This window comes from Frankia sp. Hr75.2 (assembly GCF_949319125.1).
Taxonomy (GTDB): Bacteria; Actinomycetota; Actinomycetes; order Frankiales; family Frankiaceae; genus Parafrankia; species Parafrankia soli.
The window spans coordinates 1-45,022 of sequence record NZ_CASGGV010000306.1 but is presented as its reverse complement, the minus strand read 5'-3'; the positions used below and the strand labels follow the sequence as shown (position 1 = coordinate 45,022).

The following is a 45,022-nucleotide window of genomic DNA, read 5'->3' as shown; positions in this document are numbered from 1 at the left end:
TCCGGGTTCGTCCGCCGGCTTGGCTACACCGTTGGCTACATGCGCTCCGATCACGGCGGCTCACGATACGACCCCCGCCAGCGCAGGAGGGTCAGGACGTACTGGCTAGCCCCAGAGAGCATGATGGGGCGTCATGAGCGATATCGGCGACAAGTTGTGGAACACCTCCGTTAGCCCTGCGAACTATTCAGACAGCACCGACCGATACAACAGCGCGATACTTGAGCAATACAAAATCTGCGTCGAGATGGCCGACCGCGTCAGCACCAGGCGCAATCTGACAAACACCTTCTTCCTGTCACTCAACAGTGCGGTGGTTGCGGTGATATCCCTGAAAAGCGACCAATCCCTGGCCACGACGTCCGTTTGGCTACTGGCAGCAGGGCTGGCCATCTTGGTTGCCCAATGCGCCGCATGGTTCGTAATGGTACGCTCCTATCGTCAGCTCAATGCCGCAAAGTACGCGGTGATCGGGGCGTTCGAGGAGCGACTACCGGCCTTCGCATATTCTCGGGCAGAATGGGGACTGCTCGGCAATGGAAGCGACTGGCGCCGATATCTGCCACTAACGCACGTCGAGCGGTGGGTTCCAGCAATCTTCTCCGCCGCCTATGTAGTGGGTTTTCTCTCCATCGTCACGTAATGAGGTGACGGCATCTACCTTCTTACCTTGCGCGCAGCTCGCAATCAGTGAGTTGTGTAACGACCGGCCACATGGCCTTGTCGAGCGCACCGAGGAGCTGATCTTCGATCAGCGAAGGGCGCTCAAGTGGGACGAATTCCGATGTCCAGTCAGACCTAAAATAGATCAGCCCTCGGATTCGGGGGGACAGGATGCGGCTCTGCGCATATCCAGGAAGGCTATATACTTGCCGGCCACCTTCACTCTTCGGACTGTACCCGCGGCGGCGCAATTCTTCCGCTACGAGTAGCCGTACCTCTGCATACTTTTTTCTCCGGAGCGGCACTAGAAGCACCAGCCGTTCCGGAGCTACCGTTCGCACCGCCTCGCCGATCTCCCAGAGGGTTCCCGGTCCACTGCCACAGAGGATGACGACTAGACTCGCCCCCTGCATCAGTGACCGCACTGGCTCCTTCCAGTCGTTCAATGGGAGGTACATGCGCACGGCCCCACGCGGGGCAAGCTTTTCCCCTGGTCTTCCCACAGCCACCATTGGGCCAGCCCAGGACAGGGCCGCGCTGAGCCTTTCCTCCTCACTTCGCCCAGGCGAAATCCAGGCATTTATCCAGCCTGGTGCCAGCGGAAAACGCTCTGGGCGTTCCAACAGACGGTCATCCTTGAAAGGCCGAAGGTAAAGAGTATAGGTTCCCGATTCAAGGTCCCCTGGCGAAGAAATAACGGGACTTAGCATCTTCATCCTCGCGCCCATGAACGAGTTTCCCAGGAGAGTCATAATTACGGCTTGCGACAGGCTGACAGCGACAGCGGCTAGAATCCACCACGAACTTCCATCAGCCGTGAAGAATCGGCGCAGACCCCACAGCGCCATATATAGAGATAGCGAGCCAAGTCCGCATAGAACTGCACCTTGCGCAATCAGCATAAATGGACGATAATGCTGCCCGGCGCGGGTTTCGCCAGGCCGATGAATCGCCATAGAAAACCCGTTCTGGACACGATAATCCCATAGTCGCGACAGTGAGACCTGTGCATGAAAGCGCCTTCTCTTTCCTCGCAAGTACGTATATAGGCCACCAAACACCAGCAAAGGAACAAGGAAGAGATTCCGTCGCTGCGATGGTTCGAAACATATGAGGTAGACCGCATATACGTGTGCCACGGTGCCCACCGCACACAAGTACGTTCCAACTCCCAGGTGCAGCAGTTGTTCTTTCCGCAGCAACCGCGACCGCCGCCTCCAGTAAGATCGGGAGAATTCCTGTTGGGAGGCCTCGACCTCTACGGCATCAGGCTCCCCGGGGCGCACGCGCGAGCCCTCGAAAACAAATATTATCCACGCCACTACAGCGCCACACACTGGGCCCCATACACCTGGCATCAGAAACGAAAAAAGGAAGACCCAGGGGGCCATCATCATTGACGGCCTACGCGGATCACTAGGCTTGTCCGCCATACCACTTCCTTCGACCAAGAGGGCACTTTCTTTCGCTGACTACGTGGACGCGACAATAACCAAAGATCGATCTTACCCGTTGTCCTCTTGAACTTGACGGCGGTCCCGTGATCTGATCAGCAGTTGCTAGGTTGAGGGAGGGAAGCAAAATGACGACGATCGCGGTGACAGGGCACATGAACCTCGAGGAGAACAGCGTGCCTCTCGTACGTGCCGCACTGGATGATCTCGTCCAGCGCTACTCTGGCGATGGCAAGCTGATCGGGGTCTCCTGCGTCGCGGAGGGCGCCGATGCCATCTTCGCCGATGCTGTTCTCACCGCTGGTGGGCAGCTTGTCGTCATCATTCCCTCTCGGGACTACCGCTTGACGGTCGTACGGCCACATCACGCCTCCGTCTTCGACCGCCTCGTCGAGGTCGCCAGCGAGGTTGTCATCCTGCCGTTCGAAGTCGCTAACCAACGAGCGTACGAAGCGGCCAACGCCGCGCTACTCGCACGCGCAGACCGTCTCGTAGCGGTGTGGAACGGGGAGCCCCCGAGCAGCAAGGGCGGCGGCACTGCCGACGCCGTTCTCCAGGCTCGCGCGGCCGGGATCCCGGTGGACGTGGTGTGGCCGGCTGGGGCAATGCGCCAAAGCTGAGGCCTCCCCGGAGCAGCGACAGCTCGGGGAGTGGGCCATGCGACCGTCTGCCATCGCTCTCGCCCGAGCTGCCGGCGGGCGCTCTAGACGAGTCCTGGGAGCTGTCCGTTTGGCCCTATCACCACTTCCGAAGCCATTTCCACAAGCCCTCACGAGCCGAGGAACGCCACGCGCCGTGTCGAGCAGCTCCGCGACCGGGCGGACCTCCCGTGGCTACGACTGCACGATCTTCGCCACGCCTGCGCGACGTTCCTCCTGGCGGCCGGCGTCGAACCGCGGACCGTGATGGAGATCCTCGGGCACACGACGTCCCGGATGACGATGGAGCGCTACGGCCACGCGCTCCCCGAACGCCTGCAAGCCGCGGCCGACGCCATGGACGGCTTCCTCGGTAGTGCGGCCGCGAGCAACCCGGGCAGGAAGGACCGCTGAGCGGTTTGGCTACACGGTTGACTACATAACGATCAAGAGCGGCTGACCTGCGGGCAATAACCGCAGGTCAGGAGGGTGGAGACGAGGGGACTTGAACCCCTAACCCCTGCCTTGCAAAGGCAGTGCTCTGCCAGTTGAGCTACGCCCCCGTGAGGTCGGCCGCCCAGGCGTCGCCGCCCCGAGTGACCGATGCCCCTCAAGAGTACGGCATGACTACCAGCTCGGGGATGGTCCGGCCGGCCCTTGGCCGCTGATGCCTGACCGTCCAGCGGCCACCGCCGGCGCCACGCCGCCACGGGGCGCTCGCTGTTGTCCACCGGCGGGTCGCCGGCTGCCGTCACCCTGCCCCGCGGACGCGTGGGCGGCGTCGTTCTGCAGTAGTCACACCACGTTCATGGTCACGGGCCGTTCACATGGGTCTTCGTTGTGGGCAGTCGAGGTTTCCCGCCGCGACGCTGCCCACCCACGGTGTGTGTCGCACCAGAGTGCCTCGAATCGGCCGTAGCTCGTGACAAACATGCGGCAATGCGTCATGCTCTCCACAACAAGCGTTGTGAACACATATGGCGGGTCTCGTCGACTTGCCCAGTTGGAGCGTTGTTCCTCTGGTTGGGGCTGCGTCCGGTTAGGGCTGTTCTGCCGGCAACGATGCCCGCCTGAGGGCATCGTTGGCGCGACCCGACAGCGGCGAGAAGCGCGCGCTGTGGATAGCTGTGGAAGGTTTCCCGCCGCTGCCGATGGATTTCCCGGGCAACGTGCACCGCCTGCGGAATCCGTTGACGCATTCCCCGTCGCAGTACTACCGCGACCCACCGTGACCGATCGCCAGTCGCAAGGACGAGCAGGCTGCTGCGGGACACCTGGCCGGCTTCGGAATCCGCCGCCTTGTCCAAGGCCGTCGGGGACGCGGCATCAAGGCCTCCGGTCGCCGCACGATGCCCCCATACGGGCAATGTCAGGGTTTTCTCGGACCAAGGCTGTGGACAACCCGCGAGTGGGGCCTACTCGGTCCTACCCGGTCCGGCTGAGGTCGATCGCCCCTCCGGTCCGTCGCCCATCCGTAGCCCATGGCCAGCTGCTGGCCGGCGGGCGGCGGCGTCCGGCGAACGGCGAACGGCGAACGGCAGCGAGCGCCGTCCGGCTGACGCCGGCGGGTGGCGCGCATGACTCTCCACCTGGGAGGGCCTCGGGAGCAGTACCGCCGGGCCTCGAGCCGAGCTCGCCGTTGGAGTGCGACAGCTTTTGATGCGAAGCAAACGTCGTACACTCACGCCCCGCGCGATCACGGCGGTAAATAGCTGACGCAACTCGTCGCGGGTCATGGATGTCGGTTGACACCAAGCAAAATCCGTTGACGTCGACGACACACGCCCCCGAGGGGAACAGGGCGTACCGATCACCGGAACCCTCGCCGGAGTCCGACGTATTTTGTCGCTAAGCAAACGTCGTACACTCACTCCCCGCACGGGCAGCGTCCGAATCCTCCAGCGCACTGCACCTGAGGTCATAGATTCCGGTTGACGGCAAGCAAAATCATTGAGTTTCGCCGACAGAACCCTTGCGGGGCTTGCGCTAGCCGATCCTTCGGACACCCTACCTGGAGACCGTCAACGTTTGACGAAAAGCAAAATAATTAGACAGAACCCAGGCGTGGAATTAGTTCGCGAGCACCTCGAACACCAGCCATGGGTATCGACATCATTTGACAACTCGCAAAATGAACTGCCATGACCATCCACGGGGTTCGTCGATAGATCGACCGGCAACCACCGACGGTTTCTGGAAACGTTTGACGATCAGCAAAATAAAATGACCTTCTCCCGCCAGGGAAATCGATACAGAAGGATGCGGCACGCACCCACGGTCATCGGTTAATTTTGACGATGAGCAAAGATCGGTAACCATCACCTTGGCGGGCATCAGTCACCTGATCATCGCCACGATCCGGGCGGTCATCGTCAACGTTTTACGCCAAGCAAGCTTCGCGAACTGTCACCGTGACGGGACCTCCGGAGCCTGCCGCGCGAGCGAGTGTCGGCCACGACGTTGGTTCCGTGGGCGTCCCGACGGCGGTGCCGGGCACGACGAGCCCGACGGCGGCGGGAGGACGGCGCTCGGGGCGGACTCGAGGCAGGCCTGGGGCAGGATCGAGGTGAGCCCAGGGCAGGATCGGGGCAGGTTCGAGGCCGGCTCGAGGCCGGCTCGAGGCGGGCTCAGCCTCGGCGCAGCGTCGGGTCGATGAAGACGAGCCTGTCCCGGACCTTTGTCGCCAGCTCCCGGAAGTCGGAGAAGCAGCGCCGCACGGCGCTCTGCGTTCCCCCGACGGCGCCGTCCCCGGCCCGGAGCTCGAACATCGGCTTGCGGGCGTCCTGGGCGAGGGGCATCAGCGCCGCGTAGTTCTTCATGGTCGCGATCTCGAAGGAGCGGTCGCCGTCCGCCGGGGCGGCGGCGGAGCCGAGGACAGAAGTGGTGAACACGCCCGGGATGCGGTCGAGCCACCGCCCGTGACCCTTCGACGGCCGGTCCGCGCGGGCCGGCGGCTCGACCAGGATGTAGCCGATCGGCATCATCAGGCCGCGCGGTGCCGGGATCCGCTCGGGGATCCTCGGCAGGATCGTGCCCTGCCAGGTCACCCGCCAGTCACGCAGGGTCGGTCCGATGTTGCGCAGGCCGCGCAGGGAGAAGAGGTCGGCCGCCAGGGGCATGAGGATCGTGTCGGCCGAGAGCAGCGCCGCGCGGTTGATGGCGCCGAGGTTCGGCCCCACATCGATGATCACGATGTCCGCGCCGGTCTCCCTGGCTCCGTGGTCGATGGCGCGGTGCAGCGCGGTGGTGGTGCGCAGCGCGGCGACGTCCCGGCCCAGGAAGCTGTTGGGCCACGCCGCCGAGAGCCGGTCCTCGAAGCTGGCGAGGTTGACGTCCCCGGGCAGTAGCCACAGGCCGTCCTCGACGGTCACCGGCTCGCTCAGCCGGACGTCCCCGACACCTTCCATGATCGGTTCGATGGCCGTGGCCAGGGTGCCGTTGCCGGGCCTGATCCGGCTGCGGCGCGGGTCGAGCACGGCGGGCCGGGGCGCGGACGACCCGAGGCCCTCGTCCTCTTTCCAGAGGCTGGCGAGCTCGTCCTCGTCCAGGAACTGCGCGGTCAGGTTCGCCTGGGGATCGAGGTCCACGGCGAGCACCCGGTGTCCCATCCGCTGGAACATGTGTGCCAGGTGGTAGGCGAGCGTCGTCTTACCCACCCCGCCCTTGTTGTTGAACAGCGCCATCGAGATCACGCGCGGATACCCGCGCGGACACCCGCCCGGCCGCGCACCCGCCCGCGCCGCAAGGCACCGCCGCGGTGGCGTGGCCCGGTCGGACCGACACGGTCACGGCGATCCGGGCAGCCGGCTGCAACGCTCACGAACCGTTCCGTCTGCTCCACACCCGGACATTCTGGATCACGCTGATATCGCCGCGCCGGGCAGGCCGGTGCGATCCGGGTGGGACCAGAGGATGGGATCAGGTCCAGGGGCCCAGCGGCGGCCAGGCCGGAGCGCCGGCGTCCCGGCCGGTCAGCCAGCGCAACGCCGGCAGCGTCGGGACATCCACCCGGACGACTTGCGGGCCCCGCCCCACGGCGCGCGACGGCCGGTCCCCGGGGGTCAGCAGGACGGTGACCTCGGCGGGCAGCCGTTCGGGCAGCAGCCGCGTGCTCCACGCCCACTCCGCCTCGACGTAGGCGGGGCTGAGGTCGTCCCACTCCGGGCCGCCGCGATCGGTCAGCGCGAGGTCGACGAGGTGGATCTCGGCCTCACGCCACCGCAGGAACACCAGGTCCGCCACACTCGTCGCGCCGCGCGCCGCGGTCAGCCCCAGGCCCCCGCGCCAGACATCGACGTGGGTGCCGTCCCAGGCTCGTTCGAGCCGGGCCACCGCGCCGGCGAGGTCGGCGAGCAGCAGGTCGGCCGGCTGGTAGGCGCCCGCCTCGATTCCGCCGTCGCGCTGCGTCAGGCCGCCCGGGTACTGCGCCACGACCCGTCCTTCGGCGGCCGCCCCGAACATCCCGGTGTGGCTGTCGGCGTTCCTCGCCAGGTGGGTGACGAGGTGGCCGACGGTCCAGCCGGGCAGCAGGGACGGGCGGCGGGCGGTCGTGTCGTCGACGCGGGCGACGGCTTCGAGCAGCCTGGCGTGCGACCGCGCGCAACCCAGCAGGATGTCGAGCGGCACGGCGGACGGTGTGTACTCCGGTCCCGGCAGCGGGCTCGGCGCCGCCAACCGCCGCGACGACGGCGACGGCGGCGGCGGCGACGACGAGACCGGTGGGACCGGCGAGAGCGACGGTGAGCCCGAACGAGGCCCGGCGTGGGCATCCATATATCCAGAGTGCTCCTCCGCGCACCGCCGGCGCCACTTCGCCGCGCGCCGGCGGGTAACCGGTCTGCCGCGCGGCGCCACAACATTGCCGCCGCATAGCGGCACGGATCGGCGCGTCCGCCGGCAAACATGCTCAGCACGACGCGAATCAACGACGGAGAGCGCTGATGGATACCGATTCCGCAGGGTCATCCAGCCTTTACAAGGGGATCCCTTGTCGCACGTCAAGCGGGCTGTCACGCTGACCCGGCGCCGACAATGCCGTCGAGCCTGTCCACACCGATGAGCTCACGGAGAAGTCGTGAACAGTGGCGAGGCCAACGCGGTGGTGATCCCGGCCGCCGACGACCACGATGCGCCCGCGTCCCCGCCCGCCGTATCCGCCGCACCCTCGACACCCGCCATCGAGCTCGTCGGTGTCGCGAAGGAATACAGCTCGCGCGCCGGCCTGGTGGGCGCGGTCTCGCGGGTGGATCTCAGCATCGAGCAGGGCGAGTTCTTCTCGCTGCTCGGCCCATCCGGCTGCGGCAAGACCACCACCCTGAGGATGATCGCCGGATTCGAGGAACCGACCCGCGGGCGCATCCTGCTCCACGGCCGCGAGGTCACCGCCGTCCCGCCCAATCGGCGCGATGTGAACCTCGTCTTCCAGAGCTACGCGCTCTTCCCACACCTGGATGTCGCCTCGAATGTAGCCTTCGGGCTGCGGCGCCGCGGGGTCCGCGGCCAGGAGCTGCGCAGGCGGGTCGGCGAGATGCTCGAGCTCGTCGAGCTGTCCGGGCTCGCCGACCGGCGGCCCCGGGCGCTCTCCGGCGGCCAGCAGCAACGGGTCGCGCTCGCCAGGGCGCTGGTGAACCGGCCGCGGGCCCTGCTGCTGGACGAACCGCTCGGAGCCCTCGACCTGAAACTGCGCCAGACGATGCAGATCGAGCTCAAGCGAATACAGCGCGAGGTCGGCATCACGTTCGTGTACGTGACACACGACCAGAGCGAGGCGCTCACGATGTCGGACCGGATAGCGGTGATGAACAGGGGCCGCGTCGAGCAGCTCGCTGCCCCCCCGGGAGATCTACGAAAGGCCTGGCACCCGGTTCGTAGCCGGATTCATCGGCACGTCGAACCTGCTGCGCCGATCGGTGCGGTCCGTCGATCCGGCTGGCGTGGACGGAACTCCGGTGGCGGTTCTCGACTCCGCCGCCGAAGAACGCCTGGTGGTTCCGCTCCGGCCGGAGCTCGGCCGGCCAGCAACCGGATCCGAGTTGGAGATGACCGTCCGGCCGGAGAAAATCACCCTGGGTTTGACACGCCCCGACGGAACGTGCTGTGCGCTGCACGGGCGGGTCACCGAGGTCGTCTATCTGGGCACGTACACGACATACACGGTGTTGACGCACGATGGATCCAAGATCACGGTTTTCTGGCAGAACAGCGCCGACGCGACGAACATCGCAGACCGGGGCGACGAGGTGTGGCTGTCGTGGCTGCCGACGCATTCCTTCGCCCTCGCACCGAGCGCCCACACAAAGAGCACCCCGCCGAGCGCCCTTGCACCGAGCGGCTCCCTGCGGGAAGGCCAGAACCACACGGAGGGACTCGAATCGTGACCAGCAATGACCGGCAGGGAATTCCCGCGGCACCGGGGGCGTCGCACGGGGCGGTTCCCGACCCGGCGCTGCTGCGCGGCCTGACCAGACGTCGTTTCGACCGACGGGACCTCCTGCGCCTCACCGGGGCGGCCGGTAGCGCCGCGCTCCTGGCCGCCTGTGGGGTCAAGGGCGAGGCCGGTGATTCGGCGCAGGCCGCCGACGTCGCCGGCTACTGGACGGGCAAGGCGAAGGCGGGAACGCTCGACTTCGCGAACTGGCCGCTCTACATGGATGTCGGTAGCTCCGACGCGGAGCATCCCTCGCTCGACCTGTTCACCCAGGAGACGGGCATCAAGGTCACCTACCGCGAAGTGGTCCAGGAGAACGAGTCCTTCTTTGCCCAGATCCGGCCCGGTCTCGCCGAGAACCAGCCCGTCGGGTACGACCTGATGGTCCTGACCAACGGCATCACCCTCAGCCGGGTCATCCAGCTCGGCTACCTCGCCCCGCTCGACCACAAGAGGCTGCCCACCTTCGCCGCCAACGCCGACCCGAGCGTCAAGGATCCCGCGTACGACCCGGGAAACCAGTTCACCGTGGCCTGGCAGTCCGGTATCACCGGCATCGCCTACGACCCGGAGAAGACCGGCCGGGAGATCACCGGTTTCGCCGACCTCATGGACCCCGCCTTCGCCGGCAAGGTCGGGATGTTCGGTGAGAACCAGGAGCTGCCGAACCTGGCGCTCCTCGGCATCGGCGTCGCCCCGGCCGACTCCGCTCCGGAGGACTGGCGGCGCGCGGCCGACAAACTGATCGAGCAGCGCGACGCCGGAATCGTCCGCAAGTACTACGACCAGAGCTACATCGACTCGCTCGCGGGCGGCGACCTGTGGATCTCGATGGCGTGGTCGGGGGACGTCTACCAGCAACTCGCGGCCGGGACGAAGCTGAAGTTCGTGGTGCCGGAGGAAGGCGGCCTGATCTGGACCGACAGCATGTGCATCCCGAGGACCGCCGCGCACCCGGTGGACGCCCTCACCTACATGGACTTCGTGTACCGGCCCGACGTCGCCGGGATGCTGGCCGAGTACATCAACTACATAACGCCGGTGCCGGCCGCCCGTGACCACGTCTCCCCCGAGCTGGCCGAATCCACGCTGCTGTTCCCGACCCGCGCGGAGTTCGACCGTGTGCACCGCTTCCGGGTGCTGACGACGGAGGAGGAGACCGAGTGGAACAAGATCTTCCAGCCGGTCTACCAGTCCTAGCGGGCAGCCCCCGCGGCGCGCACGGCCGGGCCGGCGCTGACGACCCAGGCAGCACTAACCACCCAGGCGGTGCTGACGACCCAGGCGGCACCCGCGGCACTGGCACGGAGGTGTCGCGGCGCTCGCGGTGGCGGGTGTCGACGCCGTATCTGCTGGTGCTGCCCGGTGGCCTGTGGCTGGTCGCCTTCTTCGTGATCCCGATGCTGGTCATGCTGTCCATCTCGGTGCAGACCGGCAATGTCGTCGACGGGTTCCGCCAGACGTTCAACATCTCGGTCTACTGGGACGCCATCAGCACCTACGACGTGCAGTTCGTGCGCTCGTTCGTCTACGGCGGGCTCGCCACCCTGGCCACGATCCTGCTCGCCTACCCGATGGCGTACTGGATCGCGTTCCACGCCGGCGAGCGGAAGTCGACCTACCTGTTCCTGGTGCTCCTGCCGTTCTTCGTCTCCTTCGTCATCCGGACGGTCTCCTGGCGCTTCCTGCTTGCCGACGACGGCATCGTGCTCGGCAACCTGAAGGACGCCGGGCTCCTCCCGGAGAACTTCCACGTCCTGGCTACGTCGTTCGCGGTGGTGGCCGGCCTGACCTACAACTTCTTCCCGTTCATGCTGCTCCCCGTCTACGTCGCCCTGGAGCGGGTCGATCCGCGCCTGCTGGAGGCCGCGGCCGACCTCTACGCGTCCCGAACGCGGGCGCTCGGGAGAGTCGTCCTGCCGCTTTCGCTGCCCGGGGTGTTCGCCGGCTGCCTGCTGACGTTCGTCCCGGCGACGTCGGACTTCGTGAACTCGTTCATCCTCGGCGGCACCGACACCACGATGATCGGGAACATCATCCAGACCACCTACCTCACGAACGCGGACTATCCGCTGGCGTCGGCGCTGTCCTTCATTCTGATGGCGGTGCTGCTGATCGGGATCTTCCTGTACGCGCGCGTTCTCGGCACCCGTGACGTGCTGGAGATGAGCACCCGGTGAGCGTGGGCACGCACCCCACCGCGAGACGGACCGGCCGCGGCGAGAAGGCCCTGCGGGTCTACACGTGGCTCATTCTGGCCTGGTTGACCCTGCCCATCGCGACGATGATCGCCTTCAGCTTCAATGACCGGGTCGGAAAACGGAACAACACCTGGAACGGCTTCACCGTGAAACGGACAGGCAAGCACGACCTGCCAGCCGGCGGCTAGGCGGGGCTGGCAGGTGGGCGCGGCCGGCGACCGGGCACGCCCACTCGCCGGCCGGGCCGGTTGGCTTCGGTCAGCGGTTCCCCGCCGCGGACGTCGCCTCGCGCCACAGGTCGATCTCGTCCTTGTTCCTGCGGCGACGGGCGGCGGTGAGGAGTGCGCCGGCGCTCGCCACGAGGGCGACGACAGTGAACTTGCGCATACCGACTCCCCTTCGTCGACTGCCTTCGCCAGCCACCGTATCTCGGCGGGATGGCCCCCGCCCCGACGATCGTGATCCGGTCACGACCGGATCACACCCCCGGCGCCGGGACGCGGCGCGGTGCCGACCGGCCGGAGCACGGGATCAGCGCCGGCAGCCACGCATCAGCGGCCGGTGGCCGTGTATCCGTGGCTGGTGGCCGCGGGTCAGCGCTGGTAGGTCGCCCGCAGCACGGCCCGCGCCAGGGTGTGGAAGGTCAGGTTGAACCCGACGACCGCGGGCGCCACGGTCGCGTCGATCTCCAGCTTCGGGACGTCCACGGCGTGGACGACGAAGACGTACCGGTGCGGCCGGTCTCCCTCGGGGGGCGCCGCGCCGCCGTAGTTCGCCGTGCCCCAGTCGTTACGGACGTGGTACGCCCCGGCCGGCAACCCGGAGAGGTCACCACTTCCGGCGCCCCGCGCCAGCTCCGTCACGCTGGCCGGCACGTCGACGAGCACCCAGTGCCAGAACCCGCTCCCGGTCGGGGCGTCCGGGTCGAAGCAGGTGACGGCGAAGCTCTCGGTCTGCGCGGGGAAACCCGTCCAGGACAGGTGCGGCGACAGGTCCGCGCCGCCGGCGCCGCTGAACACCTGGTCCAGGCCAAGCGGGCTGCCGTCGGTCAGGTCGTCACTGCTCAGCGAGAACGACGGCAGCGGGGGCAGCAGGTCGAGCGGATCCGGTGCGGTGTTGCGGTCCAGCAGGGACATCGGTCGATCCTCTCCTACACGTTGGATGACACTGGCGAGACAGAGCCGACATCCGTCGGCTCTGCGCTTCCCCGCGATGAAACATCAGCGCGCCGGTACGTGTGGAGACGGGTCATGAAGCTGGTCACCGCGATCGTGCGGCCCCACCGCGTCGACGACGTGCGGGCGGCCCTGACAACCTATGGTGTGCACGGGATGACCGTCAGCCAGGTAACCGGATTCGGGCTGGAAATGTGGCGCACCCAGACCTACCGCGGCAACGCCTTCCATGACGAGTCAACCAGCAACATCCGACTGGAGCTGGTGGTGGCGGACTCCGACGCGCCCGACGTGGTGAACGTGATCCGGCGAGCGGCGGCGTCGACGTCCAGCGGGGCCGGAAAGATCTGGGTGCTCCCGGTGGAGGGCCTGGCCCGGATCCGGACCGGCGAGCGGGGCGCCGACGCGCTGTGAGGTCCCCGGCCAGGAGTCGGACATCCCTCCCCAAGACCGGGCGCAATGTGTGCATTGGGACAATACGGGAGCTTTTCGGCTTATGTTGTGTCGCCGGGGCGACATCGGACCCATCGAGCGGATACGGTGGACAGGTTCCGGCGGGTGTCTCCCACTGAATCCCCCCGTATCAGTGGGCCGCCCGCCGGAACCCAGAACATCCTCGAGGCCACGGCCAGACCGCTTCGCGGTGGCCGCACCCGCCGCGGGTCACGCGGCGGATCTCCGCCTCACACTTCCAAACTCCCGGTCAGCGTTCCCGGTCGTTCCCGGATGCTCCCGCTCAGCGAGCGGTACCGAGGAACTCAGCGGTGCCGAGGAGCGGAGTGCCGCCCGCCACCGCCGCGGCGCCCGGCCGGGCCACGCTCCTCCTGGATCGGGGCCTCGCCCTCCCCCGGCCGAGCATCCTGGAATCCCTCGGTGTCGTAGCCGTGCCCGCCGTGCCCGGCCGCACCCGCCGTGCCCGCACGGGGCTGGTCGTAACGTCCGTCGTCGTAGCGGCTCTCCGGCTGCCACCCGTCCGCGTTGCGGTACACGTCCACGGGCTGGTACCCGCCCTGATACCCGCCAGCGGGCTGGTAGCCGCCCGCGCTCTCGTAGCCGCCCGCGAACCCCGCGCCCGGGGCCCGGTCGTGCTCCCGGACCGGGCCGTCCACCCAGGCCGGACCATGGCCGGCGGTGGGCCCGGTACCCGCGGCGTTGGTGGCGTCGGGGGACCCGGCGGCGTCTCCTGTCTTCGCCTTCGTCCGGCGGGCGCGCAGGTACTCGATCAGGATCGGGACCACCGAGATCAACACGATGAGGATCAGCATCGCCTCGAGGTTCTGGCGAATAAAATCGATCTTCCCGAGCAGCGAGCCGAGGACGGTGACCCCGCAGCCCCACAGCAGGCCGCCGATCACGTTGTAGACCACGAACGTCCGGTAGTTCATCCGACTCACCCCGGCGATCACCGGGGTGAAGGTACGCACGATCGGCACGAAACGCGCCAGCACGATCGAGCGGCCACCATGCTTCTCGAAGAACTCGTGCGCCTGCTCCACATACTCCTGCCTGAACAGCCGCGAGTCCGGACGCCGGAACAGCGCCGGACCCGCCTTCCGCCCGAACAGGTAGCCCACCTGGTCACCCGCGATCGCGGCCACACCGATCAGGGCACACGCGAGCCACAGCGGCGTGGACACCTCGTCCTGGGAGATCAGTAGACCGAGGGTGAACAACAGCGAGTCACCCGGCAGGAAGAACCCGACCAGCAACCCCGACTCGGCGAAGACGATCAGAAGGACGACCACCAGGCCGGCCTTCGCCAGACTGTCGGCACTGATGAAGTCCGGCCCCAGGGCCAGAGTGTTCGACGCGAACGTGGTCACTGTCGAGGGCCTCCAGGGAACTCAGGCGACGGGGCCGGCGCCCGCCCGTCCAGGATCTCACGCCACGCAGTCGGCACCGATCCCGCCTCGGGGGAGGTCAGCTCACCCGGTGGCCCGCGCCCCGTACCGACTCGAAACTTGCTATAAGGGGCCTGCGCTCACAAGAAACACAGCGGACGCACAGACGACCTCTTCTCCGCCGAAACTGCCCATAACCTCATTACGTGGCAAGATCCCGGCTGTCTCTGCGCGGACTTGCCCTCACGGCCGTCATTCTGACGGGGCTGCTCACCACCTGCGCGGCGGAGCCGACCCCGACGCCGGCTCCGCCGCCGGCCACCACTCCCCGGGCACCCGGCCTCGGCTACCAGCTCGCCGGGTACGGCCTGGAGGACGTCATGACCGGCGGCAGGCGGGGGTCCACCGAACTCACCGATCTGCCACCCGGCGCCCCTGGTGAGCTCGTCTCATCCGCCGAGGTTCCCGCCCCGGACGGCATGCGCGCCTGGCGGATGATCTATCACTCGCGCGGGCCCCTCAACGAGGACCGCCTGGTCACGGGCCTCGTCGTCGCCCCGGCCGGTACCTCCGCCATTCCCGCCGGCGGCCGCCGACTGATCTCCTTCGGCCACGGCACCACCGGGATCAACGACTCGTGCGCGCCGTCACGGGCCGAGCCGCCGCTGTCGGCGGTGGGCGGGGTGCTGCCCCTCGTCCGGGCCGGCAACGTGCTGGCCGTCACCGACTACATCGGCCTGGGTGGGCCCGGCGAGCATCCGATCTACGTCGCCGACACCGAAGGACGGGCGCTCCTCGACGCCGCCCGTGCCGCGCACTCGCTCTCCGACGCCCGAGCAGGGCGTGACGTCGTGCTCTGGGGCTACTCCCAGGGCGGTCAGGCAGCGCTCGCCGCCGGTGGGCTGGCCGCGTCGTACGCGCCCGACCTGCGGGTGCACGGGGCGGCGGCGACGGCACCGTTGGCGGACCTGCCCACCTCGCTGCGCCTGCTCGACCGCACCGTGTCGGACGGCGTCGCCTACGTGCTGCTCGCCGCGCTCGGCCTCGCCGCCGCGGATCCCACCATCGATCTGAACGCCATCCTGACCCAGACCGGGCGGCGGCTGACCGCCGTGGCGCGCAACCAGTGCGCCGTCGGCCTGCTGAAGGCCAGCCAGGGGGAGTCCACGTCGAGCGTGTTCACCGCGGATCCGTTCACCACGGAGCCGTTCGCGGCCGGGTTCGCGCGCCAGTGGCAGCAGACACGGCTCCCCGGGCCGCCCGAACTCGTGCTCCAGGGCGACCTGGACACGGTGATCCACCGGTCCACCACCGACGGCGTCGTCAGCGGGCTGTGCGCCAGCGGCGGTCCGGTCGAATACCACCGGTACGGGCTGGCCGACCACGGCACGATCCTCGGGGTCTCGATGGCCGATCTGACCAGCTGGATCAACGCCCGGTTCGTCGGGACGAAGCCACCAGGAGACATCTGCGCCCGCCCCTGAGCATCACCCCGCCGGCGGGTGGCGGTGCTCCGCGGCGACCCGGTGCTCGGTGCCCCGCTGTTCGGCGGAATGTCGCTCGGCCGGACGGTGCTCGGCCGGACGGTGCTCGGCGGCGATCCCGAAGCCGCGGCGGATCGGGGCGTCGGTCGGGCCGACCGGGTCCAGGCGCACCGGCGACAGGCCCACCCGCTCGGGGTGGTCGGCGACATCGTCATCGGTCGTCTCGGTGCCGCTGGTCCCGGTCTCGCCGGTGCCGGCCGCGTGCCCGGGTACCTGCTCCCGGTCGACGTCGCCGCGGTCCGCCGGCCCACGGGGCGCGGTCTCGCCGGAGGTGGCCTCGTCGAGGGCCTCAAGGCGGGACAGGTCCGCGGCCGACACCAGCGCGGCGACCGACTTTCCGTGCCGGGTGAGGCTGACGCGCTCCCCGCTGAAGGCGACCCGGCTGACGAGATCCGACAGCTCCGCGCGCGCCTGGGTGACCGGGATCTGGCGCGTCATGGGTTCTCGATGTACGTTCTGTACAGAACGAACAGTGAGGAGAGACTGTCCATGAAAGCAGTGTGTCATCGGAAGGGCCTTCTCTGCCCATCCACACCCGTGAAGATCGACCCGGTTCTGGGCGTTCCCGGTTCCGGCGGGCTGATCGGCGCCGACATCGGCCCGGTCGGCGGCTCGCTCAACAGCTCGCCCGGCGGGCCGGTCAGTGGCTCGTTCGGCAGGCCGGCAGCGGGCGCGGCCGGCCCCCCGTCCGCGGCGCCGCTGGGCTCGACCCTGGACGAGCAGATCTATCAACGGCTGCTGGACGACCGGATCGTCTTCGTCGGCGCCGCCGTCGACGACGCCCTCGCGAACCGGGTGTGCGCGCAGCTCCTGCTGCTCACCCGGGCCAGCAGGCGCCAGGACATCTCGCTGTACATCAACTCGCCGGGCGGCTCGGTCGACGCGGGAATGGCGATCTACGACACGATGCAGTTCATCGAGAACGACGTCGCGACCTACGCGCTCGGGCTGGCGGCCTCGATAGGCCAGTTCCTGCTCACCGCGGGCACCGCCGGCAAGCGGTTCGCGCTGCCGAACGCGCGGATCATGATGCACCAGCCACACGGGGGCGTCGGTGGCACGGCGTCCGACATCGCCATCCAGGCCGAGCAGGCGCTGCACACCCGCCGCCGGATGCAGGAGCTGATCGCCGAGCACAGCGGTCACTCCGTGGCGGAGATCGCCGCCGACTCGGACCGCGACCGCTGGTTCACCGCGGCGGCGGCGAAGGAGTACGGGCTCGTCGATGCCGTCGTGGAGCACGTCCGGCGCGTGCCCGCCGGCTTCACCCGCTGACCGGGCGCTACGCGGGGCCGAAGGCCTGCCCGGCGCCCCTCGCCGCGGCGAGGGAGAACTCGACAAGCCGGCGGTGGTAGGCCGTGACCGCACCGGGCGGCTGCTCGCCCGGCTCGTCGCCCGGGCTACCCGGGCCGCCCGAGCCGGCGCGCGGCCGCCCGAACGCCTGGCGCCCGAAGGCCTGACGGGTCAGCAGGGCGCCGAGGAACGCGGCGGCGGCCAGATCGGTGTCGAGGTCGGAGCGGATCTCTCCGCGCCGCCGCGCGTCGTGGAACGCGTCCTGCACGGCGGCCGCGCAGCGGTCGACCGACTCCCGCCGGAACGCCTCGTACAGCCCGGGGTACCGGGGCAGCTCGGCCAGGCATCGGGCGAGGATCGACATCCGCGGCTCGGTGAAGACGGCGTCCACCAGAGGTGCCAGTCGTAGGAGATCCTCGCGCAGGGATCCGGTGCGCGGCGGCACGAGGCCGGCGGCCAGCGTGCCCAGTGCGGCGAGGACGAGATCGTCCCTGGTCGCCCACCGGGCGTAGATGCCCCGCTTCGCCACGCCCGCGCGGGCGGCGACGCTGTTGACGCTGAACCCGCCGACGCCGCGACCAGCCAGTTCGTCGACGGCGGCCCGCAGCACACGGTCGTCGATCGTCGCGTCGCGAGGACGGCCCCGACGTGGCCGCACACACTCCGCGGCCGGGTCATCGGGGGGCATCTGTCAAGAGTAAGGGCCGCCCGTTGGGCACCGTGCTCACGGAGAGCGGAGCTACCTGGCGGTGTGGGTCACAGCATGCCGGCGAATATTCGAGCCGTGACACCGGTTGTGACCGGCGGGTGTGCCTGCACCCTCAGTTACCCCACGAAATCTCGGGGTACCTCGCGAACGGACCGCACGACCAGACCGCACGTCCAGACCAGCCGACGAACAGAGGAACCGATGGCCGCACCGCTCTACACCGCCACGTCCACCGCCTGGGGCGGCCGCGATGGCCGCGTGGTGTCCAACGACAACCGCATCGACCTGCAGCTGTCCATGCCGAAGGGACTGGGCGGGGACGACGGGCCCGGCACGAACCCCGAGCAGCTCTTCGCCACGGGCTACGCCGCCTGCTTCCACGGCGCGCTGAAGGCCGTCGCCCGGGAACGCAAGATCGACGTGACCGACTCGGCGGTCACCGTGTCGGTCAGCATCAGCCGCACCGACGAGGGCCTCGACCTGTCCACCCGCATCGAGGCGCAGATCCCGGGCGTCGACCCGGCGACCGGCCGTGAGCTGCTCGACCTCGCGCACGCCAAGTGCCCGTACTCGCGGGCCACCCGGGGCAACATCGCCGCGGAGGTGACGCTGGTCGACGGCGACAGCTGAGCGGGCGACACCCGCCGCAGGGAGCCCGCCGAAAAGAGCCCGGGGACGGGTCAGCCAACGGACGGACAAGAGGTGGGACAGGCGGTTCGAGCCCTTAGCACCGATTACGAGCCGTCATGGGCTTTGTTGTGGAGCAAGGGCAAGTGTCCCGATTCCGTGAAGATCGCTGCCCAATGTCCTAGTGTGCCAAGCAACGGCGCTGTCCTCGGGCTCGCGGGACCCGCAGGAGGCCGCGAGCGATGGAGGGCGCACCGTTGCGGATAGCGTTGCTGTCGTACCGAAGTCTGCCTACTTGTGGTGGCCAGGGGGTGTACGTACGGCAGCTCTCGCGTGAACTGGTGACTTTGGGTCATCAGGTTCAGGTGGTGAGCGGGCCGCCGTACCCGGACCTCGACCCGGGAGTCGGACTCACCAGGCTTCCGAGCCTCGATCTCTACCGCGACGGGGACCCCTTCCGTTGGCCGGGGTTCCGCGAGTTCCGCTCGCTGGCCGACGTCGTCGAGTTCGGCATGATGCGCACCGGGCAGTTCTCGGAGCCGCTGGCGTTCTCGATCCGGGCCTTCGAGGCGCTCCGGCCGCGGCGTGGCCAGGGCCGGCCCGACTTCGACATCGTGCACGACAACCAGGGGCTGGGCTACGGCCTGCTGCCGCTGCGCCGGGCGTTGCGGCCCTACGGCATCCCGGTCGTGTCGACGATCCACCACCCGATCACCGTCGACCGGCGCCTGCACCTCGCCGCCACGACCGGTCGCCGTGCCGCGCTGGGCGTGCGCCGCTGGTACTCGTTCCTGCCCATGCAGGCACGGGTGGCCCGTGGTCTCGACGGCGTGGTGGTTCCCTCCGAGAGCTCCCGGCACGAGATCGTCGCCGACATGAACGTCCCCATCGAGAACCTGCACACCGTCCCGCTCGGCGTGGAGGCCGACGTGTTCACCCCGCGGCCGGCACCGCCGTCCGACGCCGGGAACAGCACCGTCGCCCCGGTACAGGGGCGGATCATCGTGGTGACCAGCGCGGACGTCCCACTCAAGGGGCTGATGGTGCTGCTGGAGGCGCTGGCGAAGCTGCGGGCCGAGCGCTCGGCGCACCTGGTGTGCATCGGGAAGGTCCGCGAGGGCGGGGCCGCGCAGCGCCAGGTTGGCGAGCTCGGGCTCACCGAGGCGGTGACGTTCCGGTCGAACGTCCCGCAGGCGGAGATGGTGGACCTGCTGCGGTCCGCCGAGGTCGCCGTCGTCCCGTCCCTCTACGAGGGCTTCAGCCTGCCCCTGGTCGAGGAGATGGCGTGCGGGCTGCCGCTGGTCGCGACCACCGCGGGCGCCCTGCCCGAGGTGGCCGGGCCGAACGGCGAGGCCGCGCTGCTGGTGCCGCCCGGCGACGCCGGCGCGCTCGCGGGCGCGATCGCCACGCTGCTCGACGACCCCGAACTGCGCGCGCGGATGGGCGCCGCCGGCCGCCGCCGCGTGGAGGAACGGTTCTCCTGGCAGGCCGCCGCCGCCGGCACCGCGGCCTGGTACGAACGGCAGATCGCGGCCGTGCGGGCGGCCGTCCCGGGCAGTGGGCCACCGCCCGTCGCCGCCTCGACCGGCGCGGCGGCACCGGTCGAGCCGGCATGCTGACCGTCGACTTCACCCGGTTCCCCGTCCCGCGCGACACCCGGGTTCTCGACCTGGGCTGCGGCGCGGGGCGGCACTCCTTCGAGGCGTTCCGCCGGGGCGCACACGTGATCGCCCTCGACTACTCGGCCGACGAGGTCACCGGCGTCGGCGCGATGCTCGCCGCCATGTCCGCCGAGGGCCAGGTTCCCGCCGGCGCCCGTGCGGCGCCCGTGCGCGGCGACGCGCTGGCGCTGCCGTTCGCGGACGACACCTTCGACCGGGTCATCGCGGCCGAGGTCCTGGAGCACCTGCCCGAGGACACCGGCGCGATGGCCGAGCTGGCCCGCGTGCTGCGCCCCGGCGGGTTCGCGGCGGTCACCGTGCCCGCCCGCCTCCCGGAACGGGTCTGCTGGGCGCTGTCGGACGACTACCACAACGTCGAGGGCGGCCACATCCGCATCTACCGGCGCGACCAGCTGATCGAGAAGCTGCGCGCCAACGGCCTCGAGCTGGTCGGCCAGCACCGCGCGCACTCCCTGCACGCCCCCTACTGGTGGCTGCGCTGCCTGGTCGGCGTGCACGACGACGACCACCCCGCCACGAAGCTGTACCACCGCCTCCTGGTCTGGGACATGATGCGCCGCCCGGCGCTCACCCGGACGGCCGAACGCCTGCTGGACCCGGTGCTCGGCAAGAGCATCGTGCTCTACCTGCGCAAGCCGCGCCCCAGGCCGGAGCCGCCGGCGCGCTCACCGACGCAGGCAGGGGCGACGACGGACGCGCAGGCGGTTGCGGCAGCGGACGCGGCGGCGCAGGCGGGTACGGACGCGCTGGCCGCACGGGCCGGCGGCAGGACACCGGAGGTCGAGCGTGCGGCCAGGTGAGTCGGCGACGGGTGCTCCCCTCCTCTCCCCCGAGGCGCTGCGCGCCACCGCGGACGCGATAGCCGCGGCCCAGGAGCCCGACGGGGCGATCCCGTGGTTCGCGGGCGGCCACACCGACCCGTGGGACCACCTGGAATGCGCGATGGCGCTGCTGGTCACCGGCCGGGTCGACGCCGCCGACGCCGCGTGGGACTGGCTGCACCGCCGCCAGCGCCCGGACGGCTCCTGGGCCACCAGCCACGTCGGCGGAGCAGTCAAGGAGGACTTCGCCGACAGCAACCAGTGCGCCTACGTGGCGACGGCCCTGTGGCACCGCTGGCTCGTCACCGGCGACCGCGCTTTCGTGACCCGCATGTGGCCGGTCGCCCGGGCTGCCCTGGACTTCGTCGTGGACATGCAGGCCCCCGGCGGCCAGATCTGGTGGGCCCGCACCCCGACCGGCGAGGACTACCCCGAGGCACTCGTCACCGGATGCTCGTCCACCCTGCACAGCCTGCGGTGCGGCCTCGGCCTCGCCGCGCTGGTCGGCGAGGCGCGGCCGGAATGGGAGGTCGCCGCCGGCGCGCTGTGGCACGCGCTGCGCCGCCATCCCGAGTACTTCATGCCGCGGGACCGCTGGTCGATGGACTGGTACTACCCGGTGATCGGCGGCGCGCTGCGCGGCGCGGAGGGGCGGGCCCGGCTGCGCTCCCGGTGGGACGAGTTCGTCGTGCCCGGTCTCGGCATCCGCTGCGTGGACGACGAACCATGGGTCACCGGCGCCGAGACCTGCGAACTCGCCATCGCGCTGCACCTGGTGGGCGAGACCGAGGCGGCGGCCGGCCTCGTCCGGGAGATGCAGCACCTGCGGGCCCCCGGCGGGGCCTACTGGACCGGCTGGCAGTTCGCCGACGGATGCCACTGGCCGGAGGAGCAGTCGACCTGGACGGCGGCCGCCGTCGTACTGGCCGTCGACACCCTGGCCGGTGGCCCCACCGAACGCACCTTCCGCGGGGACGATCTGCCCGAGGGCCTGCACGTCGTGCACCGCGACGACCTGCCCGAGCCACGCGACCCGTCGACGCCCCGCACCGGACGAGGCACGGCCGGTGAACGGGCGCCGCGCGGCGAGCGGCGGGCCGGCGACCTCGCCACCCCCGGTCGGGGCGGCGAGGCGCTCACCGGTCCGTGGCGCGCGTGCGGGTGTGACTCAGAAGAGCCGGCGGAGGACCCGCAGCGATCCCGTGCGTGACATCTCGCTGAAGCCGTCCCGAACGGCGCGAAGCAGGACGTGGTACGGCGCCTGACCGCCGTCAGCGGGGTCGGGGAACACGTCATGGATCACCAGCCGGCCACCGGGACGCACGTGGCGGGCCCAGGCCTCGTAGTCGGCCTGCGCCTGCTTCTCGGTGTGCCCACCATCAAGGAACAGCAGGTCGATGGGGGTGGACCACCACCGCCCGACGATCTCGGACCGCCCTACCACCACGGTGACGACGTCCTCGACCCCGGCGGCCTCCAGGGTCGTGCGCAGCGTGGGCAGCGTGTCCAGCCGGCCGGTGCGGGGGTCGACGAGCGTGGTGTCGTGGTACTCCCAGCCTGACTGGTTCTCCTCCGATCCCCGATGATGATCGACCGTGACGACCGCGGCGCCGACGAGCCGGGCGGCGGCAGCAAGGTAGAGAGTGGATTTCCCGCAGTAGGTGCCGATCTCGCAGATCAGTCCGCCACCAGGCAGTTCGGCCGCGGCCGCGTGCAGCGCCAGTCCTTCCTCGGGTGGCATGAAGCCCTTGGCGGCCTCGGCCGCCTGCCGCAACGCCACGTCCACGTTGTCTCCTCGTCCCAGTGTCAGAGGATCCGAGAGGCGGATCCGGGGTACGCGACCGGCGGGATGGACCCGCCCGGCGCCCCGCCCCGCCGCCGATGCCGCTCGCCCGTCTTACCAGATCAGGCAAACCGGACGCATCGGATGTATGGACTCACGACCGTGCCTCGGCGCACCCACATGGCTACGGGATGGGGTCGGACCACTGGCCCGATCAGGCTTTACCTCCCGAGGTTCCGCCGGCACGGCCCGGCATGGGTCGGTTGTCCGACACGTCACTCGATCACATCCTGCCCGGATGCCACCCGGAACGCACGCAATGAACAGGGATATCCACAGCATCATCCACAGGTTTATCCACAGCCCTGTGCACAGAGCACAGCACCCTGGCAAGCACGACACCCCTGAAGCACACGGCCGGCCACGGGAACATGGCAATTCCGGAGCGCCCGGCGGAGCTCCGGGGAGGGACAGCGAGACGCCCGAACCCGGGGACGCCAGGGCACCGGGGCACACCAGGACACGGAAGCCTCGGGCCACCGGGCCACAGGAGCCCTCGGGACCCCGCCTCACAGCGTCCTGGGCGCCTCCCGGGCCTCACGGACCCCCGGACACTCCCCGGCCCCCGGATCCGGGATCCCGGATCCCGGATCCCGCCGGCATGGTCGTCGCCGATGTGAGCGTCATCGCGGAGCGTCCTGGACGAGTTGGACCCCTATATGGAAAGCCCCGCGCACGAATCCGTGGGCGGGGCTGAGAGAATCAAATCTTGATCAGATGAAGATGCAGGCCGAACGCCTGGTGCCTATGGGTGGACCTAGGTGGACTTGAACCACCGGCCTCTTCCTTATCAGGGAAGCGCTCTAACCGACTGAGCTATAGGTCCTGGCTTCTGATGAGAGTACAGGATGGCGACGGCTCCGTGACGGCCGCCGCCCCCTGAATTCCGGCGGATCGGCTACTGGTCGCTCAAGGTGACCTCGAGCCCGCCGATCATGTCCGCACAGAGGTTGTAGAGCAGTGCGCCCAGGGTCGCCAGCGCCGTCATCAGGACGACGTTGATCGCCCCGACCAGCAGGGTGATCTGCATCGCCCGCCCGAAGGACAGCCAGCCTGAGACGTTGGCGTTCGTGCCGTCGGTCAGGGTGTCAGCGGCCTTGGTGACGCTGTCGAAGACCCCGATCGAGTTCAGCACGAACCACAGCACCGCCACGGCGACAATCATGATCAGGAAGACGCACAACGAGAACGCGAACGAGAGCCTGGTCACCGAGAGCGGTTCCACCCTGGAGACCCGCAGGCGGGCGCGCCGGCCACCGGCGGGGCCCCGGCGTGGGCCCTGGCCAGCGGTGTCCCGCCCCGGCTCACGGCCGCCCGGCTGCTGCTGACCCCGCGGGGGACCACCCTGTGGTCCAGGAGCACCGCCGGGCCGGCCGTGGTCGGCGTCGTCGACCCGGTCGAACGGCTCGGTGGACAGACCGTTCGGGCCCACACCTCCGGACGTCGGCAGCGGCCCTGGCGGCGTCCCAGGGCGGTCGTAGGGGGCTGTGCGGCCCGCCGGCGGCGCCTGCCGGGTCGACGGAGTGGCTGCCCGCACCGGTTCAGGGGTGGGGCGGCGCTCGGCGGGCATGCGGTCTGTGACCGCGCCGCGATCCGGGGAGGTCTTCACGTCCGCGCCGACGCGGTCCGCCGGGGGCTTCGAGCCCCGCTTGGGCAGGTTCGGTCGCACCAGCGAGATCGTGTCGCTGTCCCGGGGTGGGTCGACCGGTGTGCCGGGGCGTGCCGCCGGGCTTCTGACGGTGGTCTGCGCATCGGGCTTTCTCGTCGTCTCGGCTCTGGATGTATCCGGGCGAGCGGCGTCCGGTCGGGCGGCGTCCGCTCGCGTGCCCGTTCGGGATGCCCCCTTGCCAGCCGCCGGGGCAGCGTCCTTGGAGGTGCCCGCGCCGGCCCCGCGGGTCGCCTCGGTCGGCTTCCTGCCGTCGCCCGCCGGCCTGGCCGCGTCCGCGTCGCGGGCGGGCTGCCGGCCGGCTGGCGGCCGTGATGTCTCGTCGGGGTCGGAGTCACCGCCGCGCGGCGCGGGGGCCGCGCGGTCCGTCCCGCCGCCGGTGCCGGCCGAGGACGAGCCCGGAACGGTCGCCGAGGCGCTCAGCAGCTTGGGCTCTGCCGTCCCGCCGACGTCGAGGCGTGTCGTCTGACTGGTCTGGCCACCCGCACCGTCCCGGTCGGACGGGTCGTTCTCGTCCCGCCCGGGACGCTGGAAGAACGGGCTCGCCGCCCCGCCCGCGCCCGCACCGCTTGCGCCCGTGCCACGCGCGGGCGACGCCGATCCGGAGGTGCCGGGCGACGCCGATCCGGGGGCACCCTTTCCGGGCGATGCCGATCCGGAGGAGGGCCGGGACGGACCGCGTGAACCCGATCCAGCCCCGCCCCCCGCGGCCGGACGCCCCTCCCCCGAGCGGCCCTCAGCGGGACGGCCATCGGTCCCGGGACGCCCGTCGGCGGGACGGCCGGTGCCGGGGAGGAACGCGCGCTTGGACTCTCCGTCGGCCTTTCCCGGTGTCGAGCGGGGACCACCCACACCGCCCCCCGCCGCCGAGCTCACGCCGGTTCCGGAGCCGGTTGTCCCGGGAGCTCCCTTGCCGATCCCAGTTCCGGCACCGGCACCGGAACCCACGCCTGGTGCCGCGCCCACGGGCCCGGCCTTCGCCGTGCCGGACCGGCTGGAACCAGCCACGGAGGCACCGCCGGCGGTGGTACCGCCAGCCGCGGCGCGCCCGGCGGCGGTACCACCGACAGGCGCGCCACCGGCCACGGCCGCGGTGCGCTGCTCCGGACGGGCCGGGGATGCGCGGTGGACGGCCGACCGGGCGGGCCGGTCATTCTGACTGTCGCTCACGGATTCTCCCCGTCCACTCCTGGTCGCACGTGTGGCTTCACGCCCGTGGTCCTGGCGTGCCACCGACGACGCGCGCCGTGGCCGCCCGGGACGTCACGTCACCGGCTTCAGCCCGCCGTGCCGTCCGACCCGGCGGTCTCGCCGTCGCCGTCACTGTCGTTGGCATCAGCATTGCGCGCCACACCGACCACCTGCACACCGGCCTCCAGGTCGATGAGCCGTACGCCCATCGTCTGCCGTTGTGCCCGGCGAACATCCTTCGCTACGGTACGCAACACACCGCCATTGGATGTGATGGCGTAGAGCTGGTCGTTCGGCTCCACGACGAGCGCCCCGACCAGACCGCCCCGGGTCGACACGATCTTCGCCGTGAGGACCCCCTTGCCGCCTCGGCCCTGGATGGGGTACTCGGCGAGCGGCGTCCGCTTCGCGTAGCCGCCACTGGTCGCGACCAGCAGATCCGCGGGGCTCTCCGGCATGACGACGTCCATCGAGAGCAGTTCGTCGGCATCGTCGAACCGCATGCCGATCACGCCGGACGTCGCCCGTCCCATCGGCCGCAGCTGCTCGTCGTCGGCGTGGAATCGGATGGACTGGGCGTTGCGGCTGACCAGCAGCAGGTCGTCACCGGGAGCGACGAGACGGGCGGAAATCAGCTCGTCGTCGTCGCGCAGGTTGATGGCGACCAGGCCGCCGGCGCGGTTGGAGTCGAAGTCGGTCAGCGCCGTCTTCTTGCACAGGCCGCGCTTGGTGGCGAGCACCAGGTAGGGGGCGGCCTGGTAGTCCTGGATCGCCATCACCTCGGCGATCCGCTCGTCCTGGCTGAAGGCGAGGATGTTCGCGACGTGCTGCCCCTTGGCGCTGCGCGCCTGCTCGGGCAGCTCGTGCGCCTTCGCCCGGTAGACCCGGCCCTTGTTGGTGAAGAACAGCAGCCAGTGGTGCGTCGTCGTGACGAAGAAGTGCTCGACGATGTCGTCCTCGCGCAGCGCCGCGCCCTGCACGCCCTTGCCGCCGCGCTTCTGCGAGCGGTAGAGGTCGGTCTTGGTCCGCTTGGCATACCCGCCGCGGGTCACCGTGACGACGACGTCCTCGCGGGCGATGAGGTCCTCGACGGACATGTCGCCCTCGAACGGGACGAGCCGCGTCCGCCGCTCGTCGCCGAACTTCTCGACGACCTCGGCCAGCTCCTGACCGATGATCTCGCGCTGCCGCGCCGGCGAGGCGAGGATCGCCTCCAGCTCGTCGATCTTGGCGCGCAGCTCGGCGGCCTCGTCGATGATGCGCTGACGCTCGAGGAACGCCAGGCGGCGCAGCTGCATGTCGAGGATCGCGGTGGCCTGGATCTCGGAGAGCGAGAAGCGCTCCATGAGCTGGCCGCGTGCGACCTCCGCCGACTCCGCGTTGCGGATGAGGGCGATGACCTCGTCCAGGTGGTCGAGCGCGATCAGCAGACCGTCGAGGACGTGCAGCCGCTCGCGGGCCTTGCGCAGCTGGTAGCGGGTCCGCCGGACGATCACGTCGACCTGGTGCTCGACGTAGTAGGAGATCATCTGGTCGAGGCGCAGGGTGCGCGGCACGCCGTCGACGATCGCCAGCATGTTGACGCCGAAGGTGTCCTGCAGCTGGGTGTGCTTGTACAGGTTGTTCAGCACGACCTTGGCGACGGCGTCGCGCTTGAGGTCGATGACGAGCCGCTGCCCGATGCGCGCGGACGTCTCGTCACGGACGTCCGAGATGCCGGTGACCTTGTTGTCCCGGACGAGCTCGGCGATCTTCTCGGCGAGGTTGTCCGGGTTGACCTGGTACGGCAGCTCGGTGACGACGAGCTGGGTCCGGCCCTTGTTCTCCTCGACGTTGACGACGGCGCGCATCCGGATGCTGCCGCGACCGGTGCGGTAGGCATCCTCGATGCCGTTGCGCCCGACGATCAGGCCGTGGGTCGGGAAGTCCGGGCCCTTGATGATGCCGAGGAGCGCCTCGAGCAGCTCCTCGGCGGTGGCATCCGGGTGATCCAGCGCCCACTGGACGCCCTTGGCGACCTCAACCAGGTTGTGCGGCGGGATGTTGGTCGCCATGCCGACGGCGATGCCGCCCGCGCCGTTCACCAACAGGTTGGGGAAGCGACTGGGCAGGACGAGCGGCTCCTGTGAGCGGCCGTCGTAGTTCGGCGCGAAGTCGACCGTCTCCTGGTCGATGTCGCGCAGCATCTCCATGGCCAGCGGCGCCATCCGGGCCTCGGTGTACCGCATGGCGGCGGGCGGGTCGTTGCCCGGTGAGCCGAAGTTGCCGTTACCGTCGACCAGTGGGTAACGCAGCGACCACGGCTGGGCGAGGCGGACGAGCGTGTCGTAGATCGCCGAGTCGCCGTGCGGGTGGTAGTTACCCATGACGTCACCGACGACGCGGGAGCACTTGAAGTACCCCCGGTCAGGCCGGTAACCGCCGTCGTACATCGCGTACAGGACCCTGCGGTGGACGGGCTTCAACCCGTCACGCACCTCCGGCAGGGCACGGCCGACGATGACGGACATGGCGTAGTCGAGGTACGACCGCTGCATCTCGACTTCGATGCCGATGGGTTCGATGCGGTCGCCGGGGGGCGGGGGTAGGACGTCGACCACGGGGTCCTTCCAGGCAGTGGGGGCGATGAGTCGGCTGGGGCGGGCCGGGCGCCGGGTCGCGGGGATGGCCCGGTCCGGGCCACGCCTTCCGCGGGCCGCTCACTCGCAGGTCCGCCGGGATCGGAGTCGATGTGCCAGGCTGCCGGGACGGGTCGATCGGCCCGGTCAGCCCGGACCCGCCCCAGCGCAGGCTGGCTCAGATGTCCAGGAAGCGCACGTCCTTCGCGTTGCGCTGGATGAAGCTGCGCCGCGCGTCGACGTCCTCGCCCATCAGGACCGAGAACAGTTCGTCGGCGACAGCGGCGTCGTCGAGCGTCACCTGGAGCAGGATCCGCTTGTCCGGGTCCATGGTGGTGTCCCAGAGCTCGGTGGCGTTCATCTCGCCGAGACCCTTGAATCGCTGGATCGCGTCCTTGGGCAGTTTGCGGCCGGCCTCGACGCCCTGTTCGAGCAGGCCGTCGCGCTCCCGGTCGGAGTAGGCGTACTCCCAGTCCTCACGACCCCACTTGATCTTGTAGAGCGGGGGCTGCGCGAGGAAGACGTGCCCGGCCTCGACAAGCGGGCGCATGAACCGGAACAGCAGGGTGAGCAGCAGTGTGCGGATGTGCTGGCCGTCGACATCGGCGTCCGCCATCAGCACGATCTTGTGATAGCGCAGCTTGGCGATGTCGAAGTCGTCGTGGATACCGCAGCCCAACGCCTGGATGAGCGCCTGGACCTCGGTGTTCTTCAGAACCCGGTCGATGCGGGCCTTCTCCACGTTCAGGATCTTCCCGCGCAGCGGCAGGATCGCCTGGAACTTCGAGTCACGACCGCCCTTGGCCGAGCCGCCCGCCGAGTCACCCTCGACGATGTACAGCTCGCACCGCTCGGGGTCGGTGAACTGGCAGTCGGCGAGCTTGCCGGGCAGGCCCGTCCCGCCGAGCAGGCCCTTGCGCCGGGTGAGGTCACGGGCCTGGCGGGCGGCGATGCGGGCGCGCTGCGCGTCGAGCGCCTTGCTGACGATCGAGCGGGCCTCGGTGCGGTTGACCTCGAACCAGTCCTTGAGCGCCGAGTAGCACATCTCCTGGACGAACTTCTTGGCCTCGGTGTTGCCGAGCTTCGTCTTGGTCTGGCCCTCGAACTGCGGCTGCGCGAGCTTCACCGAGATGATCGCGGTGAGGCCCTCCCGGATGTCGTCGCCGGAGAGCCGCTCGTCGGAGTTCTTCGAACCGGCCTTGACCGGCTTGAGGAGGTTCTGGTCCTTCGCGTAGGCGTTGACCGCGCTGGTGAGGGCAGCACGGAAGCCCTCTTCGTGGGTTCCGCCCTCGTGGGTGTTGATCGTGTTCGCGAAGGTGTAGACCGACTCGTTGTAGCCGGAGTTCCACTGCATCGCGAGCTCGGCCTCGATGCCCGTGCCCTTGGACTCCAGCGAGATGACGCTGCGGTGGACCGCGTCCTTGGTCGCGTTGAGGTGACCGACGAAGTCGACCAGGCCGTTGTCGTACTTGAACGTGACCTCGGTCGGCTCGACTGCCTCGACCGGCTTGGCGGCCTCGGTCGGCTCCTCCGTGGTCGTGGCCGGGGCCGTGGCCTTGCCGCGCTCGTCCCGCAGGGTGATGGACAGGCCCTTGTTCAGGAACGCCATCTCCTGGAGGCGGCGGAAGAGCGTCTCGTACTTGTACGTGGTGGTTTCGAAAATCGTGGGGTCGGCCCAGAACGTGATGGTCGTACCGGTCTTCTTCGACGTGCCGGTCTGCGCCAGCGGCCGCGCGGGACGGGAGTTCTCGTAGGGCTGGAACCAGCTGTGGCCCTCGGTCTGGATCTCGACGTCGAGCCGGGTCGAGAGCGCGTTCACGACGCTCACGCCGACACCGTGCAGACCACCGGAGACCGCGTACGACTCGCCGTCGAACTTGCCGCCGGCGTGCAGCGTGGTGAGCACCAGCTCGACGGTCGGGATCTTCTTGACGGGGTGTTCGCCGACCGGGATCCCGCGGCCGTTGTCCGTGACGCGTACGCCGCCGTCGGCCAGCAGGGTCACGCTGATCGTGTCACAGTAGCCAGCGAGCGCCTCGTCCACCGCGTTGTCCACGACCTCGTAGACCAGGTGGTGCAGGCCCCGTTCCCCGGTGGAGCCGATGTACATGCCGGGGCGCTTGCGTACCGCTTCGAGACCCTCGAGAACCTTGATCGAACTAGCGTCGTAGGCCACGCGGCAGGTCCCCTCGTTCTGGACGGAAGTACCACTCAGTCTACCTGGCAACCCGCCGTAACGGACGCAAGGTGCCGTCTCAGCCGTGCGCAGGGCCCCGAACTTCGACCCGGTGACCTCCCCTACCGGCTCCGCGCCGCCCGCAGTCTTGCGCGCCTCTGCGACCGGCGGGCGACTGAAGCCGCGTCCCGGCGGCCCCGCGGACCCGTTTCCGGGCCCGCCAGCACCCTTCCGACTTGGCCGGGGTGGCCCTCGGCGTGATCTCCGGGATGCGCCGGGAGCTGGTCCGTCATCCGTATGTGTCCCGCGGGCCACGGCCGCCCGACGCGTACATGCCGCCGTGGTTCCATGACGGTGCGGCCGGGCCCCGCACCGTGATGCGCCGGACGACGTGCGGCCCGAGTTCCTTGCGGAGAATGCCGAGAATCTGCCGGGAGAGCATGCGCAGCTGCGTTGCCCAGGCCGTCGACTCGGCGACCAGCTCCAGTTCCCCGTCCCGCAGCGAGACCGGGGAACAGTGCGCCGCGATGTTCGGCCCCACCAGGACATCCCACCGCGCCAGTACCGACGCGTCAGTCGCCCGCGTCTGCCAGCCGCGCTCGGCGACGAGGCGCGCGACGGCCGAACCGAAGTTCATCGGCGTCCGCCACTCCCGGCCCGGCGCGGCGATGCCCGGCAGCCGTTGGCGCGCGGGCGGATCGCCGGAGTCATCCCGCCTACGACGCCCGGCCGCACCGCCACGGCCGCCACTGCCGTCACCCGCCCCGCCACCTGGGCGGGTCGTCCCCCGCGCTCGCGCGTCCTGTTTCGCCCGCGCGAGCATCTGCCGGGCGAGATCGGCCCCGCGCACCGCGGGCGAGCCTGCGTCAGGAACGGCCTGCGATGCCTGCACGCGCGGCGTTCCCGCCGCGGACGCCGCAGACGGCTTCGCCCGCGAGGGCGCCGACGAATCGCGCCCTGCCGGCCCGGACACCGGAGGCCGCGCGGTCGGCGGGAACATTCCCGCGCGGTCGGCTGGTCCGTCGGCCAGTCCGTCAGCCGGCACGGCACACCTCCCCGGAGACCACCTCGAAGCGCACACCGGCAAGCTCCGCCGGCACATCCGCGTCGACCGCCGCGGTCACGAGTACCTGCTCGGCGTCAGCGACCAGGGCGGCCAGCCGCACGCGACGGCGGGTGTCCAGCTCCGCGAACACGTCGTCGAGCAGCAGCACCGGTTCCCGGTCGTCCGCGCGGAGCAGTTCGAACGAGGCCAGCCGCAGCGCGAGCGCCAGCGACCAGGACTCGCCGTGGCTGGCATAGCCACGCGCCGGCCGCCCGTTCACTGACAACAGCAGATCGTCACGATGTGGACCGACCAGCGTCACACCGCGCTCGATCTCCTGGGTGCGCACCGCCGCGAGACCGGCGAGGATCGCCTCTTCGAGCGCCGCCCGAGTCGCCGCGCCGCCGACGGCACCTCCCCCATGGCCAACCTCTGCGCGGCCGGCTTCCGTGCGACCGTCACCCGCGCGGCCAGTCTCGGTGTCGCCGACCTCGGTGTCGCCCGCACCGCCGTTCCCGCTCGCGGGGTCACCCGAGCCACTCGGGTGATTCGGGCTGGCGCCGGTTCCGTTCCGGCCGGCGTCCCCGTCCGGCTCGCCCAGGCCAGCTCGGCCTGGCGACAAGGCCCGATCGGGTGACGAATCGAGCGTCACGGTCGAGCGGTACTCGATGCCGGTGGGCGCGTCCTGGCCCGCGACCGCGGCGTAGGCGCTCTCGACCCGCGGCCGCAGCTCCTCGACCAGCGCCAGGCGGGCCGCGAGCAGCTCCGCGCCGTGGTCGGCGAGATGCCTGTCCCAGACGTCGAGCGTGCGCAGGTCGCCCCGGCCACCGGCGCGGCGGGCGGCTCCCGCCGACCGCAGGAGCGCCGAGCGCTGCTTGAGCACCCGGTCGTAGTCGGACTGCACCGCCGCCATCCGCGGCGACCGCGCGACCAGCAGGTCGTCGAGGAACCGCCGCCGCTCGGCCGGGTCGCCCTTCACCAGCGCGAGGTCCTCCGGGGCGAAAAGGACCGTGGCGAGCAGTCCCGCCACGTCGCGGGCCCGGGCCACTGGGGCGCGGTTCAGGCGGACCCTGTTCGCCTTCCCGGGCACGATCTGCATCTCGACCAGCGCGGCCCGGTCACCGCGCACGATCCGGGCCCGAACAACGGCCTGCCCGCACCCCTCGCGGACGAGCGGAGCATCGTTCGCGACACGATGGCTACCCAACGTGGCGACGAATCCGATCGCTTCGATCAGGTTCGTCTTGCCCTGACCGTTCGAACCCACGAACGTCGTGACACCTGGCTCGAGGACGAGGTCCAGCCGGGCGTACGAGCGGAAGTCGGTCAGGGACAGGTGGGTGAGATGCACGTCACCCGTTGAGTCGGATCGGCATCAGCAGGTAGCGGTAGTCGGGGATCTCGGTCTGGTCGTCGCCGCCCTTGCCGGTGAGGATCGCGGGCTTGCTCGCGGCAAGCGCGGCGTCCTCGGCGCTGGCGAACCCGATCCGGACGATGTCGGACTCGAGCGCGCCGAGGGCGTCGAGCAGGTAGGCGGGGTTGAAGGCGACCGTGAGTTCAGGCCCGTCATAGGTGACGGGCAGAGTCTCGGACGCCTGGGCCTCGCCGCCGGTACCTGCCTCGAGGACGAGGTGGTCGGGGGTGAACGTCAGCTGCACCGGGGCGGTGCGGGCCGCGACGAGCGCGACGCGCTTGACCGCCTCGGTGAGGGGAGCTATCTCGAGCTGGGCGATCAGCGGTGAGCTGTCGGGCAGCAACTTGCGGTAGGGCGGGAAGGTGCCCTCGAGCAGACGCGTGGTGGTCTGGCGGGTGTTGCCGGCGAAACCGGCGAGCGTCTCCCCGGAGGGACCGGTGCCGAGCGCGACGGCGACCTCGACGCCCGAGCCGGACAGGCTCTTCGCCGTGTCGAGCAGGGTGCGGGCCGGGACGAGCGCGACGCCGGACGCATCGGGGCTCGCAGGGCGCCACTTGAGCGTGCGCACGGCGAGGCGGTAACGGTCGGTAGCGGCGAGGGTGAGCGTGTCGCCGTCGATCTCGAGACGCACGCCGGTGAGGACCGGCAGGGTGTCGTCACGGCCCGCGGCTACGGCGACCTGCGCGACGGCACTGCCGAACGCGGCGCCCTCGATGTGCCCGGTGATCTCCGGCATCGGCGGCAGGGTGGGGTAGTCGTCGACGGGCAGCATCGGTAGTGCGAACCGGGCGTTGCCGCAGGCGACGACGAGGCGGGTGCCGTCAACGTGGACGTCGACCGGCGCCGCGGGCAGGGAGCGGGTGATGTCCGCGAGCATCTTGCCGTTGACCAGGCCCCGGCCCTCTTCGGTGACGGTGGCGTCCAGCTCACCCTGCGCGGCGACCTCGTAGTCGAACGCGGCGACCTTGAGCGCCGGACCGGTGGCGTCGAGCAGCAGGCCGGCCAGGACCTGCAACTGCGTGGTCGCCCGGCTCGGCAGGGTGCGGGCCGTCCAGGCCACCGCGTCGGTGAATTCGTCCCGTTCCACGCGGAACCTCATGGACATGTCCTCCCGTCGTCCCGCGGTGGCCGTTCCCACGGCCGCTCGCGGAACTTGACATCACCGGCATAGCTACGCCGAGCCGAACACCTGACGCGCGCCGCCCGCCTCGTCGGCAGGGAGCGGGCAGTCGAGCACCAGCCTGACCCGATCCAGCATCCCAGAGCGCCACGAGCGGGCGGTGGGTGGTCTGTGTTCCGAGGGTGGCACACCGGGCTCGACGACCGGGCACACCCCCCGCACCGGCGGATCGAAGATCCGCGGCGAGCAGACCGGACGGCTGACCGTCGCGGTGGCGCCTGAAGGTCACCCGCGTCCGGGGTGTCCGGGGTGATCTTCCGCATCTCGCCAGGGGCCACACAGGTCGCGCTGATGCCACCGGTCGCATCGGTGGCGCTGGTCGTGCGGACCCGCGTTGGTGATCCGTCCACGTGCCGCGCAGCGGAGGAACGACTCCCGGACGGCGGTCGAGGTTTCGCGGGATGCCCCGACGGGGAGGCGGCTGACCGAGGGCAGCGGCCGCATCGCTCCGTGCGCTCGTTTCGGGCAGCCAGGCCACACCATGATCGAAATTTGAGGTTGTCCCCAGCTCCTACTGCTTCGAGGTTTTGATCTCTCTGAAGAAGATCTAGTTCGTAGTAGTAGTAGGGGCTGTGGAAACTGTGGAAAACGGCCGTTTTCCCAGGTCAGACCCGCTGAGGCCCTGTGCGCATCCTGGGGGTGCCGATGTGGATGATCAAGGGGTTTATCCCCAGGGCTTGATCGATTCCACAGGTGACCCTCAGATGCACACAGGCTGTACACACGTTCATCCACTGGCTACCCACAGGTTACGAGGCCACTGTCCCCAGCTTCGAAGGCCACTTGGAGTCCGCCTGGAACCCGCTCGACGATCGGCCCGCCGCGCTCGAGCGGTCGACTCCGGTTCTTCGCAGGTCGGGAATCACCTGTTATCCACAGCCTTTTCCACAAGCTGTGGGTGAATGCCACGCAGTGGGCTCTCAACCGTTTCGGTCACCCCACCCGTTCTCCGCCGACTCGGTCCTCCGCTCGCAGCGCCGACCGAGAACGCCCCGCTCGGATGCGGACTCGGATCGGCACCCCCGCTCGGACAGGACTCAGACTCCGACCAGACGTCTGTTCGGACCGGGCCCGGACCGGACTCGAGCTCGAACCTGAACGCAGGCTTAACCCCGGACGCGGAGCCGGATGCGCACTGGACGAGCACCGGACCCGAACGCCGATGTGCACTCGGAGTCGCGCCCGGGCCTGGACGCGCGTGGACACCAGTGCACTGGCCGGCCCGGACTGTGGGATTTCCTCCGCCCAGCCCTAGCGCGTCGAATGTTCGTGTCGGTTCGGCTCCCGTGTCCGGTCGGCCCTGTGTCGCTGTGTCCGGGTGTCCGGTCGGCCCGTGTCCGGCGGCCCTGTGCCCGCCCAGTGTCCCCGTGTCCCCGCGGCTCGCCGACTCCCCGGCCGCTCGAGGCCTGCACGACGCGGCTCGGGGTTCGTGCGGTGTTGGTTGTGGTTTGCATGTCGTCTTGCGGGGGTTTCCGTCGGACTCGGTGGTCGCAGCGGAACGGTCGGACGATGCGAGGGTGTCGCGGCGGGCCGGGCTTGGCTGACACATTCGCGTCGGAATCCCGGGCGAACACCGGATCCCGGGCGAACACCGGATTGGGACCCGGCGCGATGCGCCGGTCGCTCACGTCGCGCGAGGATTCGGCAGCCGGCGCTGTGCATTGCGCGCGGAGCCGTTCGAGCCAGGAGTTTCGGGAAAATCCGGAATCAGAAGTCCGGCAAAAGTGTCAAAGCCCCCACGCGGCCTCCCCGGCCCGGCAGCGCAAGAACCTCAACCCGAACAAAGTGGTCGCTCCGGTTTCTGCCGTGGCAGGTGGAGTTCGGTGTGCGGGCACGTGCCGGGCACGGTGCCACGGCCAGAGCCAGGGCCTCGAGACGAATCCGCCCCGGACGTGATTCCGGCCCCGGAGCGGGATCAAAGATGAAGCCGCCCCCGGACGCGTCGCCGCCCCCGGGCGCTACGCCAAGCGGCTCAGTCGATGCAGAGTGTGCACACCGAAGGGTGCCGAGAGTGATCGAGAGTCAGGCGTGTCGGGCCTGGGCGCGGATGCGGTTGGTCAGTTCGGTCACCTGGTTGTAGATCGCCCGGCGTTCGGCCATCAGACCGCGGATCTTCCGGTTGGCGTGCATCACGGTGGTGTGGTCCCGTCCGCCGAAGTGCTGGCCGATCTTCGGGAGGGACAGGTCGGTGAGCTCACGGCAGAGGTACATCGCGATCTGACGGGCTGTCACCAGGACCCGGCTGCGCGACGTCCCGCACAGGTCCTCCATGGAGACACCGAAGTACGCCGCGGTGGCGTTCATGATGGCCGCGGCGGTGATCTCCGGGTTGGCCGCGTCAGGGATGAGGTCGCGCAGCACGATCTCGGCGAGTGTGCGGTCGACGTGGGACTTGTTCAGGCTGGCGAAGGCCGCGACCCGGATGAGCGCCCCTTCGAGCTCGCGGATGTTGCGCTCGATGTGTGTGGCGATGTACTCGAGGACGTCCGGGGGGACCGGCAGCCGCTCGGTGGCGGCCTTCTTCGAGAGGATGGCGATCCGTGTCTCGAGGTCGGGCGGCGTGACGTCGGTGATCAGCCCCCACTCGAATCGGCTGCGCAGGCGGTCCTCGAGGGCCGAGAGCTGCTTGGGCGAGCGGTCCGAGCTGATGACGATCTGCTTCTCGGTGTCGTGCAGGACGTTGAAGGTGTGGAAGAACTCCTCCTGCGTCCGCTCCTTGTTCTCGAGGAACTGGATGTCGTCCACCAACAGGACGTCGATGTCGCGGTAGCGACGCTGGAACGCGAGCTGACGGTCGTCGCGGATCGAGGCGATGAAGTCGTTGGTGAACTCCTCCATGCTCACATATTTGATCTTGCTCTCAGGATAGAGCTTGACCGTGTAGTGGCCGATCGCGTGCAGCAGGTGAGTCTTGCCCAGCCCGGAGTCACCGTAGATGAACAGCGGGTTGTAGGCCTTCGCCGGGGCCTCCGCGACCGCCACGGCGGCGGCGTGTGGGAAGCGGTTGCTGTCACCGATGACGAAGGTCTCGAACAGGTAGCGGGGATTGAGTCGGGCTGGTTCGGACGGGCGAGGCGACGGGTCGCGGCCCAGGCCCGGGGCCATCCGCCCGGGGGGCGCCCCGTCGACCCGACCCTCGAGACGTCCGTCGAGACGATCTTCGCTCCGGCGGTCCTCGCCTCGGTGTTCCTCCCCCGGCCGGAGCTCGTGGCCGGTTCCGAGTAGCGAGCGGGGGCCGCCGCCGGGGTCGGTGCCCGGGAGAGTGAGGGGACCGGTCATCGGTTCCGGGTCCGGCGTGTGCTCGACGGTGACCGCGACCCGGATCTCCCGGCCGTAGGCCGTGGACAACGCGGTGGAGAGGAACGGTCGCAGCCGGGAGTCGAGCAGGTCCTTCGTGAACTCGTTCGGCGCGGCGAGCAGCGCGGTGTCCTGGACGAGGCCGAGTGGACGGGTCAGCCTCAGCCACGCGCGCTGCTGGCCGGAGAGCGTCCCGTCCGCGACGCCCGCCACTGCCTGCTCCCACACCGCCGACAGGTCCGGCTCCGAGGTGGGCGCGGCTCCCCGGGACGGCTGACCGGCGACGGAGTCGGCGCTGAGGTCGGTCACAGGGGGGCTCCTTGTGGCTCTTCGTGGCTCTCGGGCGGGACCACACGACCGCCGGGAGCCGGAGTCGCTGGCTGGCACTGTGGTCACTTTGCGTCGGTGGGCGTCAGCTGTGTCGGGCCGGCGACACTGCCGACCGGCGGTGGGGCGGTTCCGGCCGGTGGTGCGGTGCCCGACCAGGTGGTGGTGCTGTGCCGACGACAGTGCCGTGCCGGCGGCGCCGCCGTGCCGGCGGGACCTGGCCGCTCGGGTGGACGCGGCCATCGGCCGACGACGCTGTCGGGCGGGCTGATCGGGGACGGGTGCCGCCGGTGGTTCAAGTCTGGTTCGTGTCCGGTTCGTGCGCTGGTGGTCGAGAGGTTCCCGGTGGTTAAGAGGGTGATGGTGACAGGATGCGCGGCTGTTGTGTAGCCGAGGATTGTTCCGTGTCGCCGCGGTCGATGGACGTGGACCCCCGGCGTGAGGGCACCGGACCCGCCGGGCGCGCGGGCGGCGTGCTGCTCCTCCGAAGGCGGTTCTCCACATCGTCGTCCACAACCTGTGCATGGACATGACACCGCATCCGGCGTGGCGTCGGCGACCGGCCCACGAAGTGGACGACAGCCGCGCGGACCACTGGGCGGACCACTCTAGGGGGTGCGCCGGCGAGACCGGTCGGTGATGGTGCCCCCACCCGCGTGGTCCCCTGCCTGTGGAGTCCGCCAGCGTCCGCCCATGGAGTCCGCGTGGTCGGAGGAGTGGCAGGCGGTTCACGGACCGGGTTGTGGACAGAGAGTCAGACGTTAACAGCCGTCCCGGGGCACCCGATCCAGGGTGCCCCCACGGTGTCCGTCCGGCAACCTTGTCGTGGCCTGTGGTCCGGACGGAGCCGGCGTTGGTGGCATCGTGTGTAGGCTAGGGCGAACCACGGCGGCGGTCGGCTCGTGGGCCTGGCTTTGTGCTGGGCCTGATCTCGCGGGCCTGACCTCACGGACGTGGGCTCCGGCGACAGGTCTCCTCGGCTGAGGGCTCCTGGCGGTCGGTCGCCCGGGTTCTGGTCCCGTCACCAAGGTTCCAGCCACGACCGGCGTCCAGCCGGTTTCCCACCCGCCTGTGTCTCCGGAGTTCTCACGTGAGTAAGCGCACCTTCCAGCCGAACAACCGCCGGCGGGCCCGCACCCACGGGTTCCGGCTCCGGATGCGGACCCGCGCGGGCCGCGCCATCCTGTCCGGCCGTCGCAGTAAGGGCCGCAGCCAGCTCTCCGCCTGACGGCGGAGTGAGCGCGCCCGCCGCCGTCAGTCATGCTCCCCCGGGGCTCCCGAGTTCGTACCAGGCAGGAACACGCCCTTGTCGGGCGCTCCGGCCGGCGCGTTCGGGCAGGGTCAATCGTTGTCCACAGCGTGCAAACCGATGTGGACGGCCCGCCTCGAGCCGGGTTCGTCGTCGGCCGCCGGGTGGGTAACGCGGTGGTGCGTAACCGCGTCCGCAGGCGGCTGCGCGAGCAGACGCGCTCACGGCTGTCCTCGCTGCCACCGGGAACCGCTGTCCTGATCAGGGCGTTACCCGATGCGGCGGGTTCGTCGTCGGCCGATCTCGGCCGTTCACTCGACTCCGCCTTTCGTACCGTCCGTTCCCCGCGCCCCCAGCGATCGGCGCGGTCGGGATGAGCGCGGTCGCCGGCGTGGGCATCGCGGTCGCCGTCCTGGCGTTCGTCGATCTCGTTTTCGTCGCCCTCGCGGCGTCCGCCAGGTTCGCCACGCTGGCCAGGACGTCCGGTGACGCGGTGCGGGGCCCGCTGGCCTGGATCCTCGTCGCGGCGGTCAGGGTCTACCGGGCCGGCTGGTCGGGGCGGAACGCGGGCTGTTGCCGCTTCGAGCCGTCCTGTAGTGCCTACGCGCTGACAGCGGTGACCCGCCACGGCGGCGTCATCGGTGGCCTGTTGGCCATCCGCCGGCTGTTGCGCTGCCAGCCGCTTTCCGCGGGTGGTTACGACCCGGTGCCCGGTGAGGCGCCCGGAGGGTCCGTCGATCCCGGCACCGATCGGTGCCGGACGGCCTCGGGTCCGGTGGGCGCCGTCGACTCGGGTACGAGGCACGGGCATGGCACTGCGTCCCTCCACCGGGGGACGCGTTCCGAGATCGTCGGTTCCCGTCGCGGAACGCGGGTGTGAGGAGACAGTCTGGTGTTGGATCCGCTTTATCATCTCGCGGCGAACGCGATCGTCTTCTTCCACAGGGGTCTCGGGCCGATCTTCGGCGCGGACAGCTTCTTCGCGTGGGCGTTGTCGGTCATCCTGCTCGTCATCGCCGTCCGCATTCTGATCTTCCCGCTGTTCGTCAAGCAGGTGAAGTCCCAGCGGACCATGCAGATGATGCAGCCCCGGATCAAGGAGATCAAGGAGAAGTACGGGCACGACAAGCAGCAGATGCAAGCGGAGATCATGAAGCTCCAGAAGGAGCATGGCAATCCGCTGCTCGGCTGTCTGCCGATCCTCCTGCAGATCCCGCTGTTCATCTCGCTGTTCCACGTCTTCACCCACCTCGCTCCGATGAACGAGGGCCCCGGCGGCTCGCTGGTGTGGCGCCCACGGGTCGGTCTGTCCGCCGACCAGGTGGAGCAGATCGCCGAGGCGAAGCTCTGGGGTATCTCGCTGTCGAGCGAGTTCGGCTCGTCCCAGGATTCGCTGGACTTCCTGGGCGCGAACGGGACGAACGTCAAGATCCTCGCGATCGTGTTGATCGTCCTGATGGGGGCGACGACCTTCCTCACCCAGCGTCAGATCATGGCGCGGACCGGGCCGGTCGATCCGCAGCAGGCGATGGTCCAGAAGATCCTGCTGTACGGTTCGCCGCTCATGCTGGCGATCTTCGGATTCCAGTTCCCGATCGCCGTGCTGCTGTACTGGCTGACCACGAACCTGTGGAGCATGGGGCAGCAGTTCTTCGTCATCAAGAAGATGCCGCCGATCAAGCCGCTCGGTGCGGGCGGCAAGGTGCCCGGCGCCCGGACGGCGCCGACTGACGGTGCCGCCGTCTCCCGGCCTGCCCCGGGTGCCCGCGCGGGCGCGAAGTCGAAGAGCCGTCCCCGTCCCGCCACGACGTCCCTGACGAAGGGCGCGGATTCCGGCGCTGGCGGCCAGGCGGCGGGTGAGAACGGGCGAGACTCCGGTTCGGGGGTCTCTGTCGGCTCCGGTGAGCGAGTGTCGAGCGCCCCGCCCGGAACCCGCTCCCGATCCGGCTCGTCCGCCAGCAAGCCGAAGACCCCGGCCAAGGCAGCCGGATCGAAGGCCACACCCAAGGCCACGACACCCAAGGCCACGACGGCCGAGGCCGCCGGCGGCGCGGGGAAGGCGGCCGCCACGAGCGAGATCGCGGACTCCGGCCGGGAAACCACCCCCGGTTCGGCGACGGCGGCAGCGGGCACGTCCCGGTCGAACGGTGTCGCGGAGTCGGAGGGCGCCTCCCGATCCACTCCGCCGCCGGTTCCCGCGGGGATGCGCCGCGCCCCCGGTGGGTCGCGGCCGGCCAAGCGCCGGGGGAAGGGCAAGCGACCGGGCGGGCGTCGCTGATGAGCTGGCGGTTGCCGCGCCCGGCCAAGCGCCCGGTCGCCGCCTGGAGGCCTGGCCCGGCATCGGTCCCGGTCCCGACCACAGGCATCGTCCGGGCTGGACGGCCCGTCCGGCCTGGACGCCCCGGTTCGTCCCGGGCGGTTGCCCCCCGTAACCGCCGCGCTGACCCCGCGGCGCCCGGACGTCCCGTACGCTCGGCATCGCCGCCCCCTTTCCCCTGGAGTAACGCTGATGACCGGTTCGGCACCTGACCTGGCCGTGGAAGGACCCGAGGCCAACGAGGCCAACGAGGACGGCCCGACGGCCGGGGCCGACACGACCGCGGTCGAGGACACCACGAGCTCGAACGGCTCGCACGGCTCCGACGAGCGCCGGCTCGCCGACCTCGAGCAGGAAGGCGAGATCGCGGCCGACTACATCGAGGGCCTGCTCGACATCGTCGACATGGACGGCGACCTCGATCTCGACGTCGAGGGCGGGCGTGCCGTCGTCGCCGTGGTCGGGGACGGGCTGGACAAGCTGATCGGGCCCGGCGGTGAGACCCTCGAGGCGCTGCAGGAGCTGACCCGGCTCGCCGTGCTGCAGAAGACGGGTGTCCGCAGCCGGCTCATGCTCGACGTGGGCGGTCACCGCGCCCGTCGCCGCATCGAGCTGCGGAAGGTCGCGACCAACGCCGCGGAGCGGGTCGTCGACACCGGCGAGCCCCAGAAGCTGGCCGCGATGACGCCCTTCGAGCGCAAGGTCGTGCACGACGTGATCGCCACGATCGACGGCGTGCGCAGCGAGTCCGAGGGCGAGGAGCCCACCCGCCGGGTCGTCGTTCTGCCTGACTGACGGCCGTGTACCGTCGCCGGAGCTTGTCCGGGGCAGGGAACCGACCGCGGATCTGACGCTCGCGCACGGTTCTGACACCGTGCGCGGCCGTGATGCCGTGGGCGTCCGCTGCCCTGGACGTCGGATGCACGGCGAGGGGAACGAGGGCGCCAGTGGTGCTGCCGAGAGTGGGCGGGCCGCCACCGGAACCGACCACGACGCCCGTGACCATCGCCGCCGAGCTCGGTGGGTTCGGTGGGCCGGCTGACCTCGGCGGTATCGGCGAACACCCGTCCGCGGCGAGCGGGCCCGCGCTGCTGGAGCGGGATTCCGCGTCCGCTGACCTCCCTCCCCGGGCCCGGCCATGGGGCTGGCTGCGACTCCGGGCTCAGCCGCGGCGGTGGGCCCGGAGGGCTCGGCCGCGACAGTGGGCCTGGTCGCGGCTGTGGCTGCCGGGATTCGTCGCGCTCGCGCTCATCGCTCTCGTGGTGCTGCTGCGCGCCTACCTCGACCGACCATTCTGGTACGACGAGATCTGGCGCGGGCATTTCGTCAGTGAGCCGGTGGGCACCCTGTGGTCTGAGCTGGCCGCCGCGAACACGCCGTCGGCCCTGGGATGGCTGAGCGTCACCCGGCTCTCCGGGGATCTGTTCGGCTGGCACAGCTGGGCGTTGCGGCTGCCGGGCTTCGCCGCGCTGCCGGCGCTCGGCGCGCTGACGGCCGTTCTCACCCGGCGGTTCTCCGGAACCGTGGCCGCCCTGTTCGCGGTGTGTTGGCTCTGCCTGAACGCGACCTTCCTCGACCTCGCCACCCAGCTCAAGCCGTACACGATCGAAACCCTTGCCGCGGTCGCCGTCGTCCTGCTGTGGCTTGGCCCGGCGCCCGGTTCCGGAATCGGCTTCGGAGCCGGCGGTGTTCACAGCGGCGGGGACGTCCGTCCGCCCGTCCGTCTCGGCTCGGTTGACCGTGGTCGTCTCGTCCGCCGGACGGCAGCTGGCGCGATCTCCCTGTTCTCCGTCCCGGCGATCTTTCTCGTCATTCCGCTCGCGGTGATGGACGTCCTGCCCGGCCCGGACCGGCGGCGGAGGATCACCGAGACGCTGCCGAGTGTGGTGCTCGTCGCCGCGCACACGCTTCTCTTCATCGGCCACCAGTCCGCGCAGCGCGCCGGGGGCTACTGGGACACGCAGTTCCTGGCCGGGCGGAACCCCTGGCAGGCCGTGAGTTTCGTCGCCGAACAGCTGTGGCGGTTCGGCACCGGCTCACCGCCTGGGATCGACCAGTTCGATCCCAGTCTGGTGCCCGGATTTGTCGATCTTCCGGTGTACCTGCCGGGGCTGTTGGCCCCCGTGATCGTCCTGCTCGGGGCGATTGGCGCCGCCGCGCTCGCCCGCCGGTCGGACGGCCGCCGCGTGCTCGGCGCTCTCGCCGGGGCGGAGCTGCTCATGCTGGGCGCGAGCGCCGCCCGCTTCTGGCCGTTCGGGCCGACGAGGACGAACCAGTTCGTCGTGCCGATGTTCATCCTGGTCGTCGTGGTTGGTGGGGATCGCGTCATCCGCCTCGCCGCCCGCCGGGCGGGTCGGGCCTGGCACGCCGTCCGCTGTTCGGGTGCCGTGCCGGCCCCCCGCACATCGCGAGACCCGGAGGTCACCGACGCCGCCGACGTGACGGCCGTTCCGGATCACCCGGATAGTCCCGCCGATCCGCTCGTCCCGCGTGTCCTGGATGTCGGGCGCACCCCGGCCGCCCGGTGCGTGGTCGATGCGAGCGGTGTGGTGGCGGTGATCCTGCTCGTGGTCCTCGCGGCGGGCGTGGCGCTGTCGGGTGCTGTGTCCGGTGACAGGCTCGTCTGGGAGCGGCGGGATCGGATGCGCGGCCTCGACCTCATGGTGGACGCGGCGGTGGCCACCCGGCGGCTGGTTCGTCCCGGGGATCTTGTCGTGGTCGGCGGCCGGCTCGCCCGCCCAGGCTGGATCTACGCGATGGAAGTCAGCACGGACGCCCCCCAGGCGCCCGAAGGTCTCCCCCGGCCCCGCGTGGAGCGTGCCCCCGGAACCGCCGCGGGCGGGACCGGCGCCGGAACCACCTCCAGGACCGAGCCGCCCCGGGTGGTCCGTGCGGAGACCGTTTTCGTCGATCCCGGCCTCCGTGATTCCGTGGGCCGGCTGGTGCCACTTGCTGTGCAGCTGGAGAGGCCTCGCCGACCCGGACGTCTCGTCGTCTTCGTCTTCGATATCGATGCGGCCGCGATGGCTCCGGGGCTGGCGGCGTTGCGGGATGAAGGCTGGTGCCCCGGTGAGAGCTGGCGGTTCCGGCTGACCGGTTCGGTCACGGTCTACTCCGACTGCCCGAAGCCTTCAGTCGCGAGCCGCGGATGATTCACGGGAAACGTCGCCGAGCCGCTTAATTCCTGGCACTGAATTTCCGGCACAACGCCTGTCCGGCGCATCACCTGACGCGCCTCGGCCCGGTCGGCGCGGCCAACTGAGTCGGCCGGGCACCGCTATGCCTGGGTCGGTGACTCCGTCCGACCGGAGGGCGGGCCAATCCCCAACGCCTCCCCCGCGGACCCGATGCCCCCGCCGGGTTCCCGCCGCGGGCCCGCTGACTGCTGTGGCCGTCCGGATTCGTCGCTCGCGCTGGCCGGACATGTGGGGCTCCGCAGACCTTGGCCAACTGTTCTGGTGCGACGAGATCTGGCCCGACCAGGTGAGTGGCCCGAGGAGCCACTGATCGGTGGTCCGGAAGGCATGTTGCTGACAACGTACTCGAACGAGGAGAAGGCCGACCGGGCCCGAAGAAGGCGTTCAGGTTCCATCCGCTGTGGCCGTTGGACGGGTCCGGGGGACC

Annotated in this window: 36 protein-coding genes, 2 tRNA genes and 1 pseudogene; 21 read left to right on the top strand and 18 right to left on the bottom strand. The window is 70.0% G+C overall.

All coding sequences use genetic code 11. The features are described 5' to 3' along the window. Positions 1–133 precede the first annotated feature (133 nt). The 3 genes from AC559T_RS25780 to AC559T_RS25770 all read left to right on the top strand — a co-directional run bounded on the left by AC559T_RS25780 (position 134) and on the right by AC559T_RS25770 (position 3,169). A complete protein-coding gene (locus AC559T_RS25780; RefSeq protein ID WP_498870350.1) occupies positions 134–643 on the top strand; it encodes a RipA family octameric membrane protein in 510 nt (169 codons plus the stop codon). Positions 644–2,245: 1,602 nt separating this feature from the next. Next, positions 2,246–2,737: a hypothetical protein gene (locus AC559T_RS25775; RefSeq protein ID WP_498870349.1), complete on the top strand. Its 492-nt coding sequence runs from the start codon at positions 2,246–2,248 to the stop codon at positions 2,735–2,737. A gap of 117 nt (positions 2,738–2,854) precedes the next feature. Beyond that, positions 2,855–3,169 carry a tyrosine-type recombinase/integrase gene (locus tag AC559T_RS25770; RefSeq protein ID WP_498870353.1) on the top strand — a complete coding sequence of 105 codons (315 nt, stop codon included), beginning with the start codon at positions 2,855–2,857 and terminating at the stop codon, positions 3,167–3,169. Between the two features lie 76 nt (positions 3,170–3,245). On the opposite strand, the gene AC559T_RS25765 is transcribed toward AC559T_RS25770, so the two are convergent. The 4 genes from AC559T_RS25765 to AC559T_RS25750 all read right to left on the bottom strand — a co-directional run bounded on the left by AC559T_RS25765 (position 3,246) and on the right by AC559T_RS25750 (position 7,381). Then, a tRNA-Ala gene (locus AC559T_RS25765) sits at positions 3,246–3,318 on the bottom strand. A gap of 1,549 nt (positions 3,319–4,867) precedes the next feature. Next, the gene (locus tag AC559T_RS25760; RefSeq protein ID WP_498870348.1) at positions 4,868–5,089 is read right to left on the bottom strand and encodes a hypothetical protein; all 222 of its coding nucleotides are present in this window, start codon (positions 5,087–5,089) and stop codon (positions 4,868–4,870) included. A gap of 293 nt (positions 5,090–5,382) precedes the next feature. Continuing rightward, complete coding sequence (locus tag AC559T_RS25755; RefSeq protein WP_368953437.1) at positions 5,383–6,447, bottom strand: ParA family protein; 1,065 nt, start codon at positions 6,445–6,447, stop codon at positions 5,383–5,385. A 226-nt stretch (positions 6,448–6,673) separates the two neighbouring features. Beyond that, positions 6,674–7,381, bottom strand: coding sequence for a maleylpyruvate isomerase family mycothiol-dependent enzyme (locus AC559T_RS25750; protein WP_498870347.1), 708 nt, complete (start codon positions 7,379–7,381; stop codon positions 6,674–6,676). A gap of 448 nt (positions 7,382–7,829) precedes the next feature. On the opposite strand from AC559T_RS25750, the pseudogene AC559T_RS25745 reads away from it, so the two are divergent. From AC559T_RS25745 to AC559T_RS25725, 5 genes and pseudogenes are all read left to right on the top strand, one after another. After that, positions 7,830–8,357, top strand: a pseudogene (locus AC559T_RS25745) (ABC transporter ATP-binding protein); the annotation flags it as partial. A 436-nt stretch (positions 8,358–8,793) separates the two neighbouring features. Further along, positions 8,794–9,132 carry a TOBE domain-containing protein gene (locus tag AC559T_RS25740; RefSeq protein WP_498870352.1) on the top strand — a complete coding sequence of 113 codons (339 nt, stop codon included), beginning with the start codon at positions 8,794–8,796 and terminating at the stop codon, positions 9,130–9,132. Next, a complete protein-coding gene (locus AC559T_RS25735; RefSeq protein WP_498870351.1) occupies positions 9,129–10,382 on the top strand; it encodes a polyamine ABC transporter substrate-binding protein in 1,254 nt (417 codons plus the stop codon). Before AC559T_RS25740 ends, AC559T_RS25735 begins: the two co-directional genes overlap by 4 nt. A gap of 134 nt (positions 10,383–10,516) precedes the next feature. Continuing rightward, on the top strand, positions 10,517–11,362 hold the full coding sequence (locus AC559T_RS25730; RefSeq protein ID WP_498870346.1) for an ABC transporter permease: 846 nt from the start codon (positions 10,517–10,519) through the stop codon (positions 11,360–11,362). Positions 11,363–11,364: 2 nt separating this feature from the next. Continuing rightward, positions 11,365–11,571, top strand: coding sequence for a hypothetical protein (locus AC559T_RS25725; protein WP_498870345.1), 207 nt, complete (start codon positions 11,365–11,367; stop codon positions 11,569–11,571). Positions 11,572–11,641: 70 nt separating this feature from the next. Here AC559T_RS25725 and AC559T_RS25720 read toward each other — a convergent pair whose 3' ends face one another. Together AC559T_RS25720 and AC559T_RS25715 are read right to left on the bottom strand one after the other, a co-directional pair. Next, positions 11,642–11,770: a DLW-39 family protein gene (locus tag AC559T_RS25720; RefSeq protein WP_018504118.1), complete on the bottom strand. Its 129-nt coding sequence runs from the start codon at positions 11,768–11,770 to the stop codon at positions 11,642–11,644. Between the two features lie 206 nt (positions 11,771–11,976). Then, positions 11,977–12,519, bottom strand: coding sequence for a YbhB/YbcL family Raf kinase inhibitor-like protein (locus tag AC559T_RS25715; protein WP_012157465.1), 543 nt, complete (start codon positions 12,517–12,519; stop codon positions 11,977–11,979). A gap of 114 nt (positions 12,520–12,633) precedes the next feature. On the opposite strand from AC559T_RS25715, the gene AC559T_RS25710 reads away from it, so the two are divergent. Beyond that, on the top strand, positions 12,634–12,972 hold the full coding sequence (locus tag AC559T_RS25710) for a P-II family nitrogen regulator (RefSeq protein ID WP_248830673.1): 339 nt from the start codon (positions 12,634–12,636) through the stop codon (positions 12,970–12,972). 344 nt (positions 12,973–13,316) lie between these two features. Here AC559T_RS25710 and AC559T_RS25705 read toward each other — a convergent pair whose 3' ends face one another. Beyond that, positions 13,317–14,381, bottom strand: coding sequence for a DedA family protein (locus tag AC559T_RS25705; RefSeq protein WP_498870344.1), 1,065 nt, complete (start codon positions 14,379–14,381; stop codon positions 13,317–13,319). A gap of 224 nt (positions 14,382–14,605) precedes the next feature. Here AC559T_RS25705 and AC559T_RS25700 point away from each other — a divergent pair, with 224 nt between their 5' ends. Continuing rightward, positions 14,606–15,883 carry a lipase family protein gene (locus AC559T_RS25700; RefSeq protein ID WP_498870343.1) on the top strand — a complete coding sequence of 426 codons (1,278 nt, stop codon included), beginning with the start codon at positions 14,606–14,608 and terminating at the stop codon, positions 15,881–15,883. Between the two features lie 3 nt (positions 15,884–15,886). Here AC559T_RS25700 and AC559T_RS25695 read toward each other — a convergent pair whose 3' ends face one another. Continuing rightward, on the bottom strand, positions 15,887–16,381 hold the full coding sequence (locus AC559T_RS25695; protein WP_498870342.1) for a type II toxin-antitoxin system Phd/YefM family antitoxin: 495 nt from the start codon (positions 16,379–16,381) through the stop codon (positions 15,887–15,889). A 261-nt stretch (positions 16,382–16,642) separates the two neighbouring features. Between AC559T_RS25695 and AC559T_RS25690 the strand changes: the two genes are divergently transcribed. Continuing rightward, complete coding sequence (locus AC559T_RS25690) at positions 16,643–17,218, top strand: ATP-dependent Clp protease proteolytic subunit (RefSeq protein ID WP_071065067.1); 576 nt, start codon at positions 16,643–16,645, stop codon at positions 17,216–17,218. Positions 17,219–17,225: 7 nt separating this feature from the next. Here the strand turns inward: AC559T_RS25690 and AC559T_RS25685 are convergent, their stop codons facing one another. Further along, on the bottom strand, positions 17,226–17,924 hold the full coding sequence (locus AC559T_RS25685) for a TetR/AcrR family transcriptional regulator (RefSeq protein WP_498870341.1): 699 nt from the start codon (positions 17,922–17,924) through the stop codon (positions 17,226–17,228). 222 nt (positions 17,925–18,146) lie between these two features. Here AC559T_RS25685 and AC559T_RS25680 point away from each other — a divergent pair, with 222 nt between their 5' ends. From AC559T_RS25680 to AC559T_RS25665, 4 genes are all read left to right on the top strand, one after another. After that, positions 18,147–18,575, top strand: a complete 429-nt coding sequence (locus AC559T_RS25680; protein ID WP_012157459.1) for an organic hydroperoxide resistance protein — start codon at positions 18,147–18,149, stop codon at positions 18,573–18,575. Positions 18,576–18,814: 239 nt separating this feature from the next. Beyond that, positions 18,815–20,191 carry a glycosyltransferase family 4 protein gene (locus tag AC559T_RS25675; protein ID WP_498870340.1) on the top strand — a complete coding sequence of 459 codons (1,377 nt, stop codon included), beginning with the start codon at positions 18,815–18,817 and terminating at the stop codon, positions 20,189–20,191. After that, positions 20,185–21,054, top strand: a complete 870-nt coding sequence (locus tag AC559T_RS25670; protein ID WP_112108415.1) for a class I SAM-dependent methyltransferase — start codon at positions 20,185–20,187, stop codon at positions 21,052–21,054. Before AC559T_RS25675 ends, AC559T_RS25670 begins: the two co-directional genes overlap by 7 nt. Continuing rightward, complete coding sequence (locus AC559T_RS25665; RefSeq protein WP_112108416.1) at positions 21,041–22,285, top strand: prenyltransferase/squalene oxidase repeat-containing protein; 1,245 nt, start codon at positions 21,041–21,043, stop codon at positions 22,283–22,285. Before AC559T_RS25670 ends, AC559T_RS25665 begins: the two co-directional genes overlap by 14 nt. Here the strand turns inward: AC559T_RS25665 and AC559T_RS25660 are convergent. The 9 genes from AC559T_RS25660 to dnaA form a co-directional block, all read right to left on the bottom strand. Next, positions 22,244–22,861 (bottom strand): class I SAM-dependent methyltransferase, encoded by a 618-nt coding sequence (locus tag AC559T_RS25660; RefSeq protein ID WP_071065024.1) that lies wholly within the window; start codon positions 22,859–22,861, stop codon positions 22,244–22,246. The genes AC559T_RS25665 and AC559T_RS25660 overlap by 42 nt on opposite strands. Before the next feature lie 809 nt (positions 22,862–23,670). Next, positions 23,671–23,744: transfer RNA gene (locus AC559T_RS25655), tRNA-Ile, on the bottom strand. Positions 23,745–23,816: 72 nt separating this feature from the next. After that, positions 23,817–25,754: a DUF3566 domain-containing protein gene (locus tag AC559T_RS25650; RefSeq protein WP_498870339.1), complete on the bottom strand. Its 1,938-nt coding sequence runs from the start codon at positions 25,752–25,754 to the stop codon at positions 23,817–23,819. Between the two features lie 107 nt (positions 25,755–25,861). Then, positions 25,862–28,375, bottom strand: coding sequence for a DNA gyrase subunit A (gyrA, locus tag AC559T_RS25645; protein ID WP_112109229.1), 2,514 nt, complete (start codon positions 28,373–28,375; stop codon positions 25,862–25,864). Positions 28,376–28,571: 196 nt separating this feature from the next. Beyond that, positions 28,572–30,569, bottom strand: a complete 1,998-nt coding sequence (gene gyrB, locus AC559T_RS25640; protein ID WP_112108062.1) for a DNA topoisomerase (ATP-hydrolyzing) subunit B — start codon at positions 30,567–30,569, stop codon at positions 28,572–28,574. Between the two features lie 289 nt (positions 30,570–30,858). Beyond that, entirely contained in the window at positions 30,859–31,392 is a 534-nt protein-coding gene (locus AC559T_RS25635; protein WP_112108084.1) for a DciA family protein, read from the bottom strand. Between the two features lie 211 nt (positions 31,393–31,603). Beyond that, complete coding sequence (recF, locus tag AC559T_RS25630) at positions 31,604–32,965, bottom strand: DNA replication/repair protein RecF (protein ID WP_112108063.1); 1,362 nt, start codon at positions 32,963–32,965, stop codon at positions 31,604–31,606. 1 nt (position 32,966) lies between these two features. Beyond that, positions 32,967–34,127, bottom strand: coding sequence for a DNA polymerase III subunit beta (gene dnaN, locus AC559T_RS25625; protein ID WP_112108064.1), 1,161 nt, complete (start codon positions 34,125–34,127; stop codon positions 32,967–32,969). A gap of 2,103 nt (positions 34,128–36,230) precedes the next feature. Then, positions 36,231–37,814 carry a chromosomal replication initiator protein DnaA gene (gene dnaA / locus AC559T_RS25620; protein ID WP_071065017.1) on the bottom strand — a complete coding sequence of 528 codons (1,584 nt, stop codon included), beginning with the start codon at positions 37,812–37,814 and terminating at the stop codon, positions 36,231–36,233. A 1,108-nt stretch (positions 37,815–38,922) separates the two neighbouring features. Here dnaA and rpmH point away from each other — a divergent pair. The 6 genes from rpmH to AC559T_RS25590 all read left to right on the top strand — a co-directional run bounded on the left by rpmH (position 38,923) and on the right by AC559T_RS25590 (position 44,550). Next, positions 38,923–39,060, top strand: coding sequence for a 50S ribosomal protein L34 (gene rpmH / locus AC559T_RS25615; RefSeq protein WP_071065016.1), 138 nt, complete (start codon positions 38,923–38,925; stop codon positions 39,058–39,060). 32 nt (positions 39,061–39,092) lie between these two features. Further along, complete coding sequence (gene rnpA / locus AC559T_RS25610) at positions 39,093–39,458, top strand: ribonuclease P protein component (RefSeq protein ID WP_020464713.1); 366 nt, start codon at positions 39,093–39,095, stop codon at positions 39,456–39,458. Further along, complete coding sequence (gene yidD, locus AC559T_RS25605; RefSeq protein ID WP_071065015.1) at positions 39,455–39,961, top strand: membrane protein insertion efficiency factor YidD; 507 nt, start codon at positions 39,455–39,457, stop codon at positions 39,959–39,961. The genes rnpA and yidD overlap by 4 nt, the downstream gene beginning before the upstream one ends. A gap of 12 nt (positions 39,962–39,973) precedes the next feature. Beyond that, positions 39,974–41,359: a membrane protein insertase YidC gene (gene yidC, locus AC559T_RS25600; protein WP_071065014.1), complete on the top strand. Its 1,386-nt coding sequence runs from the start codon at positions 39,974–39,976 to the stop codon at positions 41,357–41,359. A gap of 231 nt (positions 41,360–41,590) precedes the next feature. Beyond that, on the top strand, positions 41,591–42,193 hold the full coding sequence (locus AC559T_RS25595) for a Jag family protein (protein WP_498870338.1): 603 nt from the start codon (positions 41,591–41,593) through the stop codon (positions 42,191–42,193). Positions 42,194–42,396: 203 nt separating this feature from the next. Then, the gene (locus AC559T_RS25590) at positions 42,397–44,550 is read left to right on the top strand and encodes a hypothetical protein (RefSeq protein WP_498870337.1); all 2,154 of its coding nucleotides are present in this window, start codon (positions 42,397–42,399) and stop codon (positions 44,548–44,550) included. The last annotated feature ends 472 nt before the right edge of the window (positions 44,551–45,022 follow it).

Excerpts from the sequence above, each read along its gene's own strand:
- yidD (WP_071065015.1), top strand. The coding sequence starts at position 39,455 with ATGAGCGCGGTCGCCGGCGTGGGCATCGCGGTCGCCGTCCTGGCGTTC.
- AC559T_RS25740 (WP_498870352.1), top strand. The coding sequence starts at position 8,794 with ATGACCGTCCGGCCGGAGAAAATCACCCTGGGTTTGACACGCCCCGAC.
- AC559T_RS25780 (WP_498870350.1), top strand. The coding sequence starts at position 134 with ATGAGCGATATCGGCGACAAGTTGTGGAACACCTCCGTTAGCCCTGCG.
- AC559T_RS25710 (WP_248830673.1), top strand. The coding sequence starts at position 12,634 with ATGAAGCTGGTCACCGCGATCGTGCGGCCCCACCGCGTCGACGACGTG.
- dnaN (WP_112108064.1), bottom strand. The coding sequence starts at position 34,127 with ATGAGGTTCCGCGTGGAACGGGACGAATTCACCGACGCGGTGGCCTGG.
- AC559T_RS25695 (WP_498870342.1), bottom strand. The coding sequence starts at position 16,381 with ATGACGCGCCAGATCCCGGTCACCCAGGCGCGCGCGGAGCTGTCGGAT.
- AC559T_RS25775 (WP_498870349.1), top strand. The coding sequence starts at position 2,246 with ATGACGACGATCGCGGTGACAGGGCACATGAACCTCGAGGAGAACAGC.
- AC559T_RS25760 (WP_498870348.1), bottom strand. The coding sequence starts at position 5,089 with ATGCCCGCCAAGGTGATGGTTACCGATCTTTGCTCATCGTCAAAATTA.
- AC559T_RS25595 (WP_498870338.1), top strand. The coding sequence starts at position 41,591 with ATGACCGGTTCGGCACCTGACCTGGCCGTGGAAGGACCCGAGGCCAAC.
- AC559T_RS25675 (WP_498870340.1), top strand. The coding sequence starts at position 18,815 with ATGGAGGGCGCACCGTTGCGGATAGCGTTGCTGTCGTACCGAAGTCTG.
- AC559T_RS25670 (WP_112108415.1), top strand. The coding sequence starts at position 20,185 with ATGCTGACCGTCGACTTCACCCGGTTCCCCGTCCCGCGCGACACCCGG.
- AC559T_RS25715 (WP_012157465.1), bottom strand. The coding sequence starts at position 12,519 with ATGTCCCTGCTGGACCGCAACACCGCACCGGATCCGCTCGACCTGCTG.
- AC559T_RS25685 (WP_498870341.1), bottom strand. The coding sequence starts at position 17,924 with ATGCCCCCCGATGACCCGGCCGCGGAGTGTGTGCGGCCACGTCGGGGC.
- rnpA (WP_020464713.1), top strand. The coding sequence starts at position 39,093 with ATGCTCCCCCGGGGCTCCCGAGTTCGTACCAGGCAGGAACACGCCCTT.
- AC559T_RS25635 (WP_112108084.1), bottom strand. The coding sequence starts at position 31,392 with ATGCTCGCGCGGGCGAAACAGGACGCGCGAGCGCGGGGGACGACCCGC.
- AC559T_RS25720 (WP_018504118.1), bottom strand. The coding sequence starts at position 11,770 with ATGCGCAAGTTCACTGTCGTCGCCCTCGTGGCGAGCGCCGGCGCACTC.
- AC559T_RS25680 (WP_012157459.1), top strand. The coding sequence starts at position 18,147 with ATGGCCGCACCGCTCTACACCGCCACGTCCACCGCCTGGGGCGGCCGC.